This window comes from Shewanella sp., assembly GCF_041630135.1.
In the GTDB taxonomy this organism is placed as follows: domain Bacteria; phylum Pseudomonadota; class Gammaproteobacteria; order Enterobacterales; family Shewanellaceae; genus Shewanella.
The window spans coordinates 1-57,671 of record NZ_JBFKLW010000017.1; the positions used below are offsets into that span (position 1 = coordinate 1).

Consider the following 57,671-nt stretch of genomic DNA (forward strand, 5'->3'; position numbering starts at 1 on the left):
AAATATGCCAATACTGTGCTGTTTTTACTGAATGGCAGACGCATCAATGAAGATTACACAGGCGGCATTAACTACCTGATCCGTAATTTCAATTTGAAAAATGTAAAGCGGGTCGAAATCATTCGGGGAACCGGCTCGGCACTTTATGGTGCCAATGCCTTTAACGGTGTGGTCAACATTATTACCGGCACAGAAGATTACCTCAGCCTTTCTGCGGGCAGCCATGGCATGATGGCCACGGATTTTTCGGTGAATACCCAAATTGGCGAATGGAAGTTGGGTCTGGCCGGTGCCTTATATCAAGATGATGGTCAGAAGTATGATGATATTTTTGACAGGTTGGGGTTACAAACCACGACTCAGGATCCCCGAGATAGCCAGCAACTCGAATTTAGCCTGCAATACGCCGACTTCACCTGGCATAGTTTTCTCCAACGCTATGCATTTGAAGATTATTATCTGTTTCGTCGTGTCAGCGATGAACATAACCAAGCTCAACTTGAAAACTGGATCCATCAAGCCAGCTATCAATGGTGGCAACAGGATGAAGAGCACTTAACCCTCTCGGCGCAATTACAAAAGGGCAAACGCCAGTCCTTGGCAATGTTGGCCCCAAAGGACAATGAAGACTTCGTCGAGGCGGATTTTTTATTCGGAGAGCATTTCAGTTACCAGTCAATACAACTGGCACTCGATGGGGCTTACAGACTCAATGAAAGCTGGTTACTGTCGTATGGGCTCGAGTGGATCGAGAGTCAACTGCCGGATGGGTATATCAAAAGTAATTACAACCTGTTCGGTGATCTGGAGTGGCTTGGAGAGGTCACGGTTTTCAGTGACAATTCACAACGAATTGTGCTTGATAAAACCCGTTATATCAGCAGTGCTTATGTACAAACTGAGACCCCGTTGACAGATAATATCACCCTCACCATGGGCTTACGCTGGGATGATTACAACGATATCGACAGTAAATTGAACCCACGCCTGACCCTGGTGTATCAAGCCTCAGCGCAGCATGTGTTTAAAGCCATCTACGGCGAGGCTTATCGTGTGCCTTCCCTCGGCGATTTATACGATGAAGAAAGCGGCCTGACCCAGGGTAACCAGACCCTTCGGCCTTCTGTCATCAAGTCCTATGAGTTGGTGTACAACTATACCGGCAACACATTTTCTATGTCTTCCACGTTGTTTTATAACGATATCTCTGACTTGATAGGCTTTGATTCCGGTGACACCGTCAGTCTGGCCAACATTGCCGAAAGCTCAGCGACCGGCATTGAACTGGAATGGCGCTGGAAGCTGTCGGAGTCGATCAGGTTACGGGGACATGGCACACATCTGTTTGAAAACAAATCTGATGTTAAAGCACAAGCCAGCTTAACCCCGTCAGAGGAGTTAAGCCCGGATACCTATTTGATGACCATACTCGACTGGCAGATAAATAGTGATTGGCAACCCCAATTACAGTGGTTCTATCGCAGCCAAATTGACATCACCTCAAACCCGGAATCCTTGTCATTGCTGCACGCCTTGATAACTTACCAGCCGTCAAACAGCCACCGCTGGCAGTTGAAGATAGCTAACCTGCTAGATAAAAACTATCAGGTGCCGATGATCCAACAGATTGGCAGTATCGATGGACAGGCCGTTAATGAACTGCCAACCCGTGGGCGAGAGCTGAGTCTGAGGTATAGCTGGCACTTTTAGCCTTGGCCGGTGACCTGCGACATGGTTCAGCAGGCATGGTGAAGGGCTCATGATTAACGAACCAGCATAATTAGGCAGTGCAGTGGTCGCAGGTGCGAGTACGAAAAATAGGACAGGCATAACTCTTTTTTATCCCTTACTGCTGCCAAAAGGGCATAACCCCTTCTGCCGACCCCATACTAAATGCCCGCACTCTGGCCTACATCGAGTCCTTCATCCGCCGCCGCTAGATTACGAACAACTTAACGTCAGGACAGGCACATAGACGCAATGTCATGCCTTTTGCCTATCCTGATTAATCCTCACCAACAAAAGTGTTGTGGGTGTCCTCACTCTTCACTCCTTTTAATCGTGTACCACCCCAGCCACGGCAGCACGGCACAGACCAACCCAATACCTCAGCCCAACCTCCCCGCAGCGACTCTCAAAAGTGTTGTGGGTGTCCCCACTCTTTACTTCCCCACTCTTTACTAATTCGACTGACGCGGCCTCGGCATCCTTGCCTCGGCCACGCAACGATCGCCAATGCCCCACGGCCGCTTCGAGCGGGATTGGTGCAACCATCAGCAAAGGTGTTTCGGTGTCCACTAAAACTGAAGAAGTCCACGTCCACTGTCCGAGTGCTTTGGCTGGTTAGGCTTCATCTAATGTAAATATTGAATAACTTAGATTGGTTCCACCAATAGTCTCTGTTTTAATGTCTTTATATCTCACCCACTCATTTAACTTAGCTTCCTGATTAAAAGCCTTCTCAAATACGTTATGACTTTCATTTTCAGAAGGGTGAAAACCTATCATCCAGAAGCTTCTAACTTCAGATTGCGATTTTTTTATTTTCCGCAATAAAGCTCCATCCTTGATCATCTTTTTTACGCAACCATTTATACTTCTAGCCCTTTTAAATTCAACTAATATTTCACCAGATTTTTTTTGATTTTTTCTTTTAAACCAAAAATCTACCGTTGTTGATTCCTTTTGCTTTATTCTTATTTTTCTACGACCATCTAAACTATATTTCTTCTCTCTACCCCAATCGTGAATGTCATTATTGTCACGTTTGTGTAGGAATATGGCGAATTCAATCTGCAGCCATTTTTCGTAATCGTGAGCTTTCTTTCCAGATGATTCACACAACTCTTCTATTGCGAGTATCTTTTCTTTTATTCCATCAATTTCAAAAAACTCAGACACTAACTTACTTACAAATTTTGAATCCATATATCAACCTTAAAAGTGAGCCTGACGCCAGCTTAATGGGCAGACAACGTAAACCGATGAACTCAAACGCAGCAACCGCAATCACAAAGGCTCATTTGAACTGTGAGTGCCATTCTTTGACTATCCTTGTCATTCCTTTATTTTGATGCAATTAAATGTCTAAGTAGAGCCTTACCCATTAATCCATGAAATTTTCTTAAGTCTAAGTAAAGACGAAGATGCTTATAACATAGGTTTGCCGTTGATTTAAAAATAAAATCATGGACATCACTATCACCAATATTATCAATTTCTACGGAAGTTAATTTACATAACTGACATTGTTTCTTAGTAGCATTGTTACTTTTCTCATGCATAGCTTTTTTAAGATACATTACAGACAATACAAATAATATATCAGAATCACTGGAAGCCTTATTATTAATTTTAAAATAAGTATATATCTCTTGAATCGTGCTTAATGGAAGAAAGGGGGAAAGAAATCCACCGACTATAGATGCTCCATCAGAAAGTAAAGATTTCATTTTGAAACTTGTTATTTCGTCAAAATCTAACAAATCTAATATCTTGAATAAGCCTTCAGACAGCTTTAGCTGAATATTATTTTTAATCTCTGCTGTTAAGTAATAGTTTCCGTCATTACTCATAACTATCTTATCAATACCATTTCTTAAATTTGAAATATGTTCTGAACTTTTGTAATCGGTAATAATTTTAACTAAAAATTCCGACAAATCACCTTCGACATTCACATGTTCAAACAAAACAAACTTTATAACATCAATGGTTAGAAACGATTTTTTAAGAAAGTTTATAGATTCATAAATATACTCTCCAGCTTTGTTAATAAGCAACTCTCTTCCAGAATTACTATCGGACTCTTTAGCAGAAAAGAGTATATCATTTTCAATACAGTATAATATAGAACGTAATTTAGTCTCTAGAGGATCTGCTACCGAGAGTTCCGTAACTTTTAGATCTATTATTTCACTTATTGGGTACTCTTCTATTTTAACCAAACTTGTTGGAAGAGTATTCATCTCTGCCATTAAAATAATCACAACATCAAAGTAAATTATGTGCGAGAGCCAATCTTTATTTATGATTGCAGCATTAATTGCATAACAAGGCCCATACCTAGCTGATAATTCTGTATCGATAAATACTTTCTTCATTTTGCATCTCAAGCTAAGAAAATTGCCTTAAAAGCCTAACATTTTAATAATGCGATCATACACGATAGAGCTATCTTGCGAACTTGGCTCTACATATTGCATGTTGAGAAAGCTAACACAGCTTTTTGCCGTCGTCTGTAGGAAAAAGATAAGACAGGCACAACACTTTGCTCGCAGCGAGCACCGGGCAAGTCCCCATCGGTGCCGCAGAGGGTGTTGGGAGTGGGCGCGTAGCCGAGACAGGGCGAGTATCGCGAAGCGATGAGCTTACGAGCGCGAGGCAGGATAGCCGAGCTGGGAGTGAAGCATAAGGATATGCTTCGTCGAGGCTGGTTCGGTCGAACAGGGATGTGAGTCCGAGCCAGCAGCAAGACCAGTCCCATAAACCCGAAGGGCTTTCGGCACCGTCTGGGGCGGCACGGGAGATCCAAGAGGGGATTGCTGTAGATCCCCTCTTGGTCGGGTGTGGGGCGAAGCCCCACGACTTTAGTCGCTTTAAAAACGGCAAACCTGCAATGGTTTAAATCAAGTTTGCGATGTCAGCCAATCACGGGGAATTAACCTGCAGACACCCAATGCGGAATCTAATTTACGCCCAAATTACGCCTGAATGTACCCACCACTAATCAAATAATCCACCAGCTTCGCCACCTGCGAATTCAGGTCGCCCTCACTGGTATCAATCACCAATTCTGCACTCACAGGCGCCTCATAAGGCGAGGAAATACCGGTAAAATCTTTAATCTCACCCGCCCTGGCCTTCCGGTAAAGGCCCTTGGGATCGCGGGATTCACACACATTGAGCGGCGTAGCTACGTGCACCTCAATAAACTCGCCCTCGCCCACCAATGAACGCACCAGGTCGCGCTCAGCGCGCTGGGGCGAAACAAAGGCGGAAAGGACTAAAAGCCCGGCGTCCAGCATCAGCTTGGCCACCTCGCCCACGCGGCGGATGTTCTCCCGTCTGTCTTCGAGGCTGAAGCCCAGGTCTTTACACAGACCGTGGCGCACATTGTCGCCATCCAAAAGATAAGAGTGCAGGCCGCGGCGATACAGCTCGGCTTCCAGAGCGCCTGCCAGGGTGCTTTTCCCTGCGCCCGAAAGGCCGGTAAACCAGAGGATGGCACCGCGATGGCCCTTTTGTTCGGCGCGCTCGCTGTGAGTGATGGCGTGTTGATGCCAGACGATATTGCTCATAGTCTTTCCTTGGCCGTTACAGGCTCTTAAACGGGAACAGCAGGGGGATAAGCGCCAGCACGGCACCTGTGTAGGCAATGGCCATCGGGATCCCCACCCCCACATATTGTTTCAGTCGATAGTTGCCCACGGTAAATACCAAGAGGTTGGTCTGATAACCCCAGGGGCTGATAAAGCTGGCGCTGGCACCAAAAAGCACCGCCATGATAAAGGGCATGGGGTCGATGCCAAGCCCCTGTGACAAACTGATGGCAATAGGGCACACGAGCGCGGCGGCGGCATTGTTAGACATCAGCTCGGTTAAGAAGAGGGTCAGCAGGTAAATCCCGGCCAGTACAAAGAAGTAATGCACGCCACTGAAGCCTGCAGTCAGCTCGTCGGCCAACAGTTTGGAAATGCCGCTGTTCCCCATGGCCTGCGACAGCGCCAGTGCTCCGCCCACAATTAATACTATATCGATAGGGAAACGACGCTTAAGCTCAGACAGGGTGACCACCTGTGTCAGCAGCAAGCCTGCCACAAACAGGGTCAGCCCTTTAAGCAGTGGCAGCAGATTGAACATGGCAAGACCTATTACCGCAGCAAAGCTTGCCAATACCCAGGCGCTGCGGCCTGGGGACAAGCGGGTGGCCGAGTCCACGCCGTTAACCAGCAAAAACTCTTTATCGAGCCGCTGAGACGGGTCGCCAAACTGCTTACCGGGTACCAGCAGCAGCGCGTCACCGGCCTGCAGTTCTATGGTACCCAGGCCGCCACGCAGACGCTCGTGGCCACGGCGCACTGCCACCACCACGGCATCGAAACGCTCACGGAACCGGGCGTCTTTCAGGCTCACGCCGTTGAGACTGGATGAGTGACTGATAATGGCTTCGGCCAGACTCTGACCATTCATGGTGTGATGACCATAGAGGGTTAAGCCGGCGATTTCCTGCAACACGGCAACCGATTCCATGTCACCGGCAAACAGCAGCACATCCCCTTGCTTAAGTACTTCTTCGGGGGTGACCGGAATAATAGTGGTCTTTTCACCATCCATAACACGCTGGATTTCAGCCAGGTACAGCTTACGCAGATGACGCAGACCCGCGTCGCTCACGGTTTTGCCAATCAGAATCGAGCCTGCGGCAATGCGCGCTTCGAGGAAGTAGGGCAGATCCTGCTCGTCCTCAGCCTTTTCGGTAATCGGCAGTTTGTCGGCAATCAGCCACAACACCAGCATCCCTGAAATCACAACTCCCAACGCCACCCCTGTGGTGGTAAAAAACTGCAAAAGCGGCAGCCCGGCGCGATCCAAAAAGCTATTGACCACCAGATTAGTGGAGGTGCCAATCAGGGTTAAGGTGCCGCCGAAGGTGGCGGCAAAGGCCATGGGTAACATCAGCTTGGAGGGGGCATAACGCTGGTTGCGCTTGATGGCACCAATCAGGCTTGCCACCACAGCCGTATTGGCGGTGAAGGAGGACAGCACCGAGGTGGAAAACCACAGTTTGGTGAGCACGGTGCGCAGGCCGCCCCGGCTCAGCTGCACTCCAACCCAACTGATAAGGCGGGTCTTTTCCAGCGCCACCGAGGCCAGCAGCAACAGCACCAGTGTCAGCAGCGAGGAATCGGTGAAAGATGCCGATAGCTCATTCAAACTCAGCGAGTTGGACACATAAGACAAGAGTGCAACCGCCGCAAACACCCAGGACGCTGGCAGGCGGGTACAGACAAGGGTACCGACCAGTGTCAGTACCATGCCTATTATCCAATATTGCTCCAGCGTCATAGCCTTGTCCTTATTTCCGGAAAACGGGCCCGAGGGCCCGCGGGTATATTTTTTGGCTCAGCAGTTACTTCTTACTGATATCCAGCGCTTGCCAGTGTGGAAAGTGCTTGCGAATAAGCGCATTAAGCTCAAGTTCAAACTCACTGAAATCAGTGGCTTTGAGCTCTGCTTCCAGCGCACTCTCCACCAAACCTGCACCCACAGTGATATTGCTGAGGCGGTCGATAAAGATAAAACCACCTGTGTCGCGGTTGTCCTGATAAGGGTCAAACACCACGGCTTCATCCAGCTCCAGCTCTACCAGCGCAATGCCATTGAGCGGCAGCTCGGTGGCCTTGTCTTCGGCCAGCGTATTCACATCTATGCTGTGAATGATGTGGCGCACAGTGCCGGGCACCTTCTTGGTGGCAAGCTTTATGTTGTACTGCTTACCCGGCGTCAGTGGCTGCTCGTGCATCCACACCACCTTGGCAAGCAAACGGTTGGAGACTGTTACGTCGCTGTTTGCAGGCACTATCACATCGCCACGGCTGATATCGATTTCATCCTGCAGCGTCAGGGTTACTGCCTGACCTGCATAGGCCTCATCCAGTTCACCATCGAAGGTGACTATGCTTTTCACGGTTGAAGCCTTGCCTGAAGGCAGCGCCTTTACCGCATCGCCAACCCTGAAGCTGCCGCTGGCAATGGTGCCGGCAAAGCCACGGAAATCCAGGTTCGGACGGCTTACGTATTGCACCGGAAGGCGAGCCTCAAACTCGCGGTTGGCGCCGGTAACCGGAGCGTTTTCGAGAATCGACAGCAAGGTTTCGCCGCTGTACCAGGGGCTTTGCTCGGAGCGACTGACCACGTTGTCACCCTTAAGGGCCGACAGGGGCACAAACTTGATGTCGGGCACCTTAAGCTGCTCGGCAAAGGCGAGGTACTCACGTTTGATCTCTTCAAAACGCGCCTCATCGAAACCCAGCAGATCCATCTTGTTCACCGCCACCACGAACTGCTTGATGCCAAGCAGCGAGCAGATAAAGCTGTGACGGCGGGTCTGGGTTTGCACGCCATAGCGGGCATCCACCAGAATGATGGCGAGGTCACAGTTGGAGGCACCTGTGGCCATGTTGCGGGTGTACTGCTCGTGGCCCGGGGTGTCGGCGATAATGAACTTACGCTTCTCGGTGGAGAAATAACGGTAGGCCACATCGATGGTGATGCCCTGCTCGCGCTCGGCCTGCAGGCCGTCTACCAAGAGCGCCAGATCTATGGCTTCACCTGTGGTGCCGTGCACCTTGGAGTCTTTCGACAGGGCAGCCAGCTGATCTTCATAAATCTGGGCGCTGTCGTGCAGCAGACGACCAATCAGGGTCGATTTACCATCGTCCACAGAGCCACAGGTAAGGAACTTGAGCAGCGACTTATGCTGTTGTCTTTCAAGGTATTGCTCGATACCCAGATCTTTAACTTGCTGTGCAATAGACATCAGAAATACCCCTCGCGCTTTTTCTTTTCCATGGAACCCGATGAATCGTGGTCAATCACCCTGCCCTGACGCTCGCTGGAGCGGGACAGCAGCATCTCTTCAATAATGCCGGTGAGACTGGTGGCGCTGGATTCAATAGCGCCGGTGAGCGGGTAGCAGCCGAGGGTGCGAAAACGCACCAGCTTTTGCTCGGGCACTTCACCTTCGTTCAAAGGCATGCGCTCATCATCCACCATGATCAGGGTGCCGTTACGCTCTACCACAGGGCGGTAATCGGCAAAGTACAGCGGCACTATGTCGATGTTTTCCTGATAGATGTATTGCCAGATATCCAGTTCGGTCCAGTTGGACAGCGGGAACACGCGGATGCTCTCGCCCTTGTTCACCTGGCCGTTGTAGGTGTGCCACAGCTCGGGGCGCTGGTTTTTCGGATCCCAGCGGTGCTTGCTGTCGCGGAAGGAATACACACGCTCCTTGGCGCGGGACTTTTCTTCATCGCGACGTGCGCCGCCGAAGGCTGCGTCGAAACCGTACTTATTCAGTGCCTGCTTCAGGCCCTCGGTTTTCATCACATCAGTGTGCTTGGACGAACCAAAGGTGAAGGGATTCATGCCCATAGCAAGGCCTTCAGGGTTCTTGTGTACCAGCAGATCAAAACCGTATTTCACTGCTGCCTCGTCGCGGAATTTGATCATTTCGCGGAATTTCCAGTCGGTATCCACGTGCAGCAGCGGGAACGGAATTTTTCCTGGATAGAAGGCCTTACGCGCCAGATGCAACAGCACTGACGAATCCTTGCCGATGGAGTACAGCATCACGGGGTTGTCGAATTCCGCCGCGACTTCACGGAAGATCTGGATGCTTTCCGCTTCCAGTTGCTCAAGGTGACTTAATACAGGCCCTGACATCTTGTTTCTCCGGGTATTTAAGGGGTTGGCTGCCAAAGCAGCTTCAATTCGTAATCTGTTGCGCAAAGGGGCTGGCCACGGCGGCCGGCTCAAACCAGTTAAGGCTGCCTGCCAGACTCACCACTTCACCCACAATCATCAGTGCCGGCATCACCACCCGTTCATCCTTGGCAAGGGATTCAAGCTCGCCCAGGGTGCCAATAATGCGCTGCTGATGAGCCGTAGTGGCGCGGGAAACAATGGCCACCGGCGTATCTTCACTGCGGCCATATTTAATCAGCTCACGCTGGATGAGCCCGGCGTTGAGAATGCCCATGTACACCACCAGGGTGTTGGCCGGATTAGCGTAGCCCTGCCAGTCCATGGGGCGGCTTTCGAGCTGGCAATGGCCGGTAATAAAGGTCACGCCCTGGGCAAAATCCCTGTGAGTGAGCGGGATGCCCGCATAGGCAGAAGTACCGCTGGCAGCAGTGATACCGGGCACCACTTCAAACTGTACTCCGGCTTCCACCAGAGTTTGCAGCTCTTCGCCGCCACGGCCGAAGATAAAGGGGTCGCCGCCTTTTAAACGCACCACGTTTTTACGGGTATAGGCCTTGGTCACCAGCAGTTGGTTGATTTCTTCCTGACGGGCACTGTGGGCACCAGCCCGCTTGCCCACGGCAATTTTTTCGGCATGTTTGGGAATAAGCGCAAGAATGTCATCACTCACCAGAGCGTCGTATAACACAGCATCTGCGCTGGCAAGCACGCGGGCGGCCTTAAGGGTTAACAGTTCCACGTCACCGGGACCGGCCCCAACCAACCACACTTTGCCTATGGGTCCCTGACCCTGCAGCGTTACCACATCCATACACACCCCCAATCTCTTAACTGGAAGCAAATATAGCTGCCCTTATATTCCTTAAAAAATAGTAAATAATTAGTTTTTATAACCAAATGTAATATATGGCTGAGAGTAATAGCCATCTGGCCTTCTTTGGTTCCACATTATGAACAAATTCCAAACAAACATATAAAATACAGTGCTTTATCAGCTATCTCGCCACAACCCAACCGTGAAAAGCACAACTAAGTTATGGCGAAATGTTCTATATTGCATTGCAAAAACGGGCTCAGGTCCCGCTGGTGTCCTGTCTTTTCTGGTAAAAGCCCGGCCACGCAGGTAATCTGCACAAAAAAAAGGTACCGGTAAGTTACGAATCAGCCCTCATGCTCAGGTATTGAGAACCTGTTCGCTCTATCCAAACTATTCACGGAAAGATGATGAAAAACGCCAGCAAAATACTGTTTCCCCTTTTGTTCTGCTCATCCCTGGCCCTCGCCGGAGAAGAGAGCCTGGTCGATGAACGGGTAAAGGAAGAGCTTGCCACCTCTGAGCAACCCTTTGTAATCACCCCCCACAAAGTGAATTACATACTGCCGTTGACCTATAACAGCTCACCCAATATGACTCCCTTTGCCGAAGAGGCTGCAGAGCATCCGTTTACCCTGGACGAAATGGAAGCCAAGTTTCAGATAAGCTTTAAATTTCCACTTTGGTATAAAGTGTTTGGTGATAACGGCCATCTGTTTTTTGCCTATACCAACCAATCCTATTGGCAGGTATATAACAAGGACATCTCCTCTCCGTTCAGAGAAACCAATCACGAACCTGAGCTGTTTATGTTGTTTAACAACGATTGGGAAGTCTTTGGCCTGACCAACTCTTTCTGGGGCTTTGGCGCCGTACACCAGTCAAATGGCAAGAGTGGGGACTTATCCCGCAGCTGGAATCGTCTTTACGGTACCATGGTGTTTGATCGCGGCCCTTTGGCCATAGGTGCCAAGCTGTGGTGGCGATTACCTGAAGATGAAAAGGAATATGAAACCGATCCCCGCGGCGATGATAATCCGGACATCGAAGATTACATGGGCAACTTCGAACTGCAGGCGGTGTATGGCCTCGACAAACACCGCTTCACTATGCTGCTGAGGAACAACCTGCAAAGCACCAATCGCGGCGCCTTTGAGTTCACCTGGAGCTATCCCATCATAGGAAATTTGCGGGTTTATACCCAATACTTCAATGGATACGGTGAGAGCCTTATCGATTACAACGCTCATACCCAACGCATAGGTATTGGCTTCTCCATTAACGACCTTCTGTAACAGGTCCAAATGAATACTGGTTCGGCCCCCCAACAGGACGCTGGCCTGCCTACTTTTGAGGCGGTGCTGGCGATTCTGGTCATTATTATTACCCTCAGCGCCATGCGTCTGAGCCTGTTCCTGTGGCCTGAGCCGCCACGGGCAGAGCTGCTGACCGCCCGGGAAATGCGCCAGGATCTGTTTGTGCTGCGCCGCGAAATAGAAAGCCACTCGGCATTTTTATCGCTTGACCATCAGTCGAAGCTTGAACGGATTGACAGCCAAATTAAGGCGCTGGCAGCTCGTTATCCCGATCAAATCCCTGCCAGGGTGTTTGGTGCCGAAGTACTGAAGATTTTAAACCTGCTGCAAGATCCGGGTATATCAACCAGTGAGGAGGCTGAATTTGGCCTGCGTCTGCCGTTCATCCTGAGAGCCATGGAAAACGCCTGGCTGGCACTGAATGCAGATCTTCAGCCATTCAACCCGGACTTTCCTTTTGTCAGCCATATCGATGACATCCCGATAGCCCGCTGGCAGGAAGCAGCACAGTCTTTTCTACCCGGCGCCAGCCGCTACAGCTTAAGCGAGCAAAGCCGTTGGCTTGAACGGGTTGGCTTACTGCGCACAGAGTTGGGAATAAAAGCATCCACAGATGTGAGGCTGACACTCTTCAACCAGGATGGGCAGAGTATCAGGCAAGTGCATGCCCTGCTGCCACCGGCGCCCGAGTTTACTCCCCCTCCCGGTTTCCGCATTTCACCCATAGCTCAGCACAGCATGATGGTGACTGTGGGAGATTTAGATGAACTTGAACATAACCGCGGCAATCGACAGGCACTGCAGCAGGCAATGCAGTCCCGGCTTTTAGTTGTGGATTTACGCCGTGCAAGGGGGCAAAGCCCTGCATTGCTGACTCTGCTTGCCGCCTATGGTGATACAGAAACAGATTTGCTGGGGTTTGCCCGCTACCGTGTATCTGCCACCAAGCGCAATGACTATCTGGGAACCACAGCCTATCGTGCCGTCGGCAATGGCCCGAACTTAGTTGAGGACGAAGCTCACATACGTTTTGGCCAATGGTTTGCCCGCAGTCAGTCGCAGGGTGACAAGGTCAAAGGCCAGTTGGCACTATTGGCAGGCCCAGGTTGCCGCCAGGAATGCGAGTGGATAATTCACAGTGCCAAAGCCTGGCCCAGAGCCATCATAATAGGTGAAGACACCCTCGGTGATTTGGGTAAATTGCATCAGTTCCGGCTGCCAAATCTCAGACAATCGTTTTTCTTTTCCAGCTCACTGGCCTATGCCAAGGATGGAAGCCTGATTTCTGGCGTAGGCTCAAGCCCGGATATCTGGGTAGCAGGGCAGGAAAATTTTGATGCCCCCGGCCTGTTGGCGCTGATAGGAGAATTGACCGAACTGCCAACGCCTCCCACAGATATAAGCCCAAATGGCGCTGAAGCCACAGAGACCCAATACGATTCAGGCACCAGTAGCAATACCGAAGAGACGTCTGCAAATACAGAAATGACGCCACATGCCTCAGACGCAGTTTCAGAATCAACCTCAGCGGCATCACCCGCGCTAAGCTCAAAATCCCAAACGAGCGTCAGCAGTCAGCAGACTGATTAACCCGGCAGACTGATTTACCCCGCAGACAGGCAACAGGCTGACAGACCGTAAAGAAACAAAGCTGAAGATGCTTTGCAATCCGAAGTAAGCCCCTCAAACGACTGCCTGACCTGCAGCCTGAGGCTTTATCGGTTCATGGTAAATCTGCCAATAAAAAACGCCGCTATTGCGGCGTTTTTTGGCATATCCCCTGCTCAGGGTCTGGTAACGACACCGGAATGAATTACCACACCTTCAGGCACTACATCCATGGTCATATTCATGTTCATTTTGTAGTTTTCCAGCCCTTGCAGTTCAGGCGGTATGGGTTCACCAGTGGCTTCCAGCATAGCCATTAATGGCCCCATAAAGCGGCTATAGTCCACAGACATGCTGTAAATGCCATTGGCACTCAGGCTCTCGCCCTTAAGGCTATCGGCAAGCTTCTGACTACGCTCTCCGGTAAAGAGCACCAGATGCTGGCCACGCAGGCCAAGCTTTGCTGAAACACCCAACTCAGGCGGCATAAAACCCGACAGGTCCACATCTTCACCTGACTTCAAATCCATACCAGCCAGCATAGGGGCGAAAGGCTTGACCATCTCCAGCAAGAAGGCAGGATCGTCCGCCGACAGACTCAACAAGCTGTCCAGTTTCTTCAGTTGCGGCTCTTCATCCACCAGATCCAACTCAAAATCCAACACAGACAACCCAATACCCTTAACGCCATCGGCCATGCCGGTCGCCATGCCTAACATGGCCGGGTTAGCCTGTTCAAGTTCAGCCTGCCACTGTGCCAACGGCTCGCATTGGAACCGGGGTGAAAGCATGTCATTCCAGATCTTGGTCAGTGAGGGAGCCAACTCCCCCACATCCAGACCCAGCCCCATTGTCAGGGCTGCATCACCGGGCTTTTGCACGAATGCCGGCAGGAAGCCTCGCATCTTTTCCAGCGCGTTCAACACCACGGTGTTTTTGCTTTCCACCACAAACTTCATGTCCATGCTGGCCTGTTTACTGTCCACCTTCATCGAAGTCAGCCCCGCAACAGTGCGGGGCCAGTTGGCGGCGATGCCGTTCAACTCACTCTGACATAAAGGCGTACGGATCTCGGCCAGTGGGTCGTCACCAACTTTGGCAAAAATGGCTGCCAGCTGATTACCCAGTTGGTTGTCACCTGAAACGAGCGCCCGCACCAATTCCTGATGGTTGATGTAGCTGATGGAATCGTCCATAAAACCATGGGTTTTAATGATATCGCTCAAAATTGTGCTTTCAGAGATGGGATTGGCAACCTTGGTAATGCCCAGAGCCTGCTCCAGCAATTGTGGCTCCAGCAAACTGGATGAGAAGGTGGCTGTGATAAGGCCGTCGCGCTGCGCCAGTACAAAATCCACAAAATCTTCATCACTGGCATCAGTTACACGATAGGCTCGATATTCCTGCCCGGCCACTGACATTTTAGTGTGTTGCAAGCCGCTGTCTTTTTCAGCCTCGTCAATCAGGCTCCAGAACGCCGCCGGATTACCGGCCTCCCAACGGATAACCGGCAATGCACCCAGAGTATAGGTATAGGCACGCATTTCATCGGCCAGCCCGAAGCGCTTGAGCAACACATCAGGAGCCTTTAGCCCCTCAAGGTAAGCTTTGTATAAGTAGAGACCAAAACGCGCTGCAGGCTCGTCCATATCGGCCATCACCTGATCTATCTCAGCAGGTGGCGAAAGCAGCACGCTATTGGCAGCGGTTGCTGTTAAATAATCTTTTAATGGAAAGGGTTTAAGCTGCGCCGAAAACAGGGGCGTGTCAGTGGGAATATAATCCAGGGCGGCATTGGAATAGGCCCCTTCACCCTGCTGCTGGCTATACCAATAGCCCCCCGCACCGGCGGCGAGAACAGCCACGGCTAGCACAAGTTTTTTCATGGAAAGACTCCGTTCTTGATTGATTTGAAAGCTCCGCTCTCAAGGCGAATTGCCAAAAACCGGCCAGGAAAACCCCAAAGCAGGCGACTGAGCGACCGCATAAAAGTATCACAGCAAACCGGAAAAGGCGATGAAGGTAAGCCCCCGGATAGCCCAAGAGGAGGAGGGGGCTATCCGGGGAAAAGAGATGATTGGCAAGCGCCAGCAAGTCAATCAACGAGCGTCGGCCACAAAGGCCTGGTTTCGAACTTATTGCCGGTAAAACGGATGGCAACCAGAGAAAGTCACCAAAGATCCGCGGGCATGCACCCAACCAGCCAAGCCGCTAAAACCATCTACGGGAACTACCAACTATAGTCCAATTCTGAATTTTGTGAATAAACCTGTGGGCAAAAATGTACAAAAGTTGTAAAAGAATTTTAAAACACACATATACCAACCGAAATACAAGCACTTAAATAATGTACAGCTGTAGGAAACTTTACTCACATTAGGTAATCATGAAATGAAGGGCATAAAAAAGGGCTGCTTCAGCAGCCCTTAAAGGTCGGTTAACTATCAGAAGTTGTAGTTCAGACGACCATAGTAGTAACCACCGTTGAAACCATATGGTGAGGTCACAGGGTATGCTGCACCCGCGATACCCGCCCATGGGTTGTCATCCGGATAGGTATCAAACAGGTTCTGGGCGCCCACTGAGATGCTCCAGTTATCGTTGAAGTCATAACCGATTTCAGCATCAAAGGTTACGGTAGAACCATTGTAGATAGGCAATTCACCCTCAGAATCCAGGTGATCCTCGTAGAACTCACCGTAGTAGTTCATACGAACCATGGAACGCAGATTAGCGCTGATTTCCTGGGTCCAGGTGAGGGTGCCCTTGTGATGTGGCAGAGCTTCTTCAAGCACCTTCACGCGGGCTTCACTGATGTTATCAGGGTTGTAGCTGTCTACTGTGGTTTCAGTCCAGTTGTAGGCCAGAGCAAAGTTGGCGCCATCTAACCAATCCGGTGCATAGCTTGCCACCAGATCAACACCCTGGGTAGTGGTATCGAAGTCGTTGGTGAAGTACAGCACTGAACTGAAGCTGTTGGCATCCAGCACGCCCTGAGCAATCAGTGCGTCCTTATCGGCCTGGGTCAATTCCTGGTTAGAACTCTGAGTGATACGGTCTTCGAGGCTAATGTGGAAGTAATCTGCCGTCAGGAAGAACTCACCCACAGTAAGCACAGCACCGAAGGACAGGTTAACCGAAGTTTCTGGATCCAGTGGCGTAGCGCCTTTCTGTACAGAAATTGGATTGGTTGGTGGCAAAGTAGCCTGATCTTCAAGCTGACCACCAGAGAAGGCTGTGGTCACGTTACGCACATTGCTCTGACCAACAGTTGGTGCACGGAAACCTGTGCTGGCAGCGGCGCGCAGCGAGAAGTCATCTGTCACGTTCAGGATCGAGCTCAGCTTCCAGTTGGTGGTAGAGCCGAAATCATCATAATACTCATAACGCAAAGCACCTGTTACCAGCCAAGTATCGGTCAGGTCGTGCTCAGCATCAAAGTAAGCCGCGTAGTTGTTACGACTCCATGAACCTGAATCCTGCGGCTTGAAACCCGGGAAACCGTTTGAGCCAATACCAAAGCCCTGGGTATACAGAGGGCCAAGCTCAAATGAGGCTGGATCGCCATTGTAGATTTCAAAGGTTTCGCGGCGGAATTCCAGACCGGCAGCAAAGCTCCATTCATCCACTTCAAAATAGCTGAAGTCCAGTGAGGCGCCTCGCTCAATCTGCACGTAACGACCAGGGCTGAATTCAGTAGGTGTATCCGGGCCCATAGAGGCATTAACAGTATTCTTGATGTAGAAATCGGCGTCACTCTTACCGTAACTGACACCAAAGTCATAATTCAGATTGTTGGACATGGTGCCCTTAACGCCAGCACTCAGGGAAGTGTCTTCAATCACACCACCGAAGCGAGGGGTAAAGCCACCGGGGAACATTTCGTTAAACACGAAACAGTTCGGATTATTCATCACAGCCTGCAACCCGGCATCATCATAAATATTTAAGCCAGAGGCAGTACCGGCTACCGGGCAATTTCCGCTGCCGTCGGCAGTCAAATCACCAACGAGGCGATCATAGCGGTCGCGTCCAAGTGCATCCTGGACCGGATCGTCATTTTCATCCGTGATAGCCATTGCATATACACCACCACGGGTGTTGGGGTTACGGAAGTAGAAGCCGCCTTCTACATCACGGCGGGCCCAGTTACCAAACATATAGGCAGTCTGGTCAGCATTCAGATCAAGGCCAGCATTAAAGAAGAACTTAAAGTCATCTTTGGTTTCAGGTGCACCCCAGATTTGCGCTGGATTGGCCACTTCAGTATTACCTGAGGCAATCAGGCCTGCTGCATCATCACGCTGTACACTGCGACTGGTTGCATCAGCGGTCTTATATTCGGCACTGATATTAAAGAAACCATTATCCGTCAGCGGCATGCCTACGTTAGCGGCAATCATCGGGCTTGCGCCGTCGCCTTCATAGAATTCGCCATAACGGGCTTCGATGGTGCCGCCTTCGGCATTGTCTTTCAGCTGGAAGTTGATTACGCCGGCAATGGCATCTGAACCATACTGAGCCGCAGCGCCATCACGCAGCACTTCAACCTGCTTGAGAGCAACCGATGGGATTACGGAAATATCCGGTCCCTGAGCACCGTTGGATACACCACCGCCCAGGAAGGAGATTACCGCAGCACGGTGACGGCGCTTGCCATTCACCAGAATAAGGGTGTGATCAGGAGCCAGACCACGCATGTTAGCCGGACGAACCAGGGTGGCGGCATCAGAAATTGGCTGGGTGTTTACGTTATAAGAAGGCACCACCTTGCCAAGCAGATCATTCATATCTGTGGTGCCGTTTTTAGTAAATTCCTCATTACCGATAATATCTACAGGCACAGGAGATTCACCAACCGAACGAGGAGCTGCGCGCGAGCCTACGACGGCGATTTTTTCAATATTCTCACTTGCTTGCTCTTCCTGCTGAGCCTCTTCCGCCATCGCAGCGGCTGAAACTCCGGACATAGCCAGTGTAATCGCCAGGCTCAATGAGCTCAGGCCGAACTTTTTCTTGTCTTGTGAAGTCATCATCTTTGCTCTCAATTGATTATTATCTTTCTTTTCCCCGCCACCGAAACCGGGTTTCGGTTGGGACTACACAGGTAAACGCTACAGGTTTCCCACCCCATATCTATAACACTTTGGTTTTATTTACCATAACCTTTTATCATCTTTATATTCACATTTGCGCAACCTTTTCAGCATTAACAACTTGGTGGGTGAAATTTTTTACACAAAAAACAGCCGGCACATTCAAAAATCCAGCAACAAGCAATTGATATAGGAGATGTTTAATTACAAGTTACAACAGACTGGGATTGGTAATTGACCAGCCGAGGTGCAACCCTCTAAGCTGACACCCTGATAACAAAAAATAACAATCCTGATAGGAGCAAACTCATGACCACAAGCATGGCACAAAGGCCGGACATGGCTGAATACAGCTCACTGACTGAGCTATTTGGCAAGGCATGTGAGCGATTTGGGGATAAGCCCGCCTTTGCCTGCCTTGGGAAACGCCACAGTTTTGCTGAGATCAATCTGCTTTCAGACCAGTTTGCTTCCTTTCTGACACACCATTGCCAGTTGACACCCGGTGACAGAGTCGCCATTCAGCTTCCCAATCTCACTCAGTTTGTCATTGCCGCTTATGGCACACTTAAGGCCGGCATGGTGCTGGTAAATACCAACCCCTTGTATACCGAGCGGGAGCTCATTCATCAGTTCAAAGACTCAGGCGCCAAGGTGTTGGTGGTACTGTCAGATCTGCTGCCTACGCTGGCAAAAGTGGTGGCCGAGACCCCCATTGAAAAAGTGATATCCACCCACGCACTGGATTTGCTTGCACCGCAAATCCAGCCCAAAACCGGGCTTAAAAATATAGAGTTTTTAAAAGCCCTGTCCCTTGGCGCCGAACATTTAGGGCCGGACAACACCTTTAATCCCATGCCGGCCAATCACAGTACTCTGGCGGCACTGCAGTACACAGGCGGCACCACAGGGCTTTCCAAAGGAGCCATGCTGAGCCACGGCAATCTGATAGCCAATGCGCTGCAATGCCGTGACCGGCTGCAGGATGTGATAACCCCCGGCGAAGATATCTTTGTGGCACCGTTGCCCATCTACCATATCTATGCGTTTTTGGTGAATCTGGTACTTTACCTTGAGCGTGGTGGCTGCTCTGTGCTCATTCCTAATCCAAGGGATATTCCGGCGCTGATTAAGACCCTGTCGCAGTTTCGCTTTACCGGCTTTGCCGGACTCAACACCCTGTTTGTTGCCCTGTGCCATCAGAGCGAGTTCAAGGCACTGGACTTCAGCAAGCTCAAAGTCACGATCTCAGGCGGCACCGCACTGACTGAAGCTGCCTCAACTCTTTGGCAGCAAACCACAGGCTGCACCATCAGCGAAGGCTATGGTCTGTCGGAAACCTCCCCGGTGGTCACTCTCAATCAGCCCGGACATGAGCGTCTGGGTACCATAGGCAAACCCGTAGCAGCAACCGAAGTGCGGATCCTCGGTGAAAACGATATCGAACTGCCTCTGGGCGAAGCAGGAGAGCTGGCGGTGCGTGGCCCTCAGGTGATGGCGGGTTATTGGCAACAAGCCGCAGAAACCGAGCGGGTTTTCACCAAAGATGGCTTTTTCAAAACCGGCGATATTGCCATAGCCGAAACTGATGGTTGCTACAGAATAGTAGACAGAAAAAAAGATATGGTGCTGGTTTCCGGCTTTAACGTGTATCCCAATGAAGTGGAAAACGTACTTGCAAGCCATGCCATGGTGCTGGAATGCGCCGTGATTGGTGTGCCCGATGAGCGCAGCGGCGAAGCGGTAAAGGCGGTAATCGTACTGAAGCCCGACACCCGTCGGGAAGAAGCAAACACGGCGATTCAGGCTCACTGCGAGGCAAACCTTGCCCCCTATAAGCGGCCAAAAATCATCGATTTTGTCGACGCTCTGCCCAAAAGCACTGTAGGTAAAATTCTGCGCCGGGCACTCAGGGACTAACCAGCCCACTCAGGCTCAGAAAACAAAACACCTCGCCTGGCGAGGTGTTTTTGCAGATGCGGCAATTACACCATCAGGCCCCACATTTCGTGTGTCTCACGGCAAAGTGCCTCGCGAAAATCGGGATGGGCAATATCAATCAGCGAGCGAGCCCGCTCACGAATAGACTTACCACGCATATAGGCAACCCCGTATTCAGTCACTATATAGTGCACATGGGCACGGGTGGTGACCACGCCAGCCCCGGGCGACAGCACAGTGCTGATGCGCGATAACTTACCACCGGAAGCAGTGCTTGGCATGGCAATCACTGAGCGGCCACCTTCAGACAACCCGGCGCCGCGGATAAAGTCCATCTGTCCACCCACACCCGAGTAAATACGGGTGCCAATGGAGTCGGCACACACCTGGCCGGTGATATCAACCTGCAGCGCCGAATTAATCGCCATCACCTGCGGATTACGACGGATAATGGCAGTGTCGTTCACCTGCTCAATATCGAGAAATGCCACCTGAGGGTTATCATCCACAAAGTCATACAGTCGGCGACTCCCCAAGGCAAAGCCAGTCACCAGCTTGCCGGTGGCAAAACGTTTGCGGCTGTTATCCACCACACCACGCTCCACCAGACTTAATATACCGTCCGAAAACAGCTCGGTATGCACCCCAAGATGCTGGTGATTACCAAGGCAGCCCAGCACCGCATCGGGAATGCCGCCAATGCCCATTTGTAAACAATCACCGTCGCGCACCAGCGCCGCCACATTGCGGCCAATCGCCTGACTCACACCATCGGTAGTGGCCAGCGCATGCTCCGGCAACTCCATCGGCGCTTCAAAAATCGCATCAAAACGACTTAACGGAATAAAACTGTCACCGTGGGTGCGAGGCATTCTGGGATTGATATGAGCGATAATTTTTCCTGCCACCTCGCAGGCAGCCCGGGTTGCTTCCACCGAAATCCCCAGTGAGCACATACCGTGCTTGTCCGGCGGCGATACCTGCACTATGGCGGTATCAATACGCTGCTCGCGGCGACGAAACAGCTTGGGCACTTCAGACAAAAACACCGGCACATAATCGGCACGGGATTCAGCCAGCAGCGCTCTGGTGGGTCTGCCACCAAAATAACAGCGATGACGCAGATGACCTTCAAGCTCGGGGCCGCTAAGGCACTCGGCATGCTCTGTATGTAGTTGTAATAGAGTGAGATTAGTACGGGTCAGCGCATGCTTTGCGAGGGCTTCGAGCAACAGCCTTGGCGTCGCTCCCATGGAGTGGGTCCAGATAAATTCGTCATTATCGATTAACGATACCGCCTCAAGGGCGGTGTCACAGTACTTGGGTACCATCGGGCTTCCTTGATGATTCAGACATAGCTGTTATAGCAGCTAATAAGGACGCCCATCCCGACTCAGATCATGTTTTGGCCGGCTTAATATGACTCATTTCAGCTCTCTGACAGCAGCTGAAGGCTGGCAAACTCCCGATATTGCGGGCTGGTTTCCAGCAGCTGGGTATGGCTGCCTTGGGCGATGATTTTGCCCTTATCCATTACCAGAATACGGTCAGCATTGATAACCGTCGCCAGACGGTGGGCAATAATCAGACTGGTGCGGCCGCGGATAAGAGTGTCGAGCGCTTCTTTGACATAGCGCTCGCTCACTGCATCGAGCGCACTGGTGGCCTCATCGAGCAGCAGCACCGGGCGGCTTGCCAGAATGGCACGCGCAATGGCAATGCGCTGCTTCTGGCCACCGGAAAGCTTAACACCACGCTCTCCAAGATAAGTGTCATATCCCTCCGGCATAGCTTCGATAAACTCGTGGGCACGGGCGGCAATGCACGCAGCTTTGACCTCATCCAGAGTGGCATCCACCTTGCCGTAGCGCACATTCTCCAACACAGAATCGGCGAAAATCACCGACTCCTGAGGCACCAACGCAAAAGCACAGCGCAGCGACTGCAAATCAGTCAGGGCAATGTCGGTGTTATCGAGGTAAATCGCGCCGCTGTCCGGGGCATAGAAGCGACCAAGCAGCTGAAACAGGGTACTCTTACCGGCACCGCTTTCCCCCACCAGCGCGACCTTCTCGCCGGGGCGAATATGTACAGAAACATGGTCCAGCGCTCTGGTTTCACTGCCGGGATAACTGAAACAAAGATTCTCAATGCGAATATCACCGTCCAGCGTTTCGGGCAAGGCTACCGGGCTTGAGGGCGTAGGAATGTCACTCACAGCTTCACTGAGTTCTTTCAAGCGTTCGGCGGCGCCACTGGCGCGCTGCACATCGCCAATCACTTCGCTGATAGTCGCTGTGGCACCGGCCACCAAGAGGGCATAAAACAAAAAGGCCGACAATTCACCGGCACTGATGGCGCCGCTCATTACATCCCTTGCGCCGACCCAAATCATCAGGGCAATGGCCGCTATGGTTAAAAACATCACTCCGGCAATGAGCAGCGCCCGGAACTGAATACGGCGTCCGGCGCTGCCAAGCACCTTGCCAAGCAGACCGCCGAACTTATCTCTGTCCACCTGCTCGTGGGTGTAGGACTGCACCGTATGGATTTCGTGCAGGCTCTCATCGATATAGGCACCAAGATCCGCCACCCTGTCCTGGCTGTCGCGGGAAAGTGAGCGCACCTTACGGCCAAAAATCAGAATAGGCACCAATACAGCAGGCACGGCCACCAGCACCAGCGCCGTGAGCTTAAGGCTGGTAATGGCCATCATGGCAATGCCGCCTAGCACAGACACAAAAGAGCGCAGCGCCATGGAAAAGCTGGAGCCAATCACGGTTTGCAGCAAGGTCGAATCAGCGGTAAAACGGGAAATCACCTCACCGGTGCGAAGCTTGGCATAAAAGGCAGGTGGCAGAGTCAGCAGGTTATCGTACACCTTGGCACGAATATCGTTACTCACCCGCTCGCCAAGCCAGCTCATCAAATAAAAGCGACAAAACACGGCACTGGAGCTGATGGCCGCAATACCAATCAACACCCATACCAAATGATTGAGCCTGTCTGCGTTTCCGGCCACAAAGCCTTCATCCACAATCAGCTTTACCGCCTGCCCCAGCGCCAGCCAGGCCAACGAGCCTATCAGCAGGCAAATAAGCGCCATAAAGACCCTGATTTTGTAAGGACGTAAAAAGCCCGCAATCCAACCTATGACACTGCCTTGGGAGATGGCTGAAGTTTGCACTGAACTGGCACTGGCATCCGGCACTATTGGCTCCAGAAAGAATTGAAGAAGGGCTTGAAACCCAATATGTGGGCGATGGGGATAAAAAACAACCATAAGCAATCCTGTCCCAGCGCCGTTGCCGGGCGCAGCAGCAGGATTCGTCAGCACACATGCAAACACTAACGCCAAAGAGAAGCTGCGCATCTGGCCTTGGCCTGCCTTACACGCATTTGCTAAAGTCAGCAAAACGCACAGAAACGGAAGTCGTTGTGACCCGCATTCCCCACCGATTAGCCATGCCGCAGATGAAACACGCCGGACAGTCCGGCCGCCGCTTATTGGCCGGACTGCTGCTACTGTTCATCATCAGCCCCGCCGCCCTGGCCTATGAGCCCAGCGAAGGCCACCGTCCCCTGACGCAGTCCGCCTTTGAGGTGCTCGAACGGTGCAATATTCCGCTGGACACCGAGCTTAAACAGCAGGTAATGGCCGGTAACCTGGCCATGGACATGGGCGCGGGTAAACTGCCCGCCACACTGATGGACAGCAACCCGGCCAAGGCGCTTTACCCGATGAAGGTTCGGATCCATAACTGGCATTTTTATCATCCGGATAAGACCTCGGACGCCCAGCGGCTGTCGGGCAAAACGGATATGTCGATGGCAAGGCTGTGGCAGGCGGGCGTAACAGGGCTTACTGAGGCCGACAGCAGCCAGCAAGGCTATTATCTCGGTGCGTTAATCCATCTGATCCAGGATGTGACAGTGCCGGCCCATACCGTGCCTGTGTATCACGGCCCGAAAATCATTGCCTGGAAACGGGAGTTTGCGCCGCTGGTGAGTTACCTCGGCTTGAGTTTTCGCGGCCTGTTCAGCATCAGCGACCCAATAGACAACTGGCCGGTGTCACCGATCACCGGCATACACTGCCCTGATCCCGTTCGCCTGACCTCAGATCTCACACTCGGCGATAGCTTAAACCAACTGAGGGATGCCACCGCCAGACAAACTCTGGCGGCACTGGCTGTGCCCATGGCAGGCTGCAACCAGCGCTGGGGGATTTTTTGGCAACAGGATATAGGCCACAAGTACTTTTCCGGTTACAACCAGCAATTAAAACCTATGGATAAAATGGGTGATTTCTCCATTGAAAACCAAAGATGCACTCCGGACTATCAGGGCTTTGTTGCCGGTCGTCAAAAGGCGGCAGTGGACGCCACCGTACTGGCGCTTGGGATCTGGCTTAAGCAGTCCGGCGAGTAAGCAATCGGCAGCGCTCAATCGCTCCGGTTCATAAAGGCTTCGAGGGCATCGGCGAGTTTGGATACCCCCGCCGTGAGTTTACTCTGCGGGCGGCGAACCAGCAGTTTTTCTTCGGCGCGAAACAAGGCGCCGCTGACACTGTATCCAAGCCAGGGAAAAGGCTCAGACTCCCAGCGCCTTAGGATTTCCGTGACCTTGCCCTGATAGGCCCAGGGCATGCTGGCAAGTTCACTGTCGGGTTTCACAATCAGGCTCGCCAGGGTTTCGCCAAACAGCATGCTGGCGCCTACGCCTTCGCCGCCATAGCCGCCGATAAAGGCAAGGCCTGTGGTGTTGTCAAAAATTGCATGGGGCCTGAATCGGCGCGACAACGCAAGGCAGCCGCCCCAGCCGTGGGTCAGTTCAACCCCTTTGAGCGCGGGGAAAAAAGCGCTTAGCAGCTCACTTCGAAGGTCAAACATATCTCCCATGGGCGGCTCACCAAGGCGCCTTGGCCGAAAACCAAAACGGGTTTTAACCAGGCCGCCAAAGCCATAGCCACCCCGGGCACCAAACACCAGACGGCCATCATGGCTGCGCTGACCATAGGTAATAAGCCGCGAGGCATCGGCAAAGGTCTGTCTGCCGTCAAGGCCAATGTTCTGCCACTGCGCCTCGCCAAGTGGCTCGGTTGCACAGAGCATACTGAATATCGGCAAACTGGTGTTGCCATCAAGTCCCAGAATGCGCTGATAACCTTCAAGCGCCGAAACCAGAATATTGGCCGTGACGCTGCCTCTGGCGGTCAGCGCCTTTTGCCCCAGCTGCTGCGGCTGAACCTGTGTAACGGCGCTCTGCTCATAGAGCTTCACGCCCAGGGTTTCAACCACCCGGGCAAGCCCCCGAACCAACTTAAGTGGCTGCACTCTGGCGCAGTGGGGAGTGAAAATTGCCGCCTCAGTAGCGGGTAAATTCAGTGCCTGTTTTGCCTCATCAGCGCCAAGCCAGCGGATATCGGACTCATCAAAACCCGCCGCACGAAAGTGCTCAAGCTCGGCCTTTAAGCGCTTAAGCTGCTGTGGGTAGCGCGCTGCCACATGCAAATTACCGCCGTGGTGAAAATCGCAGTCGATACCAAGGCTGGCCAGCAGATTCTCACCCTTTGCCACTGTGCCGGTGATAAGTTGCCTGGCGCGGTCACACCGCTCGCCATCCAGCAGCGCCAGATAGTCAATATCACCGCCAAAGCTGCCCATAAACCAGCCGCCATTGCGACCGGAAGCGCCCTCACCGGCCATGGCTGCCTCCAGCACCACTATATTCAGGCTTGGATTAAAGCGTTTCAGAAAATAGGCGGTCCACAGCCCGGAATAACCGGCACCGAGAATACAGACATCGGCTTCGATATCGCCTTCAAGGGCTGGCCTTGGCACCGTGGCTTCGCCGAGGGTATCGGCCCACAGACTCTCACCCAGACCGCCGCTCACCATCACGGCTCGACTCCAAGTATGGCTTTGACTTCATCCACATGGGTGTCCATCCAGGCACTGCTGATGGGCCCCCAGGTGCGGATGCGATAGAAACCCGCGTTGTGGCGCTCGCCATCCTGGACAAACTCCACCTCAATGCCGATGTCAGAAAAGCTGGCGATAGCATCCTGCAGCGTGCGCCTGGGCATACCTGTGAGTTTGCCCAGCGACAACAGGTTGTGGCGCGCATCATCCATCAGGTGCGCCAGATACAGTTTGCGCAGAAAGGCTTTATGCTGCTTACTCACTTGAGGCTCGCTGTCGATGTCTTTTACCATGGCTGACTCCTGCACGTATTTCCCTCAAATTACGCGAATTTTCACCAGTTACCAAGCGTCTTCACCTCTCACATTCTGCAACATACTCTTTGGCCAATCCGCTGGATTTATATGAGTTTTCACTGTTATATTGCCAAACACCCCGGAAAAAATGGCAAGGATGAAACAAATGCAAGAGCAAGATGCCAATTTACAGGCATTTCTGTTGCAACAGCAGGACTGGAGTCCCTTCGATATACCTGAGCTTGTGCCCGTGGATAGACGCTATCCGACCATGCTGCTGGTCAGCACAGCCATCGCCTTTTTAGTGGTGCTTACCGCTATCAGCCTGTTTCTCATCTTCACCCACGCAGGTGTAATGCCGCTTCTCATTGTCAATGGAATTGGCGTCGGTCTGTGTGCCCTGGTGCTGTGGCTGTGCCATCGCTGGGCATTGAGCCTCAGCCACGGCGTCTCGGCGCTGGAGGTTATCAGTCAGGAAGGCATTTGGTGGCAGACCCGTACCGCCCTGCCCTACAGCCGTATTCAGCATGTGACCCTATCCCAGGGGCCGGTGGAGCGCCGCTACGATTTGGCATCGCTCAAATGCTACAGCGCCGGCAGTGGCCGGGCCGAAATTGAAATTCGCGGCCTGACCATGAACAGAGCCGAGCACCTTCGCGGCCATATTCTGGCCAAGGCGGGAGTGCGTGACGCATGAGCAATAATCCCTGGCAGCGACTGTCGCCCTGGTCTGTGGTCAGCTTTACGCTGGGCACAGCAAAAGGTGTTCTGACTCAAGGCTATGCACTTATCCCCATTGTGTTTACCGGCTGGAAGAAGGGCTTTGATTCGCCGCTGGTGATTGGGGTGGCGCTGGCGGTACTGCTTGGCATTATCAGTTACGCGCTTATCCAATTTATCACCTACCGGTTTCGACCCGGTGAAGACAAGCTCGAAGTGCGCCGTGGGCTGTGGTTTGTGCGTAAAGATGAACTTCCCTTCGATAAAATTCAGAATATCAGGCTGGATCAGCCCTTTTACTTCAAGCCGTTAAACCTGTGTACCCTGGTGGTGGAGACCGCAGGCTCCAAAAATGATGAAGTCAGCATTGCCGCTATGCCGCTCGACGGCGCACAACAGCTCAAAGTCCGCTTGCTCGGCCGCATTAACCACAACCAATCAAACGGGCAAGCCGATGCCAACGCCGGAACGGCCAACGTAAGCGATCAACTGCTTATCAAACGCTCCCCCAGAGAACTGCTGATTTTCGGTTTGTACCACAACAATCTGGTCTGGCTCATGGTGCTGGCCGGTTCGCTGATGGGCCAACTGCCGGTGGAGCAATTTATCGAGTCCCTCGGGCTTGAGGCGGTGCATCAATTCAAGTCTCAGGGCACCTTGGCGGCAACCCTGCTGATGCTGGCACTTGGGGCATTGGCTTACCTGTTGTTTTCCCTGCTGTCGGTCACGTTCGCCTTTTTGAAGTATCACCCATATCGATTGCACATGGGCCCTCAAACAGAACCAACGCTGGAGCGCAGCGGCGGCATTATTGCCCACCAGCAGGATGCCCTCGCCATGCGCCGGGTGCAACTGCTGGAGTTCAACCAACCGCCCATTGCCCGGCTGCTGAGGCGCTGGACCCTGTTTTTCCGCCAGGTGCAGGGGCATGAGGTAGAGCAACATGTCAAACTGCCGCTGCTGGTGCCAGCCCTGACCCGTGAAGAATTAGGGGCACTGCTCAATGAACTGTCCACCTTGCCCGGCAACAGTGAAAAGCCCCCTGCCGCGGCAGAGTTTCTGCCGATAAACAGTGGCTGGCTCAGCCGCCGTTTGCTGCTGCCCGCACTGGCAGCGACCTTGGTGATAGTCTTTTCCAATAATTGGCTGGTGATAGAAATTGCCCTGACTGGCGCAACACTCACTGCGCTGGGGATGTGGCTCAGATTCCGCCACTGGGGCTACCGCATGGGCGAAGACGTCATCTGGCACCGAAGCGGTCTTCTTGGCCAAAGCATTAAACGGATTGCCCTGAGTAAAGTGCAGCATCTGGCCATTATGCAATCATCCGGACAACGGAAGGCAGGCTACGCTACCCTTAAAATTGGGCTGGCCAGTGGCGAGCTTAGCCTGCCCTGGATCCCCATTACTGAGGCCAAAGCCATGGCCAAAGCCGCCCTCGACCGTGTTAGACCAGATAATCACAACTGGATTTAAGGAGCATTCATGTCCACCTATCACTGGCGAAGCGTTATCGACTTTTGGTTTAACGAGATCAGCCCCAAACAATGGTGGCAAAAAGACGAAACCTTCGACCAGCTAATCAGGCAGCGCTTTGGTGACTGGCTCAATTGTGCCAAAAAAGGCGAGCTGTTCCAGTGGCGCAGCGAGCCTTTGGGCCGTTTGGCTGAAGTGATAGTACTGGACCAGTTTTCCCGCAATATTCACCGCGACACTCCAGCCGCCTTTGAGGCCGATGCCATGGCACTGGTGCTGGCACAGGAGGCGGTTGCCCTTGGCGCTGACAAAGCTGTACCACCACAGATGGTGCCCTTTTTGTACATGCCCTATATGCACAGCGAGTCAGCGCTGATCCACGATGTCGCCATGCAGCTTTTTGACAGCGACGCTGCCCGTGGCAATCTCGAGTTTGAAATTCGCCACAAGGCCATTATCGACCGTTTTGGCCGCTATCCCCACCGAAACGCAATTTTGGGCAGGGTATCGAGTGAAGATGAACTGGCATTTTTACAACAGCCCGGCTCTTCATTTTAGCCCTAAGGGTAAAACCAGCCGTTTTCAGCTAGACTCAATCTTAAGTGCAGCAACAACAATACTATCAGCTGCATGGTTCAAAGGATGACCAAGGCCAATATGAGTAACAAACATCGCCTTCCACTTCCCCTGTTTGCGTTACTGGCGGGGGGCATATCCATGTCGGCCAGCGCTGACAGTATCAACATGGGCGTGAGTTTCGCGATCCCACCCTATGTCATTCAGCAAAATAACAGCGGGCTGGAGCTCGAAATTTTAAAGCACGCTCTGGCCAGACGTGGCCACATGACAGTGGTGCACTACCTGCCTCTGGCGCGTACCTTTCGCGAACTGAAAGAAGGCCAGCTCGATGGCATTATCAATACGCAGCCCCATATGCTGGATGGCGTCTACTACTCGGATGAGGTCATTCGGTTTCATAATTGCGTATTCACACTTGCCTCAAGGGATTTATCGATAACCTCACTGGCCGATTTAAAAGGCAAAAGTGTGGTGGCCTTTCAGAAGGCCTCTAAACTGCTGGGCACCGAATTTGGCACCATTGTCGCCCAGCAGCCAAGTTACAATGAGGTTGCCACCCAAAAACAGCAACTCTTCCTGTTGTTTAAAGGTCGCGTCGATGCCATTATTCTGGAACGCAGCATTTTTGGTTATTACCGCAAGCAGGAAGTAGATGACGGCTTTAAAGCTGCGCTGGCACAGGTAAAAGAACACTGTATTTTTCCCCCAACTGACTACCGTTTTGCATTCCGCTCCGAACAGATCCGTGATGACTTCAATGCCGGGCTCAAGGAAATCACCGATGATGGCACCCTGCATGCACTGCAGCTGAAATACCGGGATATGATGGAATTGCCGACTGAGTACTGAATCAGCCCCCATGGACACGCACTTCTGCCGCCGCAGCTGACACGCCCCCATCTAAGTAAATTTGCTCATGTGGGGGCAAGGATAATGCTGCGAAGCCCTAAGGCAGGCTTGCTGACAACACGGCAAGGCTATACATTGGCAGCCCATAAAAACAACAAACTGCCCCTTCATGAAATCAAGCTTCTATCTGATGGCCGCCTGCTCAGCCATTTTAATGGGCACCATAGGTATTATTGCCCGCCTCGGCGACCTCGACGCCGCCACCTTAACCTTTTATCGTCTGGCGCTTGGTGCCTTGATATTAATGCTGTTTTTGCAATTTAAAGGTCAGGGAAAACGATTATTAACCCGTCCCCACTGGGGCACAGTACTGGGTGGTATGCTGCTGGCGGGTTTTATTCTGTGCTTCTTAAAGGCCATAGAAACCATTCCCATGTCACTGGCTATTATGCTGGTGTATCTGGCCCCGGCTGTGGCCGCTATTGGTGCGCACTTTTTATTTGACGAGCGACTGACCAAGGCATCCCTCGCGCTGGTGCTGCTGGCCTTTTTCGGTTTTGCCATGTTGCAGGAATTTTCATTCGATACCCGTGGAGCCGAGGCCGTGGGCCTGGGCTACGCCCTCGCCTGCCTTGGTGCATACAGCGCCTTTATTTTAATAAACAAGCAGGTACCGGCCAGCGCCGATCCCTTTGCCAAAACCTGGGTGCAGCTCTCTGTGGGAGCCCTTTGCTGCATACCGCTGATTTGGCAGCTGCCATTACCCAAGGGCAACGACTGGCTCTGGCTTGCAATGGCCGCCCTGTTCCCCGGATTTCTGGCAATACTCTTTGCGGTAAAGGCCATCACGGCTCTGCCCGCCAAGGTATTTGGCACTCTCGCATATCTTGAACCGCTGGTTGTGGTGCTGGCAGGCTTTTGGCTGTTCAACGAACCCATGTCAGCGCTCAAATGGGCCGGATGTGGCCTTATTCTGCTCAGCGGTATTGCTCAGGCACAATTGACCAGAAAACCACACAGCAACCACGCTGGCAAAGCAGGCCACCATGGGGTAAGTTAAGCGGCAAAAAAATACTGGCATTTGAAGGAAGCATTCGTGAAGTTATCAAGCCAAGTCTGGGTGGCCGCAGCAGCGCTCACCCTGGCCTCCTGCGCCGCAACAACCGGCCACCATTCCGGTAGCCGGGACGCAACACCCTATATCAGCGCCGAACAGGCTGCCGCCCGTTCGGCCAGGATCAGCAACATCAGTTACGAGTTGGATTTCGCGCTGACCGGTGCCACTGAGTTCAGCGCCACCAGCACTGTGACCTTCGATTTGACCGACACCCTGTCGCCTCTGACACTGGACTTGAATAAGGCGCAGATTACCGGCCTTTTGATTAATGGCGCCAAGGTCTACCCCAACTACAATGGCAGCTACCTCATGCTTAACTCCAGGCTGCTCGTCAGTGGCCAGAACCGTATTGAAGTCAGCTTTACCCGCCCCCACAGCACCAATGGCGAAGGCTTGCACCGCTTCGAAGACCCGGTTGATGGCAAGGTATATCTGTATTCCCACTTTGAGCCTGCCGCCGCCCAGCAAATGTTTGCCGTATTTGACCAACCGGATCTTAAGGCAAGTTACAAAGTAAAGGTGAAAGCCCCCGCCGACTGGCAGGTGATCACCAGCATGCGCGAAAGCACCATCAGCGATGAGGGTGCCTTCAAGGTATGGGACTTCCCGGCCACACCAAAGCTGAGCCCCTACAACTTCTCGTTGCACGCTGGCCCTTACACAATGTGGCAGGACAGCCGCGCCAAATACCCCATGCGCCTGTTTGCCCGCCAGTCCATTGCCGACAAGGTAAACCCGGAAGACTGGTTCCGCTACACCGCCCTTGGGCTTGATTACTTTGAAGGCTACTTCGGTATTGCGTATCCCTTTGAAAAGTACGATCAGCTGCTGGTACCGGACTTCCTGTACGGCGCCATGGAAAATGCCGCTGCCATCACCTTCTCTGAATCCGGCTTTGTCAGCAGTGGTGAGATGAGTCTCAAGCAAAAACAATCTCTTGCTGGCGTTATCATGCATGAAATGGCTCACCAATGGTTTGGCGATCTGGTCACCATGAAATGGTGGAATGGCCTGTGGCTCAACGAAAGCTTTGCCTCGCTGATGGGTACCATGGCGCTGGAAAAAATTCCCGAATTCGCCCATGCATGGCAAAGCTTTTACGCCGGTGGTAAACAGCGTGCCTACACTCAGGACAGCCTGGTCACCACCCACCCAATTGAAGTACCAGTACCCAGCTCAGGCAACGCCTTCGATAATATCGATGCCATCACCTATCAAAAAGGCGCCGCCAGCCTGCGTCAGCTGAGCATTTTGCTGGGGCAGGAAACCTTCCGCCGTGGCGTATCGGCCTATTTGAATGAATTCAGCTACCGCAACGCCACTCTGGATGACTTCATCCAAAGCCTGGCCAAAGCCGCTGGCAAGGACTTAAGCCAATGGACTCAGGACTGGCTGTATCAGCCCGGCGTAAACCATATACAGGCCGAATTCGATTGTGAAGGTGGCCAGATAAGCCGATTCAGCCTGCACCAAAGTGCCCCCGAGCAGTATCCGGTACTGCGCGAACAAAAGGTGCAAGTGGCCCTGTTTGATGCCGACCGCCACGGCCTGCATCGCGATCGGGTGGTTGAAGTCACCTTCAAGGGGGCAAAAACCGAGGTGCCGGCACTGATAGGCAGACTCTGCCCTAAATTGGTATACCCCAACTATCAGGACTGGGGTTACCTGAAAGTGAACCTTGACTCCCGCTCATTCGACACAGTGCGAACCTACCTGGCACAGACAGAAGACCCGCTGCTGCGTGCCATGCTGTGGCAAAGCCTGTGGGACAGCGTAGAAGACGGCAAACTGCCATTGCAGGACTTCATCACCACCGCGCTGGTGAACGCCCCCAAAGAACAGGATCTGCAACTGAGCAATCAGATTATTGACAAGCTCAGACGCAGCGCCGCATACCTGCACAGCGCCCCGCCAACATCGGATAAATTTACCCGAAAAGCGTTATTGGCTTTGTCACAAATGAGCCTGCGTCGCGCCATGGAAAGCCGCGGCGACAGTGAACTGCAAGGCAACTGGTTCGATGCCTACATATCCCTTGCATACGGGGGAGAAGCCATCGGCCATTTGGAAGAACTGCTCGATGGTGCCAGCCGTATTCAGGGGCTGAAGATAGATCAGGACAGGCGCTGGGATATGATCGCCCGCTTAAACCGCCTTGATGCCCTGGGGGCTGAGCGCCGGATCCGTGAAGAACTTGCCCGGGACAACAGCGATGCAGGCCAGAAGGCGGCCATACGCGCCAAGGTACAACGCCCCGATGGCAGCATCAAGCGCCAGTGGCTGAGTAAGATTGCCGCTGGCAGCGAGCCCTTTCCCAAGCTCAGAATCGCCATGGATTACCTGTATCCGCCGGAGCAACAACTGCTGGCACAAGCCAGCAGCGATACGCGCTTTGCCATGCTCAGCGAATTGGATGCAAAAGGCCCTGTTTTTGCCCGCTCGGCAGCAGCCCTTATCCCATCGAGCTGCACTGCCGCCGGAGTAGACGCCATCAGCAACTATTTGGCTGCCAAGCCCAAGCTCTCAAGCGGTATGGAACGCGCCCTTTTGGAAGCACGCCAATTGCAGCAGCGCTGCGTAAATGTAGTTACCCGCTTGCCCTGAGCTGCCCCAGCCGTTAGCACACAGCCTGTTGCAAATAGCCTGGCACAAACAGCCAGGCATCAGCCGCTCAGCGGCTACCACAAAAAAGCCCCGGGAACGGGGCTTTTTTTATCAGCAACAAGCACAACAAATACTGCACGGAATCAGCAGCTGTCAGCGACAAGCAATGGCCAGCGGATATTCATCGAGGCAACACTGGCCTGGGCGGCAATTTCTTTGTGATTGAGTTTGCCAAGCTCCGCCCGTTGGCTGAGCCAGAGTAACCAGATCACTCACCGCGTCTGGATGTGGTTCGAAATCCCTCACACCCCAGACCAATGCCCGGTAGCAAGGTCCAATCGTGTCGCCGCACTCTGAGGAGTGTACGGCGAGCAAGAGCACCTTCTGTCCACTGAAGTCCACCACCTGCCACTGATTGGCAAGAAACTCATATTTCTTTCCGTTTACAATGACCCACAATTGGCTACCGCCAGAACCACCCCACATGGAAGCTAAGTCTTCATTTACAAAAAAGCCGCGCCTGTTGCATTAACAGCGGCACGGCTTTTCATTGCCAACAGACAAAGCTGGCGGGATTGACATCAAAGCTTAGATAAACAGCCCGGCGATATTTTTCAGATCGCTTTTGCCACTGGCGATTTCGTCCGGCGTCAGGCCTGATACTTCGTGGGGGAACACCAGCCAGTCTTCAGATGAATGTATGTAGTAGTCCGGCTTTAATGGTACTGCGGTGTTTTTTGGCTTGTAGTAGGGGCAGGCAATACGGATATCGCGGGGCATATTAAGGCGCATCAGCTGCGACAGCTTTTCTTTCAGCGCGTGAATACTGCGGCCTGAGTCAAATACATCATCCACAATCAGCAGGCTATCGTCGGCATTGCAGTTCTCGATGATGTAATGCAGGCCGTGAACCTTGATTTCCTTGCTTTGCTTGTCAGTACCAATGCCGTAGTAAGAGGAAGTACGAACGGCGATATGGTCAGTGTCTACCTTTTTAAAATCAAAGTATTCCTGCACTGCAATGCCGATAGGGGCACCGCCACGCCAGATCCCCACGATAAACTGCGGGCGAAAGCCACTCTCGTAAACCTGAGCCGCGAGTCGGAACGAGTCTTCCAGCAACTGCTGGGCGGTAATGTAGTGTTTATCTGACATATTGTTTTGTCCCCATCATCGTTATTGTGTTTTTAACCGGGCTTACCGGTAATGATGCGCAGACAGGGCCCAAACCTGCCTTACTGCATGATTTGGGCGCGCATTTTACACAAATTTTTGCTGCTTGACTGCTGCAAGCATAACAAGGCTGGGAAAATCCTCCACTTCGAATAAAAAAATCCACCGGCTGGTGGATTTTTCAATTTTCCCTGAGGCATGGCGCCGCTGCCGGCGCTGGTAAGTCCTTAGACTACCGCCTCAATAACATGGCTGCCGGCCAAAGTCCGGGCGCTGTAGCCACGCTCAGTCGCTTGTACAAAGTCTTTATCGACAATGGTCGATACATAGTGCCAGTCACTGCGCACTTCTTCTTCGGTGAAAGTGAGCACCATAAAGCCTCTGTCTTTAAGGTTGGCGTATTTAAGGTCATTGACCAGTCCAACCACAGCCGCCTCGGTGGCGGGGATTTGCTCTGGCGGCAGTTGCAGGTAGTACTCAAGTCCCGGAGAGGACACTGAACTGGTAGCAAACTCCACCCCAACCAGATCGCCATTGACATCGCGCAGCTCGTTGGCCCAGGCGTTGTGAGTATCACCGGCTATTACCACCAGATTGGCGTTTTTCGACTTGGCGGTACCCAAAATGACTTCACGCTCGTAGGCGTAACCGTCCCAGGCGTCCAGATTGTAGGGAATAGACGGCAGCTTGAGCAGGGCAATCACATCAGAGGTCAGCTTGTGCTGATTGGCTGCCAGATACATCAGTTGTTCCTGAGTCAGGGTTGGGTCACCTGCCTGAGCGCGGGCCGCCAGCTGCGCCAGCGCCGCCAGTTCGGCAAACTGAGGAATTGACAACTGCTGGGTGGCAATGGCCGCAGGCAACATCATTTTGCCCATTAACACCTGCTGTCCCAGCACCTGCCAGCGGGCATTGTTGGTCAGCAGTTTGCCCTGTAACCACAAAAGCTGCAGCGCGCCGAGCATGGTTCTGTTGGTATCGGTTACGTCGGCCATGAAACTGGTACCATCAAAGGCACCGGTGGCACTGTCAAGGTAGGTTTCAAACTGTAGCTGTTCATCACGCCCCACCAGTCGGGTGTCCAGCATATGCAGATCCACCAGATCGCCAAAGGCAAAGCTGCGATAAATTTCTTCATGGTTGCCTTCGCGCCATGGGCGGATTGGCAGCCATTCAAAGTAAGCCTGCAGCGCGGCCTCCTTGCGCTCGCCAAAGTCACCTTCGCCTTCATTGTGGTTTTCAGCGCCGTCGCGCCAGGCATCGTTACAGACTTCGTGGTCGTCCCAAACGGTGATAAAAGGTACTGCCGCGTGCAGTTTCTGCAAACTGGCATCACCCTTGTACTGGGCGTAGCGGGTACGATAGTCGCCAAGGCTCAATAGCTCATGGGCTGGCAGCACTTCGCGGTCAAGGGCAGCGGCATTTTCACTGGCATAGCCGCCACGGGGGTATTCGTAGATATAGTCGCCCAGATGTACCACGGCATCCAGGTCGCCCTGGGCGGCCGCCAGTTCGTACACGTTGAAGTAGCCAGCCGGGAAGTTGGCACAGCTCATCACGGCCAGTTTTACCTGAGAGACCGCGCCCTCTGGCAGGGTGCGGGTTTTACCCACGGCAGAGGTTTTGCCGCCGCTCTTGAAGCGATAAAAATAGCTGCTGCCGGCCGCAAGCCCCATGGCATCAACCTTGACTGTGTAATCCCTGTCTTTATTGGTGACTGTGCTGCCATCGGTGACCAACTCTTTAAAGTCAGCATCTTTGGCAACCTGCCAGGACACTCGGATATCGCCATCACTGTCGGGAGTCACCCGGGTCCAGATGATCACCGCATTATGGGCCGGATCGCCACTGGCAATACCATGATGGAAGTTAACCGCAATGGCAGGAGCGTCATCATCACTGCCGGAGCAGCCCATGAGACCATAGGAGAGCACGGCAGCTCCCACCCCTTTGGCCGACATGGCCAGAAAGTCACGACGTGTATAAGACCGTTTCATTATTATTATTCCTTTGTTTGTAAGCAGTTAAAGTGGTATGAGGTCTAATGAGTCTTAGTTTGCAACAATAATATTACACAAGCGTGACGCAATTGCTAAGCCCATTGAGTATCTGTATTGAAAAACAACCATTTATACAGGATGCTATACTTCTTTGTGCGTCAGTTCCGCCGGGGATCCACTCCCGGGCATTCATCCGGGAGAAGATTATGCAAGTCAAAGACATCATGACAGCGGCGCCGGTTTGTATCAGCGATGCCGCCACCCTCAAAGATGCCCACCTGCTGATGCAACACCGCGGCGTACGACACCTGCCGGTGATTGGTGAAACCGATGGCCAATACAAAGGTATTCTCACCCATAAAAAGATGGTCTCGACCCTGGTCACTGTGCTGAACAAATACGGTCAGGGTGGACTGGACAGGAAGGAGCGTATGACTTCGGTTGCCGAACTGATGGACGCAGGCAGCGACACCATCAGCGACGATGAGCCCCTCAGCGTGGTGGTGGACTTTTTTATCGAGAACAAACTTGGCTGCCTGCCGGTACTTGGCAGCGATCACAAGGTTATCGGCATTGTGACGTCATCAGATTTTGTGAAGCTGTGTAAACGCCTGCTCCAGAAATAGCGACACCGGCAATCAGAGCCGGTGTTGCCAAGCAAGGCCATAACCTGTTACCAGGGCACTGTGAGATACAAACGGTAAAGGGTGTCTGTGTCCCAGGGCAGGATCGGCAGGTAGTCTTCGTGGTCTTTGGGCCACTTATCGTAATGGTCGAGATTGTAGCGGCTTTGCTCCATGGATAACGTCAGCACCGAGTCACGGTACAGTCCGGGCGTGTTAACTTCCAGCGCTGCGCGGTATCCGGTTTCAAGCCTTTCACTGCCATCGGCCCAATACTCAACACCGCCACTGAGCTTCCAACCGGGTGCAAGCATCAGATATCCGCTCAGCTCCGTCATCCAGGCAGTGGCATCGTTGCCAAACTCTCCCCGTATATAACCGCGTTCTTTTGGCACATCATCGTCAATTTCAAGGTAGTAGTAGCCCATACCCACTGTGGCTGTGGCGCCAAATGCCGGACGGACATAATCGAGCAGCAGTGAGGGATAGAACTTAATTTGCTTTTCCACTGAGCTGACCGTGTTGCGCTTACCGCGCAGGTCAAGCTGCCAGTCCAGATTCAGATTTTCTGCCAATGCGAGCCAGTTGCCACGGGCGGAGTAGGAAGACTGAAACCAGATGGGAATATGGTCAGGGTCCAGCTTGTCTTTATCCCTGTCCAGATAAGTATCCAGATTCGCATGCAGCAATATGCCGCCGTCGGTCAGGTAATCCAGGTTAATGGCGGCGTGGGCACCAAAGGTGTCAGAGCTTTCCACCTGAAAGTCGTGAATACCAAAAGCCAGTTTCCAATCCAGCTCCCCGGCTACAGCCTGACCGGCACAGAGTGCCGCCAACCCGACAAATAGACGTTTCATTTACTCCTCCAGCCCATAATTAATACAAATAACCCCTCACACAGCCAATCGGCTGACAGCGCCGGATGAGGCTGATGGCAGTTTGAACCCAGCCAGGGTCTGCTTGCAAGCCGTACACCTGAGTATCCGGCATTTGTGGCCATTGCTTGCGAGGCGACAGCAAAGGATTTATTTTCAAAAAATATTTGATTCAAAAGCTGAACATACCCCATTGAAGCTATGAAGCCACTGGGTAGAATGCCTGCCACAGAGGTAAAATCCGGAGCACAACATGCATCTACCCAGCCAGTTAATCAAGCAAAGACACACATGTAAAGCATTTGATCCAGAAAGAAAAATCAGCGATGAACATATAGAGTCACTGAAAACACTGCTGCAGTTTTCTCCCTCATCCACCAATTCACAGCCCTGGCACTTTGTGCTTGCAGCCAGCGAAACCGGCAAGGCGACCATTGCCCGGGCTTCCAGCCAATTCGCCTTTAATACTGCGAAAATTCTCAATGCATCCCATGTATTTGTCCTGTGTACCAAGGCGCAGATGGATGACGCCCACCTGTTAAACGTGTTGGAGCAAGAGCAGGCAGACGGCCGCTTTGCCGATGAACAGGCGATGCAAAATCAACACAAAGGCCGCTCATTCTTTGTCAACATGCACCGATTCGAGCTGAAGGATGCCCAACAGTGGATGGAAAAGCAGGTGTATCTGGCACTCGGCACCCTGCTGCTTGGCGCTGCTGCGCTTGAGATAGATGCCTGCCCTATCGAAGGCTTTGATGCAACAGTGCTTAATCAGGAATTGGGGCTGCGTGAAAAAGGTCTGTGCGCCTCTGTGGTTGTAGCTATGGGCTACCGCTCAGCTGACGACTTTAACGCCGCCTTGCCCAAGTCACGCCTGAGCCAGGAGCAATTATTCACACTGCTGTAATCCTGTCCTGTACGACCCCGGCATATTCCTGCCTTGCCGGGGCAACGGGCTTGTTCATAATTAAATCGCATTTGTCATCCCCTCGCCCTGTGGCATAGTGACTGCAGTCACATTTCCGGATGAATTGCGCCTATGCTGCTGCCACCACTGGTTCCTAAAATCGATAATAAAGCGACCGATGTCTCAGCCCTTAAAGGTGACAACCCCCTGATTTGGCCCCTGCTGAGCCTGCTGCAAAAGTCTGTTCAAAGTTGGAAAGTACATCATCTGGCGTCTGAGCTGCAGTCCCGGGGTCTGATGCATAATCTCGATCCCATACCGGAAAAAGACCTGTTTAAACGCAATTTTTTGTTGATGAATGCCCTGTTTGAATTACAGGACATGCTGCTGCCGGGTCAATGGGTGCAGACTCAGGCCATGGATATCCGTATTTTGCGGATTTTACCCACCGACATCGACCTTATCCAACATCAGGAAGCAGGGCTGAAAAGCTACTATCTGGACTGGGCAAACTATGACACCAGCAGCAACGTGGTACGTGACATGCTGGAATCGTTCTGGACCAGCTACAAGAGTTATATCGGCATCAATGGTCGGGTGATGCACCTCACCCAGGCGCTGCGGGTGCTGGAGCTGGACGTCAGCGCCAGTGACAGGGAAATCCGCCGCCAATGGCGCAAACAGGCGCTGAAATGGCATCCGGATCGCCAGGGCGGTGACGCAGCCCGCTTCCGTGAAGTATGCGAAGCCTGGCAAGCACTTCGAGGCAGGGAAACCGACTGACAACTTTGCACTCGCCATCGCCAAATCTGCTCGCCCCACAGCCCTTTACCCGGGCTAATTCTTTAAACTCCCATGCAGATCACAGTCTGTAGCGGGTGTTTTGCCCCGGATTCAGAGATAATTAAGCCTTTCCTTTCACACTGTTTCCATTGAATATGGCAGGCCAGATCCCTAATGGATCTATTTTGTCTGTTATTCGCCAAAAACAAACGCCTGAAACCCGGAGTCATTATGCTGAAACGTCTTACCCTGGCCGCTACCCTTACTGCCCTGCCTTTTTGCACTCTGGCCACCGACTTTGTTGAAGGAAAGCACTTTGTGCAGCTCACCGACAAGGCTCCCAGCAAAACCCCAAAGCTGACTGAATTCTTCTCTTTCTACTGCCACAACTGCTTCAATATGGAAGTCATGTACCTGCCTGCCATCAAGCAGGGGCTGAAAGATGGCATCAGCTTCGACACCAAGCACGTTGATTTTATGAACAGCGAGATAGGCACCGAAGTGATGCGTTCGCTGGCGGTCATTCAGGCGTCGGACAATAGCGCTGAGCTGGTACACGCCATGTTTGGTGCCATTCAGGGTGCCGATGGCGGTCAGGGACATCACGATCACAGCGCCCACGGCCACAACCACGAACCGGCCATTCAAACCAGTGCCGACATCAAGGCCGTATTTGCCAAGCACGGCATTGATGCCGCCGCCTATGACAAGCTGGCCTACAGTGCAGATACCGATGCCAAACTGGCATTGTGGCGCCAACAGCAGCAGGAGTTTCAGGTTCAGAGCGTACCCAGCTTCATCGTAAACGATAAGTACAAGGTCAACCTGCAAGAGATCCGTACTCTGGAAGAATTGTCAGAGCTGATTAACTATCTCGCCACTGAAAAAGACACGCCACAGCAAGAAGACAAAGGTGGCAGCCTCGGCTGGGCCTTCATCGGCCTGCTGGCACTGATGGCCATGGGACGTCGCCGCCTGGTATAACCCTTATCCCGCCATCGCTCTTTCAAGCCCCGCACTGCGGGGCTTATTTTTTCCCAGCGGCATTCTGTATGACAGTCTTGCCAATGCAGCCCTGCCCGATGTTCAGCGCTACCCTCAGTCACCAACCGGCAATCTGTTATAACGTTGGCATCACAATTCCAAAACGGAAGTAAAACCATCTAGACGTCTAAATTGACAGATGGCTGGCTATCTCATATTCTTTCGCCTAAGTTGTCGGGAGATGAAGCCGTAACGACACAAATTTTCAGCGAAATCGCGATGATGCAGGAAGAATATCGCTTTTTCGCCCCCGATGAAGAGAGATAACCTTGAATCAGTCAAACACCTCTGGCCGGCAGCCTGCATCGTTTGTGGCCTTGCTACCCCTGTTTGTATTCCTCGCCCTGTTTATTGGCGCCGGTGTCTACTTCACCCAACAAGGGGTGGACTTTGCCTTTTACCAGCTGCCCAGCGTGGTCGCCATCCTGCCCGCCATAGTGCTGGCGTTGCTGCTGTCCAAACAAAAGCTGAACCAGGCAATCGATACCTTTATCGGCGGCATCGGCCATAGCAATATCATCGCCATGTGCCTGATTTATTTGCTGGCAGGTGCCTTTGCTTCAGTAGCCAAGGCCACCGGCGGCGTAGATGCCACTGTGGCGCTGGGCCTGTCACTTATCCCATCCGATTTGCTGTTGCCGGGCTTTTTCGTCATTGCAGCCTTTATTGCCACTGCCATGGGCACGTCCATGGGTACCATAGCTGCGGTTGCGCCCATAGCTCTGGGGGTGGCCGAACAGGCGGATATTGGCTTGCCACTGATGGCGGGGGCCATTATTTCCGGCGCCCTGTTTGGCGATAATCTGTCGATTATTTCCGATACCACCATTGCCGCCACCCGCACCCAGGGCTGCGACATGAAGGACAAGTTTCGTGAGAATCTGATTTTCGCCATACCGGCCTCGCTGATTACCCTGGTCGCCTTTACCCTGGCCGGAGAAGGCGAAGCCAACGTAGCACCTCAATCGGTGGAATTGATTAAAGTACTGCCTTACCTGTGTATTTTGTTTTTGGCAGTAGCAGGTTTGAACGTCTTTGTGGTGTTGACGCTGGGCATAGTATTGGCCGGTGGCGTCGGGCTTGCCACTGTGGATTACAGCCTGGTGAACTTCAGTAAAGATATCTACGCTGGTTTTACCAATATGCAGGAGATCTTTATTCTGTCGATGTTGGTGGGAGGTCTTGCCGCGCTGATGCAACAGCAGGGAGGGCTGGCTTTTGTGAATAATCTCATCGAGAAACTCATCAGCCGTTTTTCCAGCGCTAAAGGCGAAGCTTCCTGCCGCGCCGCTGAACTTGGCATGGCCGGTATAGTGTCTCTGACCAATTCCTGTGTTGCCAACAATACTGTATCTATCGTGGTCAGTGGCGATATCGCCCGGGATCTGGCACAAAAGCACGGAGTTACCTCCAAGCGGGCAGCAAGTATTCTGGATATCTTTTCCTGTATCGTGCAAGGGCTTATTCCCTATGGTGCCCAGGCACTTTTATTGGGAGCCACCTTTGCCATTACACCTTTGGAAGCAGTATCCTATGCGTGGTACTGTATGATCCTGGCGCTGGTCGCCGTGCTGATTGTGGTGTTCAGAAAACGCACCCATTAAAATGGCAGGGCAACCCTTGCCGCCGGAACCCAAATGACCAATAAAGACAAAAACGATTTCGGTCAGTTTGATCCCCATCGACTGGTATTTCACATGTCTATCGGTGGGGTATTGATCTGCGCATTCGGCGCTGCCGTGTCGTTTTTCGCTGTCTTTGGCAACATCGGTTTGGATGTGCTCAATTTGCGGATTGATAAACTCGGTGATTACCTGAGTTCGCCGCTGGCTTATGTGTATAACATTTGCCTTTTATTTGCCGGTGCCAGCTTTTTGATTGCCATGTTTGGTCTTTTTGGCATCAGGTACAATAACTTCAGCCGCTACATTGCCATTATTGGCGGCTGTACTGGCCTTGGCATAATGCTGCTTGGCATTTACCCCATAAATGATCCTGAATCCCATCGACTGGCGGCATTATTTTTTGTCACATCCAGCCTGGCAATGTTTGTTCTGCTGATTTTCACCCGCAGAAGCAACCGGGAGCTTTGCAGCTGGCCACTGTGCCTCATCGCCATCATAGGCTTAATTGCCAGTATTGCCCTGCTTGCACAAATTAATCCGGACACGCTGGACTATGCGCCCTGCGGCCCACTTTCCGAGTTTTGCCCGGTCGCGTTTACCATGTGGATCCACACATCGGCTACCATGTTGGCGGGGATAGGACTGGCCTTGGTTGCACGTTCACTCATCCATCAGGCCATAGAGGAACGCCGCCCATCCCTGTAATACTGGCGGCAAAGATACCCAGTGCCGCTTGCATGTTGTGCAGATTAAAACAGAGCCGACCCTATACCGCTTTTTTATGCCTTCTGAGCGGTTTAAGCTTCCGTTTGGACTGGCAATTTGCCACGCACTGAACCTGGCCACCGGATGAAACGGCGCCATCTATTGCTACTGCCTGTTTCTACTGCCTGCGTCTCCAGCCTGTTACTGAAATTCATCAGCTGACGGGCACTTAAGCTGTGCCCGGCTATGCAATGGTGCCTGACACTGGCCAGCCATATTCAGCGCACACTGAGGACTTATCCGCCAATATGAACAGTATTCGTCTGAGTAAATTTCTCGCCAATGCCGGCATTGGTTCCAGGCGGGCAGCTTCACGGCTGATAGAAGCACAGCGGGTGACTATTGATGGCCACATTGCATGCCATACCGACAGCGTGCTTCCCGGGCAACAGGTTTGCGTGGACGGTCATCCTGTAAGCCACGGCGTACCACGCCATTACTATCTGTTCCACAAACCCATAGGCATGGACTGCCGCTTACTGCCCCAGGATCCCAGCAGCCTGCTGCATTATCTGCAAAGCCACTTTCCCCCACAGCTTCTTCTCTACCCCGCCGGCAGACTGGATAAGGACTCACGCGGCTTGCTACTTCTGACCAATGATGGCGAGCTGACCCAGCGGCTGATGCACCCGGATTTTCACCATGAAAAAGGCTATCTGGTAACCCTGAATAAAACACCTCACAAAGACGATATTGCCGCCATCGCCGCGGGCCTGGATTACGGTGACGGTCTTACCCGCCCCTGCCGGATAGAGCTGTTATCAAATAACGTTGATGACAATACACAGCTGCGTATGTGGCTGACCCAAGGCAAAAAACGGCAAATCCGCCGCCTGTGGCGGGCGCGGGGATACCGGGTAGACGATTTATTGCGGGAGTCGATTCAGACCCTGATGCTGGGATCTCTCGCTGAGGGGCAACTAAGGCCCATTACCGCGGGCGAGCTTGAGGAGTTGAAAGCAGCCTTGAGCTTGATGATTAGAAAACAGCCCTGAGCTTGATGAGTTAAAAACAGCCCTGAGCTTGATGGGTTAAAAGCCATCTTCAGCAAAGGCAACCACAGCTGCGGATATAACCATAAAAAAACGGGGCCGAATGGCCCCGTTTTTCTTCAGTCTTCAAACAGACTGTTATTTAACAATTTCCATCTCGGCCAGCAGGTTATCTGCCTTGTCGAGGTACTTCATCACCCACAGCATGTAACGGCTGTCTACGTGGATGGAGCGGTTGATATTGTCGTCGTAGTTCCAGTCACCGATGATGCTCTCGTACACACCATCAAACAGCAGACCTACCAGTTCGGCGCGACCGTTCAGGGTTGGCGAACCAGAGTTACCGCCAGTGGTATCCACGGTAGACAAGAAGTTCACCGGCACTGAGTCGATGTCCTGCACATAGAAATCACCGTACTGCTTGGCCTTGATCAGTTCCAGCTGTGCTTTTGGCGCATCAAATGGGTCAACACCAGTGTCTTTCTGGGTGATACCTTCCAGACGGGTGAATGGCACGGCATACATGCCATCTTTTGGCGAATAACCTTTTACATTACCGTAAGTCACACGCAGACTGGAGTTGGCATCGGCATAAACCGGCTTACCCTGTTCGTTGTTATAGGCAATGATGGCTTCCATGTAAGCAGGGCGCACCTTCATCAGCTCACCGGCCAGCTCTTTTTCACTCTTTTCACGGACCATAGAGGTGTCAAAGGTGGCAACAGCCAGTTGAATGAATGGGTCTTTACTGGCCTTAAAGTCAGCCACAGACTTATCCATCCACGCCATACGTACGTCTTTGTTACCGATTTCGGTTTTGGCGTACATCTTGTCGAGCTGCTTCTTCAGCTTCTTCTCGTCAAACTTCTTGCCAATGCCAAAGTAGGCATCGATGTCAGCACGGCGTTTATCCGCTGGCAGCGCTGCATAACGGGTCAGCATTTCAAGCAGAATAACCTTATCCACGCCGGCATCGTAACGGCGGTCGATACGCTCAAGGCCTGCCTTGAAGCGGGTCATATCACGGTCCTGATAGCCTGGTTCACGCTCCATGTCCGGCAGCTGCTTTTCATGGGCCAGACGATACAGGCGTGCAGCAGTGCTCATAGGAGTGGAGTAGCTCATGTAACCCAGGATCAGATCCAGCTCCTGTGTCTTGTTGCTTTCACTCACCAGACGCTCAAGCTCGCTCAAGGTTTCGCCGTACCTGGCCTGACGCTTGGCATCGGCCTTAATCCAGGCTGCCAGCTCGGCTTCACGGGTTTTGCGGTCTTCCAGCATGGTGGACTTGCCGTAGAACTCAATCATAGAGGCGAAGTTCTTGGCATAGTTGGCGAGGCTTGCAAGCGTGCTTTCGTATTTGATACGGGCATCGCTGCCTTCAGGCGCGGTTTCTTTGATGAGGTCGATAATGCGCTCACGCAGCTCGCGGCTGGCCGGATAATTCCAGGTGAACTGGTTTTCAACTTCTGAGGCAGTACGGTAGCGGTTGGTACGGCCAGGATAACCGGTCACCATCACAAAATCGCCATCCTTCAAGCCCTTGGCAGACACCTTCAGGAAGCTCTTTGGCTCGTAAGGCACGTTGTCTTTGGAGAAGTCGGCTGGCTTGCCATCTTTACCCACATAGGCGCGGTAGAAGGAGTAGTCACCGGTGTGACGAGGCCACATCCAGTTATCGACATCACCACCGTACTTGCCCACGCTGGCAGCAGGGTTGTGCACCAGACGTACGTCGCGGATCTCCATCTCTTTGATAAGGTAGTACTCAAGGCCACCATGGAAGCTGTAAACACTGCAACGATAACCGTCTTCTTTCTCACACTCGGCTACCATGGCCTTTTCTTTGGCTTCCACGCCCTTGTAAAAGGCGTCACCCTTGAGCGACTCCAGGCCAGCCTGAATGTCGGCGGTCACATTGGTCACTGATTCGGTCACGTAAACCCGTGAACCGGGGGCAGCAGGCAGCTCTTCATCGAAGCTCTTGGCCAGAAAGCCGTCCGCCAGCAGGTTTTTCTCGGCGGTGGAGTTGTACTGAATTGAGCCATAGGCGCAGTGATGGTTGGTAACCACCAAGCCCTTTGGCGACACAAATGACGCGGTACAGCCGCCCAGGCTGATAACGGCATTCATGGGGAATTCGGTCAGTTTGGAAATAGACTCCGGGTCGATTTCCAGGCCCTTGGCTTTCAGAGTTTCAGCCAGAGCAGGCAACTGATGAGGCTGCCACATACCTTCGTCTGCCTGGGCGCCGAAGGCGGCCGCAATAGCAGCGGTCAGTAACCATTTTTTCATTGTTTTATTCCGTTGTGAGTGTTGTCGTTCGCATTGCTGCACCCATAAAAAAGCCGGGCACGAAGACCCGACTTTACCATATGCCCCAAGCCTGTTACAGCTTGGAAAAATCCGTTTACAAATCTGCTGTTACGGCAATGACTCAGAGCGCCACGTAAAGCTGGGCGGCGATAATGGCAAGGCCAGCCACCCCAACCAGCCCCAGCGCCAGATTGCCACCGCGCACCTGATAGCCCTCGGCGGTTTCACTGCGCTGCTTCATCGCCATGGCAATCGGCAGGAAGATAATCATAAACACCAGCGGAATGGCGGCAAATCCAAGCACGGCTACAAAGCCTTCAGGCACATAAAGAGCGCACAGCACCGGTGGCACAAAGGTAATAAGCCAGGTTTGTACCCGACCAGCCATGCCGGTTTTAGCGCGGGTCAGCTCAGCAAGGAAGTCGAACAGACTCATGGTCACCCCAAGGAAAGAAGTGATAAGTGCAAGGTCGGCAAACACAGACACACACTTGCCCACCAATGGCTGGGCAGCAATATCCTGCAAGGCACCAATCAACTTGGGCAGTGCGCCGCCAAAGCCTTCAATGGTGTCACCGCCTACCGTGCCCAGGGTCACCAGCAGCCACAGCACGTAACACACCAGCGGAATAGTCGAGCCAATCAGCAGCACTTTACGCAAACTGACGGCATCACCGTCGAGATAACGCACCAGAGTCGCGATACACACATGGAAGCCGAACGACGTAAACACCACAGGGATAGCCGCCATCCAGGCGTTGCCAGAGGCTTTTTGCACCGCATCGGCTGCAATGGTGGCACTGTCCACTTCCGGCAGCAAAAAGCCCACCACCAGTACCAGCAGCACCACCATCAGGGTAAACAGCAGCCTTGAGAGCTTATCCACCCAACCCACACCCAGCGCAGCAATACTGCCCAGCGCCAAAGTAAACACCAACACCGCCAACTGGTTATCCAGCGCGATATCAAACATGGTTTCAAAACGCAGCACCAGCAATGATGAACCGCCGGTGAGGTAAGCGGCGGTCAGGGCAAACAGCAGACTTAAAAAGGAGGCTCCCTGAATAATTTGCCCCTTCTTGCCAAGGGTCTTGCCGGTAATGGCGTGCACATTATCACCCACGCCGCTGCGCAGGTTGATTTCAAGCATCAGAAGGGAGGTATATGCCGAAATGGCCCACACACCAATCAGCAGCACAAGTGCCGGGATCACCCCGAGGGCGGCGGTGGCCAGAGGCAAGGCCAGCATGCCGGCACCAATGGCGGTACCCGCCACAATGGCGATAGAGCCTAGTATTTTCAAATTCACGGAACTGTCCTGTTCAAGTCTTGAATAGTAATTGTTGTTATTGGAAAGCGCGTGGACTTATTCGCACCTTCCTTAAGTCTGAGTCTGTTTTTAAGTACAGCCGAAGGCCTTTCCAGTGAAGACGCTTATCCCCATCCTGCTTTGTCGGGCTTTCTCAAAAAAAACGACTGCTGCCGACATTAACAGAGCGGCAGATACACGGCAAGCGCGGTGCCGGTCACTGCGACATGGCTCTACAAGCCTGTTACAGCGATATCACAGAGGAAATAGAATGCAACCAATGCGGGCCATGTCACTTGCAGACAAACACACGACGGATATAATGACGACCTCGCTTTCGGGGGAGTAGCCAGCCCAGACCATCAATAGGTTTGGGAGTAAACATCAACATACTTGGCCTCATGCCATGGTGTTTACGATAAACGTCAGTTTTATCCGGCAAGACCTGAGTACGACGAGCCACAACTATACTATTTCGGGGTGGCTGGCTGGTCGTGCTTGTTGGTTTGCCACCCCAGGAACCTATCATGTTAGAAGCCTTTACCGCCTCCACCTTAACCGTGGCTATCGCCGAAATCGGCGACAAAACCCAATTGCTGGCTCTGCTGCTCGCTGCCAGATTCAAAAACAAAACTGCCATCATTCTCGGCATTTTTATTGCCACCCTGGCAAACCATTTTGCGGCTGCCTGGCTTGGCCAGTGGGCATCGGGACTTATCAGTCCGGAGCTGGCGCGCTATCTGGTAGCGGGCAGTTTTTTTGCCATCGCCCTGTGGGTGCTGGTACCCGACAAAGTGGAGGCCGAGGAGAGCGCGCTGTACCGCTTCGGCCCCTTCCTGGCAACCCTGGTGCTGTTCTTTATTGCCGAAATCGGTGACAAAACCCAGGTAGCCACAGTGGTGCTGTCGGCCCGTTATGATGACTTGTGGATGGTGGTGATGGGCACCACGGTGGGCATGCTGCTTGCCAACGTGCCTGTGGTGATTGCCGGTCATTTCAGTGCCGACAGGCTGCCGATGACCTGGATCCACCGCGGCACTGCTGTGCTGTTTGCCGTGATGGGCCTAGCCACGCTACTGTGGCACTGAGTCAATATCCAATTGATTAAGTAAAAGAAAGAGGGAAGCTATTGCTTCCCTCTTCTTGTTTTCAAGCCTGATAGTGCGGCGTTAACTTTGACTTAGAGCGCGGCGCGAATACGCTGGCCGTAATCTTCATCCGCCTGGTCAAAGTGCGCCAGCATCCGCTGCTGCACTTCCTCTGTTACCTGACGCAGAGTCGAGGCAATGGTCTCGGCGAGGCGATTCTTCTCCCCTTCACTGAACAGGCGGTACAGGTTGCCGGCCTGGGTGTAGTCGTCCTTGCCGTAACGGCTGTAGCGGGCGGCTTCACCTTCAAGACGCAGCGGCGGCTCAACAAAGTGGCTGGCATCCGTCAGGGCACCGGTTGCCGTGCTTGGGCCATAGTTGGCGCTGGCATCACCTCCGGTCTGGGTCTGCTGCGCTGTGCTCTGATGACTATTGCCCTGATGGAACGGACACTGGGTACCGGCCATAGCACCGCCACGCTGGTGATGATTGGCCACAGTAGCATGTGGGCAGTTCACCGGCAGTTGATTATAGTTGGCACCGATGCGATAACGCTGGGCGTCGGCGTAGGCAAACAAACGGGCCTGCAGCATCTTGTCCGGCGAGGCGCCTACACCTGGCACCAGGTTGCTGGGGGCCAGCGCTGCCTGCTCTACTTCGGCAAAATAGTTCTGCGGGATGCGATTCAGCTCAAGCACGCCAATCTCAATCAGCGGATAGTCCTTATGCGGCCATACCTTGGTCAAATCGAATGGATCGATAGCATAAGTGTTGGCATCGGCTTCCGGCATGATCTGCACGTTCACGGCCCAGCGGGGGAAGTTACCATCCATGATGGCTGCCATCAGATCCCGCTGGGACGAGTCAGGATCTATGCCCTTGAGCTTATCGGCCTGCTCATTGGTCAGGTTCACCACGCCCTGCTGGGACTTGAAGTGGAACTTGACCCAGAAACGCTCCCCTTTGGCATTCCACAGACTGAATGTATGGGAGCCATAGCCGTGCATCTGACGATAGTTGGCGGGAATGCCACGATCAGACATCAGCACTGTCACCTGATGCAACGCCTCAGGATTCAGCGACCAGAAGTCCCACATGGCCTGAGGATCTTTTAGATTGGTCTGGGGGTTACGCTTCTGAGTGTGAATGAAGTCCGGGAACTTAATGCCATCACGCAGGAAGAAGGTTGGGGTGTTATTACCCACCACATCGTGGTTACCCTGCCTGGTGTAGAAGCGCACTGCAAAACCGCGGGGGTCGCGCTCAGCATCGGCAGAGCCCATTTCACCGCCCACGGTGGAGAAGCGCACGAAAGTTTCTGTGACCTTGCCTTCGCCGACAAAGTGGTCAGCAATGGTGTACTCAGACAGATCCCGGGTCAGAGTAAAAGTGCCATAAGCACCTGTGCCCTTGGCGTGTACCACCCGCTCAGGAATACGCTCACGGTTGAAGTGAGCAAGTTTTTCAATCAGTTGCCAGTCCTGCAGTAACACAGGGCCGCGGCTGCCGGCAGTCAGGGAATTCTGGTCATCGGCAATGGGGGCACCATTCTGGCTGGTCAGGTAAGTTGTAGACATGGCACTTCTCCTCAGGCTGGTTTCTTGGAAAGTAATTCTTCAATCAGGTCGTATACAGTCGCCATTGTGATTCGCCTCAATGGTTGCTGGTGATGTGGTCATACTACGGAAATCGACATCAACACAAAAACGATTAATAACGATAAACCCAATTGGTTTTTTAGATTTGCGGGATAGTCAGAAAAACGACTCACAACCAAACTCTGACAGCCTGGCCCAGACACAAAAAAGCCGGCGTGACTGAGGTCAGGCCGGCGAGAAGGGTTACCCTTTGATACGTTATTCAGGCGGACTGTTTTGCGGCTCGCGGTACAGCTTCACCAGATAATAAGCATCGATAATCACAATAAAAAAGTTAACCAGCGCCACCGGTAATGCATCGATTGCCAGACCATAAGCCACAAACAATGCAGCACCGACAAGATTCCACCAACGCAACTTTTTAATGTTGGCCATCATCAGTGAAATAGCCACCACCACCGAGGCCAGATAGCCTACCCATTCCCAGATTGTTGCAGTGTCCATCGTTTATTCCTCAAAGCTGTAATGACGGCAAAGTGCATTACTCACAGTCTAGCTCAGCGCTCTACAACCGCCGCCGTCATACGTGAAATACAAGTCAGCTCACCGGCACCATTGTGCACCAGCACCTCCCACACCGAACTGCGCTTGCCCAGATGCACCGGCCTGGCCGTTGCTGTCAGTGTGCCATTGCGGGCTGCGCGCAGATGATTGGCATTAATCTCCTGACCCACACAGTAAAACTTTTCAAAATCCACCACGAAATTTGCAGCATAACTCGCGACAGTTTCAGCCAGCACCACATTGGCACCGCCATGCACAATACCTAATGGATTATGCACTGCCGGCGTGGCTGGCATGGTTGCTTTCATATAGTCATCGCCAATTTCACTGATTTGGATCCCGAGGGTCTTCATCAGGGTGCCACGACCATGCATGCCCTCATCCATCCTGGCACAGTCTTCCAGGGTGACAGGTCTGAACCAAATACTCATTAATTGTTCCCTAACTTATGGATTATCGGCTCAGTGTACTTGCCGGTGTGGCGCAGGTAAACCGGTAACACAGTTAGCCCACTCCCTGAGAAGCAGTTGAAACTCAAAATAAAAAAGGGGATGCACGCATCCCCTTTTTATAAGTCTCCCACAAGGGGCTGACTCAATTAACGCAGGCGACGACGGCCCAGACCCACCAGAGTCAGCAGCGCCAGCATCAATCCGCCCATGGCACCACCCTCGTCTTCCTTCTCTTCTTCCTTGTCAGGATAGCTCAGTGCCACAATCACAGGATCGTGGTCTGAAGCGGAGAAGGCATTGTCAGATTTCTCCAGGCTGCCGGTGTACTTCTTGCCGTACTCGAACAGGTTGGATTCCACTGAGTTGATATGCCAGTCTTCGATATCCACAACGCGCTTGGCAAGCGATGCATTGCCCAAGGCATGGTCAAGGTTACCCAGCTCACCGTTATAGCTATATGAATAGGTATCGGCACCGTGCACCTGGGTATTGAGGTTAACCAAACCATATCCCTTCTCAATCACGCTGCCCTCCTGTTCGAAGGTAGCGCCAGCCAGGGTGGTATAAGACGCTGTCTTAACAACGCGGTTTGAGGTCGCTGCATCATAGTCGGTAAGCACGCGCACAGGATCTTCCATGCCATAGGCATTCAGATCGCCGATCACCAGCAGATCGCCTTCGATGTCCTTAACCGCCTCACCAATTACCTTGGCGGCAGATACGCGGAACGCATTACACTTGCCCTGCAGGTCAGCCGGATCGCTTTTCTCATCAAAGTTCAACCAGTCTTCGATACAGCCAGACCCCTTGGACTTGAGGTGGTTAACCACCACTGTGAGCTTTTCATCCTTCACAGCAAAGGTCTGAGCCAGACTGTGGCGCTGGTACTTATCGTGAGCCGGATTGGTTTCTGCAGTCCCTTTATTATCACGGCTGACAACACCTTCGGCAGCGTGTTGCTCAGGCGTTTCAATGATAACTGCCGCACCCTCAGGGGTTACTCGGGCTGCACGATACAGCATGCCTACAGTAATGGCATCATTACCGAAATATTTGCCATCTGTCTTATCTGCATCAGCAATTTCAACAAAGCTGTAGGCGTCTTCTGCGCTTTGCTCGGCATTCAGGGCATCCAGCAGATTTTGAATGGCGCTGTTTGGACCAAAACCGTTGTTGGCAATTTCCATCAGGCCCACGATGTCTGCATTCATAGCACTGATTGCGTTAACAATCTTGGTGCGTTGCAGCAGCATTTCTTCTTCGGTAAGGGCGCCACGGTTACTGCCGGTTGGGTTGGCATCACCGCCAGCCACATCGTTAAAGAAGTTAAGCACGTTGAAGCTGGCTACACGGATATCACCAGCTTCAGCCACAGCGGGAGCGTCGGTGCGGTCATCACCACGGACAAGATCGGCCGGCGTAATAGTGTTGGTGGTCACCAGACGATATTCGTTGTAGCTGTAGCTCACCATGCCTTCCAGGCCCTTGAGCTCATCACCAACGCGGATATAACCGGTTTCAGCATTGAAATCCGGCAGGAATGGGACAACGCCATCGGCTGCTTTGTAGTCAGACTCAACAAACAGCTCATTGCCACGGTTTTGTTTTTCAAGGGCAATGGCTTCATCGCTCAGCGCAGGATGAACCTGAGTCGGCTTCATCAGCGGTGCCTTGTGCGACAACATCAGGTTGTTGCGACGGGCGGCATAGTCAAAGCTGAAAGTACGGCTGACCTTCATCTCGCTGCCGGCATCCAGCACGACTTTCATACCTTCGAAGCGCTCAAGCGCCTGCTCCAGGGTTTCACCTTCAGTTACAGCAAAAGGTACGGCGGCAGGCACATCGCCTGTGGCACCCACTTCAAATTTCTTGTCGGCTTTAATATCAATTTGGGTCAGGCCGTAAAACTCTTTTACCTTACCCTGAACGCAGACTTCCACACCTGGCTGAATGGCTTCCGGAGCGGCTTCGCCGAGGAATACAAAGATACCGTCTGAGGTCAGCGGCGAGTTATCGCCGGTTACATCCTGCAGATAGAAGCCTTTCATCAGGCTCTCTCCGCGAGCACTGACAACACCACGAAGGGTCACTTCTGTATCAGATTCAAACTTGCCATCAGGAACCAATGGGCTCTTGTCGCCGCTGCCCTGAATATCATAGATAGGCACCAGAGTGGCACCGGCGCAGCTGAAGGCCGGTACTTCTGGCACTACAGCGCTCTCAAGGCTGCCAAGGCCGGAGAAAGTATCGATGGCAGAGGTGTCCCAATCGGCTTCGTTGAACACAGTCGCGGCTTTCAGCGCGCTGCTCTTACGGGCGATAGTCACGTTCAGACCCCAATCTTTGGGGGTAGGGATTGCACCTACTACATCCACAATGGCGCCATCTTTCATCAGAGCCACAGCGTCTGTGCCATTAAAGTACAGATCGCCCGTCATGGCGTCGGTACCTGCTGGCAAAGTAATGGCTGCACTTGGGTGGGTAATGACCTTGATGCCCTTACTGTTCAGGGTTTGACCATCAAGAGCCACCATGTTGAGGGGAGTGGTAGCGCCATCTTTATAACGCACCAGAGTGTAACCGGTCAGATCAACGGCCGCATCGCCGCTGTTATAGAGCTCAATCGCCTTGTTGTTGGCACTGCCTTCAACATACTCGGTGATCATAACATCGGCAGACGCAGCCAAAGGCATAGCCGCCGCAACCGCCACAGCAATGGCAGTCAGCTTTTTAACATTATCCATATTTTCAACCCCGTTATTTTAATAATGGCGCTATCTTTCGTTAACGCGGGCGAGGATTGTTACAGAGTTAAAACTCCAAAAGAAGAGGCCAGATCACAGTTCAAGTAATCACCAATTGGGCTGGGTCACACTAAGGATTGAATAAATAGTGCATCGGAGGGCAGAAGACAGAAAGGCGATCCAATTTTTTATCTTAAAATACAACACCTAACAAAATAGCTTAACGTATATCATACGTTAACTTGATGAATAATTTCCGAAAAAATAAATAAAGTATCTCCCGCTACAATTGAATCAAATGTCGATATTTTGAACTGAATTTATCCGTACGCATCACCATTAACACTAACAGGCTGTGGTGATACCTTAGAAATGACATATGCCGAACCAGCTGGCGGTTCGACAGAACGCAGAGATTATCCAACCAAAGAAAAATCGCTTTGATGAGCCTGTGCCCAACGCAGCAATTCCACTCGATTGCGGGTATGGGTTTTTCGGAAAATTGAGGAAACATGCGCTTTAACCGTGTGTTCGCTGATATTCAACTGGCCGGCAATTTCTTTATTGCGGGCACCACTGCCTACCAACTGAATGATGGTGCGCTCACGACTGGTCAGGGATTCCAGCATAGTCACTGCTTCGGGAGATAGATTGACATTATCATCCAGCTTACCCACCAATTGCCGGAACATTCGGCTGATAAGCGTTCTGTCGAACCAGAGCTCATCCGCCACCATTTTACGCAGTCCGGTCAACTTCAGATCCATGCGCTGATCCGCAAACAGCAACCCACGGATCCCCATCAACAGCGCCGCTTCCTGATCCAATGATTGACGTTCTACCTGATAAAGCGCCACAGGAACATGGGGCACCAACCTGTTGGCCAGCAACGGGATCCCCTTGTTATCCAGCACGGCGCCCTTTTGAGCGATGAGATAAAAGGCATTGGCATTTTTGTTCAGATCCAATTCACTTGGATGCTTCACAACAGAGGTGTTAAGGCCTATGGATTCGGCCAGAGTGGCCAGATGGCAAGGTGTAACCAGTTGGTGCACAAAAATCAATTCATTCACAGCATTCAAAACGCGCTCTCCCTGTTAGCTATCGCCATATTCAAACTTCCATGTCAGGCGCAAACATCACCAGTTACACGAACCGTTAGACCATTTTGCTGACTGACCACAATAAAACCATAAGTCGTAGGTATGAATCCGGGCACCCCACTTAGGTGTAGCACCTGTGCTGATAAGCGCAGTTCTGTCCCATCGACACTCACGCCCCCAAATGCAATGCGCCGCATAATAACAATTAATGTGAGTTCTCAAAATTAAAAGAATCAGAAATAGTTCATCATCTTCATTCCGCTCTGGGGATGACAAGGCGCACCGTTAGCAGGCGTTCCGCCGGCCTTATGCCTGTCCAGTTTGTCTTATGTGATATTGTTCTGATTTTCGAATAAAAACTTTAGCCATCCAGCCCTCCACAGTGTGTAAAAAAAATGCTAATTTGAGCGGGCATTGACAGTCAGCAGACAATTACAACTATTTGGCATTTGAAAGAGGGTATCTACACCATGGCGAAACATTCGCTGGATAAGGATAAGATCAAGTTCCTGCTGCTCGAAGGCGTCCACCAATCTGCGGTAGATGTACTTGAACGGGCGGGCTACACCAATATTGAATATCACAAGGCCTCTCTTGCCGATGATGCGCTGGCCGCATCCATCAAAGACGCCCACTTCGTCGGTATTCGCTCCCGTACCCAGCTCACCGATGAGGTGCTGAAAAAAGCCGAGAAGCTGGTTGGTATTGGCTGCTTCTGTATTGGTACCAATCAGGTTGATCTCAAGTCTGCCGAATTGGCCGGGGTTCCGGTGTTCAACGCCCCTTTCTCCAACACCCGTTCGGTTGCCGAACTGGTACTGGGCGAAATCATCATGCTGATGCGTGGCATTCCCCAGCGTAACGCCCTGTGTCACCGTGGTGGCTGGCTCAAGAGCGCCAACGGCAGCGTGGAAGTGCGCGGCAAGACTCTGGGCGTGATTGGCTATGGCCACATTGGCACCCAGCTTGGCATTCTGGCCGAGACCCTTGGCATGCGGGTTAATTTCTTTGACATCGAAGACAAGCTGCCCCTTGGCAACGCCCAGCAAATCCATTCGCTGGAAACCCTGCTGGCCACCAGCGATGTGGTAAGCCTGCACGTGCCCGAAACCCCACAAACCAAAGACATGATTGGCCGTACTGAGCTTGCCACCATGAAGAAGGGCAGCTTCCTGATTAACGCGTCCCGCGGCACAGTGGTGGATATCGATGCCCTGGCAGCAGCCCTGAATGAGCAGCATATTGCCGGCGCCGCCATCGACGTGTTCCCGGTCGAGCCCAAATCGAACGACGATATCTTCCAAAGCCCGCTGCGTGGCCTGGACAATGTTATTCTCACTCCGCACGTGGGTGGCTCTACCGAAGAAGCCCAGGAAAACATAGGTATCGAAGTGGCTGGCAAACTGGCCAAATACTCCGATAACGGCTCCACAGTGTCGGCGGTGAACTTCCCTGAAGTATCGCTGCCGCTGCACAAGGGCACCTCGCGCCTGCTGCACATCCACAAAAACCGCCCCGGTATCCTGATTAAGATTAACCAGGCGTTTTCAGAGAAAGGCATCAACATCTCGGCCCAGTACCTGCAAACCACCGCCGAAATTGGTTACGTGGTGATGGAAGTGGACACCCATCAGGCCGAAGAAGCACTGGAGCAAATGCGCGCCATCGAAGGCACCATCCGTACCCGTCTGCTGTACTGATTTTTCTGTCAGCCATACAAAAGGTGCCCTGCGGCACCTTTTGTTTTTTGCGCACCTGAGCCATTCACCCAGCCTGCGCTATCCGCTACAATCCACAACAACTCGGTTCATTTCAAGGAACAGGCAATGACATTTACCGTATCACAGGCCAGCTGGGCACTGGACAGCGAAAGCCCGG

At 52.6% G+C, this 57,671-nt stretch carries 45 protein-coding genes, 1 pseudogene and 1 riboswitch (1 of these 47 running past the window's edge); of the genes and pseudogenes, 22 read left to right on the top strand and 24 right to left on the bottom strand.

What is annotated here, in order from left to right:
- Both ABYK60_RS06535 and ABYK60_RS06540 read left to right on the top strand, forming a co-directional pair.
- Positions 1-1,710: TonB-dependent receptor plug domain-containing protein (locus ABYK60_RS06535; protein ID WP_372871148.1), on the top strand; the 1,710-nt coding region annotated here is incomplete at its 5' end.
- Between the two features lie 124 nt (positions 1,711-1,834).
- Positions 1,835-1,940, top strand: a pseudogene (locus ABYK60_RS06540) (catalase); the annotation flags it as partial.
- A gap of 403 nt (positions 1,941-2,343) precedes the next feature.
- On the opposite strand, the gene ABYK60_RS06545 reads toward ABYK60_RS06540, so the two are convergent.
- From ABYK60_RS06545 to cobA, 7 genes are all read right to left on the bottom strand, one after another.
- Positions 2,344-2,928 (bottom strand): hypothetical protein, encoded by a 585-nt coding sequence (locus ABYK60_RS06545; protein ID WP_372871149.1) that lies wholly within the window; start codon positions 2,926-2,928, stop codon positions 2,344-2,346.
- A 137-nt stretch (positions 2,929-3,065) separates the two neighbouring features.
- On the bottom strand, positions 3,066-4,103 hold the full coding sequence (locus tag ABYK60_RS06550; protein WP_372871151.1) for a hypothetical protein: 1,038 nt from the start codon (positions 4,101-4,103) through the stop codon (positions 3,066-3,068).
- 600 nt (positions 4,104-4,703) lie between these two features.
- Positions 4,704-5,300 carry an adenylyl-sulfate kinase gene (gene cysC / locus ABYK60_RS06555; protein ID WP_372871152.1) on the bottom strand — a complete coding sequence of 199 codons (597 nt, stop codon included), beginning with the start codon at positions 5,298-5,300 and terminating at the stop codon, positions 4,704-4,706.
- A gap of 16 nt (positions 5,301-5,316) precedes the next feature.
- Positions 5,317-7,068, bottom strand: coding sequence for an SLC13 family permease (locus ABYK60_RS06560; protein ID WP_372871153.1), 1,752 nt, complete (start codon positions 7,066-7,068; stop codon positions 5,317-5,319).
- Between the two features lie 64 nt (positions 7,069-7,132).
- Entirely contained in the window at positions 7,133-8,542 is a 1,410-nt protein-coding gene (cysN, locus tag ABYK60_RS06565) for a sulfate adenylyltransferase subunit CysN (protein WP_372871154.1), read from the bottom strand.
- On the bottom strand, positions 8,542-9,450 hold the full coding sequence (gene cysD / locus ABYK60_RS06570) for a sulfate adenylyltransferase subunit CysD (protein ID WP_372871156.1): 909 nt from the start codon (positions 9,448-9,450) through the stop codon (positions 8,542-8,544). The genes cysN and cysD overlap by 1 nt, the downstream gene beginning before the upstream one ends.
- A gap of 43 nt (positions 9,451-9,493) precedes the next feature.
- The gene (gene cobA, locus ABYK60_RS06575) at positions 9,494-10,303 is read right to left on the bottom strand and encodes a uroporphyrinogen-III C-methyltransferase (RefSeq protein WP_372871157.1); all 810 of its coding nucleotides are present in this window, start codon (positions 10,301-10,303) and stop codon (positions 9,494-9,496) included.
- Positions 10,304-10,716: 413 nt separating this feature from the next.
- Here cobA and ABYK60_RS06580 point away from each other — a divergent pair, with 413 nt between their 5' ends.
- Positions 10,717-11,601 (top strand): phospholipase A, encoded by an 885-nt coding sequence (locus ABYK60_RS06580; RefSeq protein WP_372871158.1) that lies wholly within the window; start codon positions 10,717-10,719, stop codon positions 11,599-11,601.
- Between the two features lie 9 nt (positions 11,602-11,610).
- Positions 11,611-13,212: a hypothetical protein gene (locus ABYK60_RS06585; protein WP_372871159.1), complete on the top strand. Its 1,602-nt coding sequence runs from the start codon at positions 11,611-11,613 to the stop codon at positions 13,210-13,212.
- 194 nt (positions 13,213-13,406) lie between these two features.
- Here the strand turns inward: ABYK60_RS06585 and ABYK60_RS06590 are convergent, their stop codons facing one another.
- Positions 13,407-15,116: a hypothetical protein gene (locus tag ABYK60_RS06590; RefSeq protein WP_372871160.1), complete on the bottom strand. Its 1,710-nt coding sequence runs from the start codon at positions 15,114-15,116 to the stop codon at positions 13,407-13,409.
- A 558-nt stretch (positions 15,117-15,674) separates the two neighbouring features.
- Positions 15,675-18,263: a TonB-dependent receptor plug domain-containing protein gene (locus ABYK60_RS06595; protein WP_372871203.1), complete on the bottom strand. Its 2,589-nt coding sequence runs from the start codon at positions 18,261-18,263 to the stop codon at positions 15,675-15,677.
- A gap of 372 nt (positions 18,264-18,635) precedes the next feature.
- Between ABYK60_RS06595 and ABYK60_RS06600 the strand changes: the two genes are divergently transcribed.
- Positions 18,636-20,246, top strand: a complete 1,611-nt coding sequence (locus ABYK60_RS06600) for an AMP-binding protein (RefSeq protein WP_372871161.1) — start codon at positions 18,636-18,638, stop codon at positions 20,244-20,246.
- Positions 20,247-20,311: 65 nt separating this feature from the next.
- Here the strand turns inward: ABYK60_RS06600 and ABYK60_RS06605 are convergent, their stop codons facing one another.
- Positions 20,312-21,598, bottom strand: a complete 1,287-nt coding sequence (locus ABYK60_RS06605) for an acetyl-CoA hydrolase/transferase family protein (protein WP_372871162.1) — start codon at positions 21,596-21,598, stop codon at positions 20,312-20,314.
- Positions 21,599-21,696: 98 nt separating this feature from the next.
- Positions 21,697-23,550, bottom strand: a complete 1,854-nt coding sequence (locus tag ABYK60_RS06610; RefSeq protein WP_372871163.1) for an ABC transporter transmembrane domain-containing protein — start codon at positions 23,548-23,550, stop codon at positions 21,697-21,699.
- Positions 23,551-23,705: 155 nt separating this feature from the next.
- Between ABYK60_RS06610 and ABYK60_RS06615 the strand changes: the two genes are divergently transcribed.
- Positions 23,706-24,698: a hypothetical protein gene (locus ABYK60_RS06615; protein ID WP_372871164.1), complete on the top strand. Its 993-nt coding sequence runs from the start codon at positions 23,706-23,708 to the stop codon at positions 24,696-24,698.
- Between the two features lie 14 nt (positions 24,699-24,712).
- Here the strand turns inward: ABYK60_RS06615 and ABYK60_RS06620 are convergent, their stop codons facing one another.
- Together ABYK60_RS06620 and ABYK60_RS06625 are read right to left on the bottom strand one after the other, a co-directional pair.
- Positions 24,713-26,167 (bottom strand): NAD(P)/FAD-dependent oxidoreductase, encoded by a 1,455-nt coding sequence (locus ABYK60_RS06620; RefSeq protein ID WP_372871204.1) that lies wholly within the window; start codon positions 26,165-26,167, stop codon positions 24,713-24,715.
- Positions 26,167-26,484: a winged helix-turn-helix domain-containing protein gene (locus tag ABYK60_RS06625; protein ID WP_372871165.1), complete on the bottom strand. Its 318-nt coding sequence runs from the start codon at positions 26,482-26,484 to the stop codon at positions 26,167-26,169. Before ABYK60_RS06625 ends, ABYK60_RS06620 begins: the two co-directional genes overlap by 1 nt.
- A 169-nt stretch (positions 26,485-26,653) precedes the next feature.
- Here ABYK60_RS06625 and ABYK60_RS06630 point away from each other — a divergent pair, with 169 nt between their 5' ends.
- The 6 genes from ABYK60_RS06630 (at position 26,654) to pepN (ending at position 33,832) form a co-directional block, all read left to right on the top strand.
- Complete coding sequence (locus ABYK60_RS06630) at positions 26,654-27,184, top strand: PH domain-containing protein (protein ID WP_372871166.1); 531 nt, start codon at positions 26,654-26,656, stop codon at positions 27,182-27,184.
- Positions 27,181-28,683 (top strand): PH domain-containing protein, encoded by a 1,503-nt coding sequence (locus ABYK60_RS06635; RefSeq protein WP_372871167.1) that lies wholly within the window; start codon positions 27,181-27,183, stop codon positions 28,681-28,683. Before ABYK60_RS06630 ends, ABYK60_RS06635 begins: the two co-directional genes overlap by 4 nt.
- Positions 28,684-28,692: 9 nt before the next feature.
- A complete protein-coding gene (locus ABYK60_RS06640; protein ID WP_372871168.1) occupies positions 28,693-29,241 on the top strand; it encodes a DUF924 family protein in 549 nt (182 codons plus the stop codon).
- Positions 29,242-29,340: 99 nt separating this feature from the next.
- Positions 29,341-30,111, top strand: coding sequence for a substrate-binding periplasmic protein (locus ABYK60_RS06645; RefSeq protein WP_372871169.1), 771 nt, complete (start codon positions 29,341-29,343; stop codon positions 30,109-30,111).
- Positions 30,112-30,280: 169 nt separating this feature from the next.
- Complete coding sequence (locus tag ABYK60_RS06650) at positions 30,281-31,171, top strand: DMT family transporter (RefSeq protein ID WP_372871170.1); 891 nt, start codon at positions 30,281-30,283, stop codon at positions 31,169-31,171.
- A gap of 36 nt (positions 31,172-31,207) precedes the next feature.
- Positions 31,208-33,832, top strand: coding sequence for an aminopeptidase N (pepN, locus tag ABYK60_RS06655; protein ID WP_372871171.1), 2,625 nt, complete (start codon positions 31,208-31,210; stop codon positions 33,830-33,832).
- A 143-nt stretch (positions 33,833-33,975) separates the two neighbouring features.
- On the opposite strand, the gene ABYK60_RS06660 is transcribed toward pepN, so the two are convergent.
- From ABYK60_RS06660 to ABYK60_RS06670, 3 genes are all read right to left on the bottom strand, one after another.
- Entirely contained in the window at positions 33,976-34,104 is a 129-nt protein-coding gene (locus ABYK60_RS06660; RefSeq protein WP_372871172.1) for a hypothetical protein, read from the bottom strand.
- Positions 34,105-34,420: 316 nt separating this feature from the next.
- Positions 34,421-34,987, bottom strand: coding sequence for a phosphoribosyltransferase (locus ABYK60_RS06665; protein ID WP_372871173.1), 567 nt, complete (start codon positions 34,985-34,987; stop codon positions 34,421-34,423).
- 245 nt (positions 34,988-35,232) lie between these two features.
- The gene (locus ABYK60_RS06670) at positions 35,233-37,002 is read right to left on the bottom strand and encodes an alkaline phosphatase (protein WP_372871174.1); all 1,770 of its coding nucleotides are present in this window, start codon (positions 37,000-37,002) and stop codon (positions 35,233-35,235) included.
- Between the two features lie 209 nt (positions 37,003-37,211).
- On the opposite strand from ABYK60_RS06670, the gene ABYK60_RS06675 reads away from it, so the two are divergent.
- Positions 37,212-37,631, top strand: coding sequence for an HPP family protein (locus ABYK60_RS06675; RefSeq protein WP_372871175.1), 420 nt, complete (start codon positions 37,212-37,214; stop codon positions 37,629-37,631).
- A 47-nt stretch (positions 37,632-37,678) separates the two neighbouring features.
- Here ABYK60_RS06675 and ABYK60_RS06680 read toward each other — a convergent pair whose 3' ends face one another.
- Positions 37,679-38,485 carry a hypothetical protein gene (locus ABYK60_RS06680; protein ID WP_372871176.1) on the bottom strand — a complete coding sequence of 269 codons (807 nt, stop codon included), beginning with the start codon at positions 38,483-38,485 and terminating at the stop codon, positions 37,679-37,681.
- Positions 38,486-38,756: 271 nt separating this feature from the next.
- On the opposite strand from ABYK60_RS06680, the gene nfsB reads away from it, so the two are divergent.
- The 6 genes from nfsB to ABYK60_RS06710 all read left to right on the top strand — a co-directional run bounded on the left by nfsB (position 38,757) and on the right by ABYK60_RS06710 (position 44,622).
- Entirely contained in the window at positions 38,757-39,410 is a 654-nt protein-coding gene (nfsB, locus tag ABYK60_RS06685) for an oxygen-insensitive NAD(P)H nitroreductase (protein ID WP_372871177.1), read from the top strand.
- A gap of 132 nt (positions 39,411-39,542) precedes the next feature.
- The gene (locus ABYK60_RS06690; protein WP_372871178.1) at positions 39,543-40,193 is read left to right on the top strand and encodes a DNA-J related domain-containing protein; all 651 of its coding nucleotides are present in this window, start codon (positions 39,543-39,545) and stop codon (positions 40,191-40,193) included.
- Positions 40,194-40,424: 231 nt separating this feature from the next.
- Complete coding sequence (locus tag ABYK60_RS06695) at positions 40,425-41,177, top strand: DsbA family protein (RefSeq protein ID WP_372871180.1); 753 nt, start codon at positions 40,425-40,427, stop codon at positions 41,175-41,177.
- Between the two features lie 329 nt (positions 41,178-41,506).
- Positions 41,507-42,841 carry a Na+/H+ antiporter NhaC family protein gene (locus ABYK60_RS06700; RefSeq protein ID WP_372871181.1) on the top strand — a complete coding sequence of 445 codons (1,335 nt, stop codon included), beginning with the start codon at positions 41,507-41,509 and terminating at the stop codon, positions 42,839-42,841.
- A gap of 33 nt (positions 42,842-42,874) precedes the next feature.
- Positions 42,875-43,567 (top strand): hypothetical protein, encoded by a 693-nt coding sequence (locus tag ABYK60_RS06705; protein WP_372871182.1) that lies wholly within the window; start codon positions 42,875-42,877, stop codon positions 43,565-43,567.
- 317 nt (positions 43,568-43,884) lie between these two features.
- Complete coding sequence (locus ABYK60_RS06710; RefSeq protein ID WP_372871205.1) at positions 43,885-44,622, top strand: pseudouridine synthase; 738 nt, start codon at positions 43,885-43,887, stop codon at positions 44,620-44,622.
- Positions 44,623-44,757: 135 nt separating this feature from the next.
- On the opposite strand, the gene ABYK60_RS06715 is transcribed toward ABYK60_RS06710, so the two are convergent.
- Together ABYK60_RS06715 and ABYK60_RS06720 are read right to left on the bottom strand one after the other, a co-directional pair.
- A complete protein-coding gene (locus ABYK60_RS06715) occupies positions 44,758-46,914 on the bottom strand; it encodes a S46 family peptidase (protein ID WP_372871183.1) in 2,157 nt (718 codons plus the stop codon).
- A gap of 142 nt (positions 46,915-47,056) precedes the next feature.
- Positions 47,057-48,244 carry an amino acid permease gene (locus ABYK60_RS06720; protein WP_372871185.1) on the bottom strand — a complete coding sequence of 396 codons (1,188 nt, stop codon included), beginning with the start codon at positions 48,242-48,244 and terminating at the stop codon, positions 47,057-47,059.
- Positions 48,245-48,572: 328 nt separating this feature from the next.
- Positions 48,573-48,680: riboswitch (yybP-ykoY riboswitch) on the top strand.
- 91 nt (positions 48,681-48,771) lie between these two features.
- Between ABYK60_RS06720 and ABYK60_RS06725 the strand changes: the two genes are divergently transcribed.
- Complete coding sequence (locus ABYK60_RS06725; RefSeq protein ID WP_372871187.1) at positions 48,772-49,332, top strand: TMEM165/GDT1 family protein; 561 nt, start codon at positions 48,772-48,774, stop codon at positions 49,330-49,332.
- A gap of 92 nt (positions 49,333-49,424) precedes the next feature.
- Here ABYK60_RS06725 and katB read toward each other — a convergent pair whose 3' ends face one another.
- From katB to ABYK60_RS06750, 5 genes are all read right to left on the bottom strand, one after another.
- Positions 49,425-50,909 carry a catalase KatB gene (gene katB, locus ABYK60_RS06730; protein ID WP_372871188.1) on the bottom strand — a complete coding sequence of 495 codons (1,485 nt, stop codon included), beginning with the start codon at positions 50,907-50,909 and terminating at the stop codon, positions 49,425-49,427.
- A gap of 279 nt (positions 50,910-51,188) precedes the next feature.
- Positions 51,189-51,434 (bottom strand): YgjV family protein, encoded by a 246-nt coding sequence (locus ABYK60_RS06735; protein ID WP_372871189.1) that lies wholly within the window; start codon positions 51,432-51,434, stop codon positions 51,189-51,191.
- A gap of 53 nt (positions 51,435-51,487) precedes the next feature.
- Complete coding sequence (locus tag ABYK60_RS06740) at positions 51,488-51,925, bottom strand: PaaI family thioesterase (RefSeq protein ID WP_372871190.1); 438 nt, start codon at positions 51,923-51,925, stop codon at positions 51,488-51,490.
- Positions 51,926-52,092: 167 nt separating this feature from the next.
- Positions 52,093-54,690 carry an extracellular exonuclease ExeM gene (exeM, locus tag ABYK60_RS06745; protein ID WP_372871191.1) on the bottom strand — a complete coding sequence of 866 codons (2,598 nt, stop codon included), beginning with the start codon at positions 54,688-54,690 and terminating at the stop codon, positions 52,093-52,095.
- A 416-nt stretch (positions 54,691-55,106) separates the two neighbouring features.
- Entirely contained in the window at positions 55,107-55,772 is a 666-nt protein-coding gene (locus ABYK60_RS06750; RefSeq protein WP_372871192.1) for a response regulator transcription factor, read from the bottom strand.
- Positions 55,773-56,263: 491 nt separating this feature from the next.
- Here ABYK60_RS06750 and serA point away from each other — a divergent pair, with 491 nt between their 5' ends.
- Positions 56,264-57,493: a phosphoglycerate dehydrogenase gene (gene serA, locus ABYK60_RS06755; protein WP_372871194.1), complete on the top strand. Its 1,230-nt coding sequence runs from the start codon at positions 56,264-56,266 to the stop codon at positions 57,491-57,493.
- A gap of 126 nt (positions 57,494-57,619) precedes the next feature.
- Positions 57,620-57,671, top strand: the 5' end (the start) of a protein-coding gene (ygfZ, locus tag ABYK60_RS06760) for a tRNA-modifying protein YgfZ (RefSeq protein WP_372871195.1). 911 nt of this gene lie beyond the right edge of the window; 52 of the gene's 963 nt are visible here — the first part of the coding sequence; it begins with the start codon at positions 57,620-57,622; the stop codon falls past the right edge of the window.

Excerpts from the sequence above, each read along its gene's own strand:
- ABYK60_RS06545 (WP_372871149.1), bottom strand. The coding sequence starts at position 2,928 with ATGGATTCAAAATTTGTAAGTAAGTTAGTGTCTGAGTTTTTTGAAATT.
- ABYK60_RS06550 (WP_372871151.1), bottom strand. The coding sequence starts at position 4,103 with ATGAAGAAAGTATTTATCGATACAGAATTATCAGCTAGGTATGGGCCT.
- cysC (WP_372871152.1), bottom strand. The coding sequence starts at position 5,300 with ATGAGCAATATCGTCTGGCATCAACACGCCATCACTCACAGCGAGCGC.
- ABYK60_RS06560 (WP_372871153.1), bottom strand. The coding sequence starts at position 7,068 with ATGACGCTGGAGCAATATTGGATAATAGGCATGGTACTGACACTGGTC.
- cysN (WP_372871154.1), bottom strand. The coding sequence starts at position 8,542 with ATGTCTATTGCACAGCAAGTTAAAGATCTGGGTATCGAGCAATACCTT.
- cysD (WP_372871156.1), bottom strand. The coding sequence starts at position 9,450 with ATGTCAGGGCCTGTATTAAGTCACCTTGAGCAACTGGAAGCGGAAAGC.
- cobA (WP_372871157.1), bottom strand. The coding sequence starts at position 10,303 with ATGGATGTGGTAACGCTGCAGGGTCAGGGACCCATAGGCAAAGTGTGG.
- ABYK60_RS06580 (WP_372871158.1), top strand. The coding sequence starts at position 10,717 with ATGAAAAACGCCAGCAAAATACTGTTTCCCCTTTTGTTCTGCTCATCC.
- ABYK60_RS06585 (WP_372871159.1), top strand. The coding sequence starts at position 11,611 with ATGAATACTGGTTCGGCCCCCCAACAGGACGCTGGCCTGCCTACTTTT.
- ABYK60_RS06590 (WP_372871160.1), bottom strand. The coding sequence starts at position 15,116 with ATGAAAAAACTTGTGCTAGCCGTGGCTGTTCTCGCCGCCGGTGCGGGG.
- ABYK60_RS06595 (WP_372871203.1), bottom strand. The coding sequence starts at position 18,263 with ATGACTTCACAAGACAAGAAAAAGTTCGGCCTGAGCTCATTGAGCCTG.
- ABYK60_RS06600 (WP_372871161.1), top strand. The coding sequence starts at position 18,636 with ATGACCACAAGCATGGCACAAAGGCCGGACATGGCTGAATACAGCTCA.
- ABYK60_RS06605 (WP_372871162.1), bottom strand. The coding sequence starts at position 21,598 with ATGGTACCCAAGTACTGTGACACCGCCCTTGAGGCGGTATCGTTAATC.
- ABYK60_RS06610 (WP_372871163.1), bottom strand. The coding sequence starts at position 23,550 with ATGGTTGTTTTTTATCCCCATCGCCCACATATTGGGTTTCAAGCCCTT.
- ABYK60_RS06620 (WP_372871204.1), bottom strand. The coding sequence starts at position 26,167 with ATGGTGAGCGGCGGTCTGGGTGAGAGTCTGTGGGCCGATACCCTCGGC.
- ABYK60_RS06625 (WP_372871165.1), bottom strand. The coding sequence starts at position 26,484 with ATGGTAAAAGACATCGACAGCGAGCCTCAAGTGAGTAAGCAGCATAAA.
- ABYK60_RS06630 (WP_372871166.1), top strand. The coding sequence starts at position 26,654 with ATGCAAGAGCAAGATGCCAATTTACAGGCATTTCTGTTGCAACAGCAG.
- ABYK60_RS06635 (WP_372871167.1), top strand. The coding sequence starts at position 27,181 with ATGAGCAATAATCCCTGGCAGCGACTGTCGCCCTGGTCTGTGGTCAGC.
- ABYK60_RS06640 (WP_372871168.1), top strand. The coding sequence starts at position 28,693 with ATGTCCACCTATCACTGGCGAAGCGTTATCGACTTTTGGTTTAACGAG.
- ABYK60_RS06645 (WP_372871169.1), top strand. The coding sequence starts at position 29,341 with ATGAGTAACAAACATCGCCTTCCACTTCCCCTGTTTGCGTTACTGGCG.
- ABYK60_RS06650 (WP_372871170.1), top strand. The coding sequence starts at position 30,281 with ATGAAATCAAGCTTCTATCTGATGGCCGCCTGCTCAGCCATTTTAATG.
- ABYK60_RS06665 (WP_372871173.1), bottom strand. The coding sequence starts at position 34,987 with ATGTCAGATAAACACTACATTACCGCCCAGCAGTTGCTGGAAGACTCG.
- ABYK60_RS06670 (WP_372871174.1), bottom strand. The coding sequence starts at position 37,002 with ATGAAACGGTCTTATACACGTCGTGACTTTCTGGCCATGTCGGCCAAA.
- ABYK60_RS06675 (WP_372871175.1), top strand. The coding sequence starts at position 37,212 with ATGCAAGTCAAAGACATCATGACAGCGGCGCCGGTTTGTATCAGCGAT.
- ABYK60_RS06680 (WP_372871176.1), bottom strand. The coding sequence starts at position 38,485 with ATGAAACGTCTATTTGTCGGGTTGGCGGCACTCTGTGCCGGTCAGGCT.
- nfsB (WP_372871177.1), top strand. The coding sequence starts at position 38,757 with ATGCATCTACCCAGCCAGTTAATCAAGCAAAGACACACATGTAAAGCA.
- ABYK60_RS06690 (WP_372871178.1), top strand. The coding sequence starts at position 39,543 with ATGCTGCTGCCACCACTGGTTCCTAAAATCGATAATAAAGCGACCGAT.
- ABYK60_RS06695 (WP_372871180.1), top strand. The coding sequence starts at position 40,425 with ATGCTGAAACGTCTTACCCTGGCCGCTACCCTTACTGCCCTGCCTTTT.
- ABYK60_RS06705 (WP_372871182.1), top strand. The coding sequence starts at position 42,875 with ATGACCAATAAAGACAAAAACGATTTCGGTCAGTTTGATCCCCATCGA.
- ABYK60_RS06715 (WP_372871183.1), bottom strand. The coding sequence starts at position 46,914 with ATGAAAAAATGGTTACTGACCGCTGCTATTGCGGCCGCCTTCGGCGCC.
- ABYK60_RS06725 (WP_372871187.1), top strand. The coding sequence starts at position 48,772 with ATGTTAGAAGCCTTTACCGCCTCCACCTTAACCGTGGCTATCGCCGAA.
- katB (WP_372871188.1), bottom strand. The coding sequence starts at position 50,909 with ATGTCTACAACTTACCTGACCAGCCAGAATGGTGCCCCCATTGCCGAT.
- ABYK60_RS06735 (WP_372871189.1), bottom strand. The coding sequence starts at position 51,434 with ATGGACACTGCAACAATCTGGGAATGGGTAGGCTATCTGGCCTCGGTG.
- ABYK60_RS06740 (WP_372871190.1), bottom strand. The coding sequence starts at position 51,925 with ATGAGTATTTGGTTCAGACCTGTCACCCTGGAAGACTGTGCCAGGATG.
- exeM (WP_372871191.1), bottom strand. The coding sequence starts at position 54,690 with ATGGATAATGTTAAAAAGCTGACTGCCATTGCTGTGGCGGTTGCGGCG.
- serA (WP_372871194.1), top strand. The coding sequence starts at position 56,264 with ATGGCGAAACATTCGCTGGATAAGGATAAGATCAAGTTCCTGCTGCTC.